Annotated in this window: 52 protein-coding genes and 2 pseudogenes (1 of these 54 only partly in view); 17 read left to right on the plus strand and 37 right to left on the minus strand. The window is 61.7% G+C overall.

Annotation, left to right across the window (positions count from 1 at the left end; genetic code table 11):
- Positions 1 to 320: 320 nt before the first annotated feature.
- Positions 321 to 530 (plus strand): annotated as a pseudogene (locus tag HMPREF2808_RS13655) (helix-turn-helix domain-containing protein); the annotation flags it as partial.
- Positions 531 to 549: 19 nt separating this feature from the next.
- Positions 550 to 1,766: pseudogene (locus HMPREF2808_RS12860) on the plus strand (IS30 family transposase).
- A gap of 108 nt (positions 1,767 to 1,874) precedes the next feature.
- On the opposite strand, the gene smc reads toward HMPREF2808_RS12860, so the two are convergent.
- From smc to HMPREF2808_RS01015, 6 genes are read right to left on the minus strand one after another with little or no spacing between them, the layout of a single operon-like run.
- Positions 1,875 to 5,378, minus strand: a complete 3,504-nt coding sequence (smc, locus tag HMPREF2808_RS00990; protein WP_070623151.1) for a chromosome segregation protein SMC — start codon at positions 5,376 to 5,378, stop codon at positions 1,875 to 1,877.
- 10 nt (positions 5,379 to 5,388) lie between these two features.
- Positions 5,389 to 5,697 carry an acylphosphatase gene (locus HMPREF2808_RS00995; RefSeq protein WP_070623154.1) on the minus strand — a complete coding sequence of 103 codons (309 nt, stop codon included), beginning with the start codon at positions 5,695 to 5,697 and terminating at the stop codon, positions 5,389 to 5,391.
- On the minus strand, positions 5,698 to 7,224 hold the full coding sequence (locus HMPREF2808_RS01000; protein WP_070623157.1) for an alanine/glycine:cation symporter family protein: 1,527 nt from the start codon (positions 7,222 to 7,224) through the stop codon (positions 5,698 to 5,700).
- Between the two features lie 49 nt (positions 7,225 to 7,273).
- A complete protein-coding gene (mutM, locus tag HMPREF2808_RS01005; RefSeq protein WP_070533235.1) occupies positions 7,274 to 8,107 on the minus strand; it encodes a bifunctional DNA-formamidopyrimidine glycosylase/DNA-(apurinic or apyrimidinic site) lyase in 834 nt (277 codons plus the stop codon).
- A gap of 14 nt (positions 8,108 to 8,121) precedes the next feature.
- A complete protein-coding gene (gene rnc, locus HMPREF2808_RS01010) occupies positions 8,122 to 8,892 on the minus strand; it encodes a ribonuclease III (protein ID WP_070519978.1) in 771 nt (256 codons plus the stop codon).
- Positions 8,889 to 9,428, minus strand: coding sequence for a YceD family protein (locus tag HMPREF2808_RS01015; protein WP_070623389.1), 540 nt, complete (start codon positions 9,426 to 9,428; stop codon positions 8,889 to 8,891). The genes rnc and HMPREF2808_RS01015 overlap by 4 nt, the downstream gene beginning before the upstream one ends.
- A gap of 133 nt (positions 9,429 to 9,561) precedes the next feature.
- Between HMPREF2808_RS01015 and HMPREF2808_RS01020 the strand changes: the two genes are divergently transcribed.
- On the plus strand, positions 9,562 to 10,200 hold the full coding sequence (locus HMPREF2808_RS01020) for a hypothetical protein (RefSeq protein ID WP_246818489.1): 639 nt from the start codon (positions 9,562 to 9,564) through the stop codon (positions 10,198 to 10,200).
- A 29-nt stretch (positions 10,201 to 10,229) separates the two neighbouring features.
- On the opposite strand, the gene HMPREF2808_RS01025 is transcribed toward HMPREF2808_RS01020, so the two are convergent.
- Positions 10,230 to 10,976, minus strand: a complete 747-nt coding sequence (locus HMPREF2808_RS01025) for a DivIVA domain-containing protein (protein WP_070519973.1) — start codon at positions 10,974 to 10,976, stop codon at positions 10,230 to 10,232.
- 115 nt (positions 10,977 to 11,091) lie between these two features.
- Entirely contained in the window at positions 11,092 to 12,438 is a 1,347-nt protein-coding gene (gdhA, locus tag HMPREF2808_RS01030; protein ID WP_070533237.1) for an NADP-specific glutamate dehydrogenase, read from the minus strand.
- Positions 12,439 to 12,610: 172 nt separating this feature from the next.
- On the opposite strand from gdhA, the gene HMPREF2808_RS01035 reads away from it, so the two are divergent.
- Complete coding sequence (locus tag HMPREF2808_RS01035) at positions 12,611 to 13,729, plus strand: glycerate kinase (protein WP_070623160.1); 1,119 nt, start codon at positions 12,611 to 12,613, stop codon at positions 13,727 to 13,729.
- A gap of 33 nt (positions 13,730 to 13,762) precedes the next feature.
- Here HMPREF2808_RS01035 and HMPREF2808_RS01040 read toward each other — a convergent pair whose 3' ends face one another.
- Positions 13,763 to 14,161, minus strand: coding sequence for a hypothetical protein (locus HMPREF2808_RS01040; RefSeq protein WP_070596871.1), 399 nt, complete (start codon positions 14,159 to 14,161; stop codon positions 13,763 to 13,765).
- Positions 14,162 to 14,197: 36 nt separating this feature from the next.
- Here HMPREF2808_RS01040 and HMPREF2808_RS01045 point away from each other — a divergent pair, with 36 nt between their 5' ends.
- Entirely contained in the window at positions 14,198 to 15,406 is a 1,209-nt protein-coding gene (locus HMPREF2808_RS01045; RefSeq protein ID WP_070623163.1) for an amidohydrolase, read from the plus strand.
- 141 nt (positions 15,407 to 15,547) lie between these two features.
- Positions 15,548 to 17,938 (plus strand): glycogen/starch/alpha-glucan phosphorylase, encoded by a 2,391-nt coding sequence (locus HMPREF2808_RS01050; RefSeq protein ID WP_070565513.1) that lies wholly within the window; start codon positions 15,548 to 15,550, stop codon positions 17,936 to 17,938.
- 159 nt (positions 17,939 to 18,097) lie between these two features.
- Here HMPREF2808_RS01050 and pyk read toward each other — a convergent pair whose 3' ends face one another.
- The 14 genes from pyk to hisD form a co-directional block, all read right to left on the minus strand.
- Positions 18,098 to 19,519, minus strand: a complete 1,422-nt coding sequence (gene pyk, locus HMPREF2808_RS01055; RefSeq protein WP_070520168.1) for a pyruvate kinase — start codon at positions 19,517 to 19,519, stop codon at positions 18,098 to 18,100.
- Positions 19,520 to 19,823: 304 nt separating this feature from the next.
- Complete coding sequence (lgt, locus tag HMPREF2808_RS01060; protein ID WP_070623166.1) at positions 19,824 to 20,729, minus strand: prolipoprotein diacylglyceryl transferase; 906 nt, start codon at positions 20,727 to 20,729, stop codon at positions 19,824 to 19,826.
- 41 nt (positions 20,730 to 20,770) lie between these two features.
- Positions 20,771 to 21,598 (minus strand): indole-3-glycerol phosphate synthase TrpC, encoded by an 828-nt coding sequence (locus HMPREF2808_RS01065; RefSeq protein WP_070519958.1) that lies wholly within the window; start codon positions 21,596 to 21,598, stop codon positions 20,771 to 20,773.
- Between the two features lie 172 nt (positions 21,599 to 21,770).
- Positions 21,771 to 22,400 (minus strand): TIGR02234 family membrane protein, encoded by a 630-nt coding sequence (locus tag HMPREF2808_RS01070; RefSeq protein ID WP_196189524.1) that lies wholly within the window; start codon positions 22,398 to 22,400, stop codon positions 21,771 to 21,773.
- Positions 22,393 to 22,737 carry a phosphoribosyl-AMP cyclohydrolase gene (gene hisI / locus HMPREF2808_RS01075; protein ID WP_227486122.1) on the minus strand — a complete coding sequence of 115 codons (345 nt, stop codon included), beginning with the start codon at positions 22,735 to 22,737 and terminating at the stop codon, positions 22,393 to 22,395. The genes HMPREF2808_RS01070 and hisI overlap by 8 nt, the downstream gene beginning before the upstream one ends.
- A gap of 53 nt (positions 22,738 to 22,790) precedes the next feature.
- Entirely contained in the window at positions 22,791 to 23,555 is a 765-nt protein-coding gene (hisF, locus tag HMPREF2808_RS01080) for an imidazole glycerol phosphate synthase subunit HisF (protein ID WP_070623171.1), read from the minus strand.
- Between the two features lie 129 nt (positions 23,556 to 23,684).
- Complete coding sequence (locus tag HMPREF2808_RS01085; protein ID WP_070533252.1) at positions 23,685 to 24,488, minus strand: inositol monophosphatase family protein; 804 nt, start codon at positions 24,486 to 24,488, stop codon at positions 23,685 to 23,687.
- 4 nt (positions 24,489 to 24,492) lie between these two features.
- Positions 24,493 to 25,275: a bifunctional 1-(5-phosphoribosyl)-5-((5-phosphoribosylamino)methylideneamino)imidazole-4-carboxamide isomerase/phosphoribosylanthranilate isomerase PriA gene (gene priA / locus HMPREF2808_RS01090; protein ID WP_070519945.1), complete on the minus strand. Its 783-nt coding sequence runs from the start codon at positions 25,273 to 25,275 to the stop codon at positions 24,493 to 24,495.
- 30 nt (positions 25,276 to 25,305) lie between these two features.
- Positions 25,306 to 25,941 carry an imidazole glycerol phosphate synthase subunit HisH gene (gene hisH / locus HMPREF2808_RS01095; protein WP_070519943.1) on the minus strand — a complete coding sequence of 212 codons (636 nt, stop codon included), beginning with the start codon at positions 25,939 to 25,941 and terminating at the stop codon, positions 25,306 to 25,308.
- Positions 25,938 to 27,158: an MFS transporter gene (locus tag HMPREF2808_RS01100; protein WP_070520166.1), complete on the minus strand. Its 1,221-nt coding sequence runs from the start codon at positions 27,156 to 27,158 to the stop codon at positions 25,938 to 25,940. The genes hisH and HMPREF2808_RS01100 overlap by 4 nt, the downstream gene beginning before the upstream one ends.
- Before the next feature lie 50 nt (positions 27,159 to 27,208).
- On the minus strand, positions 27,209 to 27,391 hold the full coding sequence (locus HMPREF2808_RS01105) for a hypothetical protein (protein WP_070519941.1): 183 nt from the start codon (positions 27,389 to 27,391) through the stop codon (positions 27,209 to 27,211).
- 6 nt (positions 27,392 to 27,397) lie between these two features.
- Positions 27,398 to 28,030 (minus strand): imidazoleglycerol-phosphate dehydratase HisB, encoded by a 633-nt coding sequence (gene hisB, locus HMPREF2808_RS01110; RefSeq protein ID WP_070519938.1) that lies wholly within the window; start codon positions 28,028 to 28,030, stop codon positions 27,398 to 27,400.
- A 56-nt stretch (positions 28,031 to 28,086) separates the two neighbouring features.
- On the minus strand, positions 28,087 to 29,190 hold the full coding sequence (locus HMPREF2808_RS01115) for a histidinol-phosphate transaminase (RefSeq protein ID WP_070562721.1): 1,104 nt from the start codon (positions 29,188 to 29,190) through the stop codon (positions 28,087 to 28,089).
- A 3-nt stretch (positions 29,191 to 29,193) separates the two neighbouring features.
- Positions 29,194 to 30,543, minus strand: coding sequence for a histidinol dehydrogenase (gene hisD, locus HMPREF2808_RS01120; RefSeq protein ID WP_070562719.1), 1,350 nt, complete (start codon positions 30,541 to 30,543; stop codon positions 29,194 to 29,196).
- 152 nt (positions 30,544 to 30,695) lie between these two features.
- On the opposite strand from hisD, the gene HMPREF2808_RS01125 reads away from it, so the two are divergent.
- On the plus strand, positions 30,696 to 31,619 hold the full coding sequence (locus HMPREF2808_RS01125) for a YbjN domain-containing protein (RefSeq protein WP_070623174.1): 924 nt from the start codon (positions 30,696 to 30,698) through the stop codon (positions 31,617 to 31,619).
- Here HMPREF2808_RS01125 and HMPREF2808_RS01130 read toward each other — a convergent pair.
- Both HMPREF2808_RS01130 and HMPREF2808_RS01135 read right to left on the minus strand, forming a co-directional pair.
- Positions 31,616 to 32,017, minus strand: a complete 402-nt coding sequence (locus HMPREF2808_RS01130; protein WP_227485693.1) for a hypothetical protein — start codon at positions 32,015 to 32,017, stop codon at positions 31,616 to 31,618. The genes HMPREF2808_RS01125 and HMPREF2808_RS01130 overlap by 4 nt on opposite strands.
- A gap of 149 nt (positions 32,018 to 32,166) precedes the next feature.
- Positions 32,167 to 32,904: a hypothetical protein gene (locus HMPREF2808_RS01135; protein WP_070623177.1), complete on the minus strand. Its 738-nt coding sequence runs from the start codon at positions 32,902 to 32,904 to the stop codon at positions 32,167 to 32,169.
- Between the two features lie 176 nt (positions 32,905 to 33,080).
- On the opposite strand from HMPREF2808_RS01135, the gene HMPREF2808_RS01140 reads away from it, so the two are divergent.
- The 5 genes from HMPREF2808_RS01140 to HMPREF2808_RS01160 all read left to right on the plus strand — a co-directional run bounded on the left by HMPREF2808_RS01140 (position 33,081) and on the right by HMPREF2808_RS01160 (position 39,166).
- Positions 33,081 to 33,671 (plus strand): TetR family transcriptional regulator, encoded by a 591-nt coding sequence (locus HMPREF2808_RS01140; RefSeq protein WP_070623179.1) that lies wholly within the window; start codon positions 33,081 to 33,083, stop codon positions 33,669 to 33,671.
- A gap of 20 nt (positions 33,672 to 33,691) precedes the next feature.
- Complete coding sequence (glgX, locus tag HMPREF2808_RS01145) at positions 33,692 to 35,887, plus strand: glycogen debranching protein GlgX (protein ID WP_070623182.1); 2,196 nt, start codon at positions 33,692 to 33,694, stop codon at positions 35,885 to 35,887.
- Between the two features lie 89 nt (positions 35,888 to 35,976).
- Positions 35,977 to 37,362 carry a 3'-5' exonuclease gene (locus HMPREF2808_RS01150; RefSeq protein ID WP_070623185.1) on the plus strand — a complete coding sequence of 462 codons (1,386 nt, stop codon included), beginning with the start codon at positions 35,977 to 35,979 and terminating at the stop codon, positions 37,360 to 37,362.
- Positions 37,363 to 37,503: 141 nt separating this feature from the next.
- Entirely contained in the window at positions 37,504 to 38,112 is a 609-nt protein-coding gene (locus HMPREF2808_RS01155) for a hypothetical protein (RefSeq protein ID WP_070533270.1), read from the plus strand.
- Positions 38,113 to 38,161: 49 nt separating this feature from the next.
- Positions 38,162 to 39,166, plus strand: coding sequence for a GTP pyrophosphokinase (locus HMPREF2808_RS01160; RefSeq protein WP_070519920.1), 1,005 nt, complete (start codon positions 38,162 to 38,164; stop codon positions 39,164 to 39,166).
- Here the strand turns inward: HMPREF2808_RS01160 and HMPREF2808_RS01165 are convergent.
- The 4 genes from HMPREF2808_RS01165 to ilvA are packed head-to-tail and all read right to left on the minus strand — an operon-like array spanning position 39,163 to position 41,748.
- A complete protein-coding gene (locus HMPREF2808_RS01165; protein ID WP_070519918.1) occupies positions 39,163 to 39,549 on the minus strand; it encodes an RNA-binding S4 domain-containing protein in 387 nt (128 codons plus the stop codon). The genes HMPREF2808_RS01160 and HMPREF2808_RS01165 overlap by 4 nt on opposite strands.
- 6 nt (positions 39,550 to 39,555) lie before the next feature.
- Entirely contained in the window at positions 39,556 to 39,792 is a 237-nt protein-coding gene (locus HMPREF2808_RS01170; RefSeq protein WP_070546804.1) for a hypothetical protein, read from the minus strand.
- Positions 39,793 to 39,826: 34 nt separating this feature from the next.
- Entirely contained in the window at positions 39,827 to 40,465 is a 639-nt protein-coding gene (locus HMPREF2808_RS01175) for a YigZ family protein (RefSeq protein WP_070596853.1), read from the minus strand.
- Positions 40,465 to 41,748, minus strand: coding sequence for a threonine ammonia-lyase IlvA (gene ilvA, locus HMPREF2808_RS01180; RefSeq protein WP_070623188.1), 1,284 nt, complete (start codon positions 41,746 to 41,748; stop codon positions 40,465 to 40,467). The genes HMPREF2808_RS01175 and ilvA overlap by 1 nt, the downstream gene beginning before the upstream one ends.
- Positions 41,749 to 41,926: 178 nt before the next feature.
- Between ilvA and HMPREF2808_RS01185 the strand changes: the two genes are divergently transcribed.
- Together HMPREF2808_RS01185 and HMPREF2808_RS01190 are read left to right on the plus strand one after the other, a co-directional pair.
- Positions 41,927 to 43,840 carry a choice-of-anchor I family protein gene (locus HMPREF2808_RS01185; protein ID WP_070565488.1) on the plus strand — a complete coding sequence of 638 codons (1,914 nt, stop codon included), beginning with the start codon at positions 41,927 to 41,929 and terminating at the stop codon, positions 43,838 to 43,840.
- A 110-nt stretch (positions 43,841 to 43,950) separates the two neighbouring features.
- Positions 43,951 to 44,577 carry a hypothetical protein gene (locus tag HMPREF2808_RS01190; protein WP_070519908.1) on the plus strand — a complete coding sequence of 209 codons (627 nt, stop codon included), beginning with the start codon at positions 43,951 to 43,953 and terminating at the stop codon, positions 44,575 to 44,577.
- A gap of 87 nt (positions 44,578 to 44,664) precedes the next feature.
- On the opposite strand, the gene HMPREF2808_RS01195 is transcribed toward HMPREF2808_RS01190, so the two are convergent.
- Both HMPREF2808_RS01195 and dnaE read right to left on the minus strand, forming a co-directional pair.
- Positions 44,665 to 45,861 (minus strand): cobalamin-independent methionine synthase II family protein, encoded by a 1,197-nt coding sequence (locus tag HMPREF2808_RS01195; protein WP_070519906.1) that lies wholly within the window; start codon positions 45,859 to 45,861, stop codon positions 44,665 to 44,667.
- Between the two features lie 112 nt (positions 45,862 to 45,973).
- Complete coding sequence (dnaE, locus tag HMPREF2808_RS01200; protein WP_070623393.1) at positions 45,974 to 49,549, minus strand: DNA polymerase III subunit alpha; 3,576 nt, start codon at positions 49,547 to 49,549, stop codon at positions 45,974 to 45,976.
- A 65-nt stretch (positions 49,550 to 49,614) separates the two neighbouring features.
- Between dnaE and rarD the strand changes: the two genes are divergently transcribed.
- Positions 49,615 to 50,520, plus strand: coding sequence for an EamA family transporter RarD (rarD, locus tag HMPREF2808_RS01205; RefSeq protein WP_070623191.1), 906 nt, complete (start codon positions 49,615 to 49,617; stop codon positions 50,518 to 50,520).
- Here rarD and HMPREF2808_RS01210 read toward each other — a convergent pair.
- The 4 genes from HMPREF2808_RS01210 to lspA are packed head-to-tail and all read right to left on the minus strand — an operon-like array spanning position 50,517 to position 52,839.
- A complete protein-coding gene (locus tag HMPREF2808_RS01210; protein ID WP_070623194.1) occupies positions 50,517 to 50,786 on the minus strand; it encodes a type II secretion system protein in 270 nt (89 codons plus the stop codon). The two genes, rarD and HMPREF2808_RS01210, sit on opposite strands and share 4 nt — an antisense overlap.
- A gap of 18 nt (positions 50,787 to 50,804) precedes the next feature.
- Positions 50,805 to 51,404 (minus strand): hypothetical protein, encoded by a 600-nt coding sequence (locus HMPREF2808_RS01215; protein ID WP_070623197.1) that lies wholly within the window; start codon positions 51,402 to 51,404, stop codon positions 50,805 to 50,807.
- Entirely contained in the window at positions 51,401 to 52,324 is a 924-nt protein-coding gene (locus tag HMPREF2808_RS01220; protein ID WP_046647986.1) for an RluA family pseudouridine synthase, read from the minus strand. The genes HMPREF2808_RS01215 and HMPREF2808_RS01220 overlap by 4 nt, the downstream gene beginning before the upstream one ends.
- Positions 52,324 to 52,839, minus strand: coding sequence for a signal peptidase II (gene lspA, locus HMPREF2808_RS01225; protein ID WP_070623200.1), 516 nt, complete (start codon positions 52,837 to 52,839; stop codon positions 52,324 to 52,326). The genes HMPREF2808_RS01220 and lspA overlap by 1 nt, the downstream gene beginning before the upstream one ends.
- A gap of 32 nt (positions 52,840 to 52,871) precedes the next feature.
- Here lspA and HMPREF2808_RS01230 point away from each other — a divergent pair, with 32 nt between their 5' ends.
- Positions 52,872 to 53,819: a DUF6263 family protein gene (locus HMPREF2808_RS01230; protein ID WP_070623203.1), complete on the plus strand. Its 948-nt coding sequence runs from the start codon at positions 52,872 to 52,874 to the stop codon at positions 53,817 to 53,819.
- 125 nt (positions 53,820 to 53,944) lie between these two features.
- Here HMPREF2808_RS01230 and HMPREF2808_RS01235 read toward each other — a convergent pair whose 3' ends face one another.
- Positions 53,945 to 54,574, minus strand: coding sequence for a WKL family lipoprotein (locus HMPREF2808_RS01235; protein WP_070519893.1), 630 nt, complete (start codon positions 54,572 to 54,574; stop codon positions 53,945 to 53,947).
- A 106-nt stretch (positions 54,575 to 54,680) separates the two neighbouring features.
- On the opposite strand from HMPREF2808_RS01235, the gene HMPREF2808_RS01240 reads away from it, so the two are divergent.
- Positions 54,681 to 55,616, plus strand: a complete 936-nt coding sequence (locus tag HMPREF2808_RS01240) for an asparaginase (RefSeq protein WP_070562682.1) — start codon at positions 54,681 to 54,683, stop codon at positions 55,614 to 55,616.
- On the opposite strand, the gene HMPREF2808_RS01245 is transcribed toward HMPREF2808_RS01240, so the two are convergent.
- Positions 55,613 to 56,592 carry the 3' portion of a DNA polymerase IV gene (locus HMPREF2808_RS01245; RefSeq protein ID WP_070563154.1) on the minus strand. It continues 493 nt past the right edge of the window, so 980 of the gene's 1,473 nt are visible here — the last part of the coding sequence; its start codon lies off the right edge, out of view — the gene reads right to left on this strand; it ends in the stop codon at positions 55,613 to 55,615. The two genes, HMPREF2808_RS01240 and HMPREF2808_RS01245, sit on opposite strands and share 4 nt — an antisense overlap.

Genomic DNA, 56,592 nt, shown 5'->3' on the forward strand with positions numbered 1-56,592 from the left:
TACTCAAACGGAACAAAACCTGGGACACTTCATCTTTGGGTCTAAAAACGCCATCTGCAATGCGTGCTGTCAAGGGGTGAATGCGCCACTTCGACCGGGAGGTAGTTGTGACGCGTTGGACTCCGAAGGATGTTAAGGATGCTGCCGTTGAGCGAGTGGCTGCAGGCGAGGCAGTTAGCCTGGTCGCGCGTGATGTCGGTGTAGGCCCCGAATCGGTTTACGGTTGGTTGAGGGGAAGAGGTGTCGAACCTCCCGGCAGGCGTGCGAGTCGTTTGCGTGATCCGTTTGTCCGTGAGGCTGTTGGGTTGGTGCGTGCAGGTATGTCGATCAATCAAGCAGCACAGACTGTTGGAATATCGACTGGCTTGCTTCACAGCAGGTTAAAGAAAGCTGGTGTAATCGAAGTGCGGCCTAGACGCGCCCACTTGTCACCTGATGAACGTGCCCAGGCCGTGGAGCGAGTGCTTGCTGGTGAGAGCTGTCAGACAGTGGCTGATGCTATCGGTGTGCATCCTTCTACCGTGTATGGGTGGATAAGGAAGCAGCGGTATGCGAAGTTACGCCGGCAGCGACACCGTCGAACGCCTGATGAGGCGGTGGTGTCTTTGCCAGATACAGGCAAGAAGCTGGGTAAAGATTCTGTTATGCCAGCACCGATGAAAACTCAAGCCGTTGATGGATTTCCTAGCGCCGCTTTAGATAAACAGGGCGTGGTAGGGCGTGGTCGCAGGCTTACTGTTGAAGACCGTGTTGCTATTGAAGCGGGATGTCGTGTCGGTGATTCGGCACGAGCCATCGCGCAGAAAATAAATAGGCACCACAGTGTCGTCGCCCGTGAAATCACCCGTAATGGTTGGAAGATCGTCGATGAGGACAGCACAGAGCAGCTGCGATATAACGCCCACAACGCTGCTGTTTCTACTGCTGGTCGGATGGTGCGGCCAAAACTACGCAAGCTCGATGAAAGCCCAACGCTTCGGGGTGTAATGGTCGATTGCCTTGCCCGCAGGTGGTCACCTGGGCGCATTAGTGCATGGCTTGAGCATGCTTTCAGCGATGATGAAAGCATGCGTATTTCCCACGAAACGATCTACAGTGCCTTATACATTCAAGGCAAAGGCAGCCTGCGAGCCGAGCTTGAAGCAGTCATGAAGACTAAAGACGTACTTATCCGCGGCGGCGCAACACGCAAGCGTCGTGCCCGAAACGCTGGCGTGTTAACCGGTCGCCCTTGGATCAAAGGTGCTGAGATCACCCACCGCAGCCCGGAAGCTGATGACAGGGCTATCCCCGGGCACTGGGAGGGCGACCTTGTTATTGGTAAAGGTGGCAAAAGCGCGCTGATTACCCTAGTAGAGCGCACCAGCCGTTACACCCTGCTTGGACACCTTCCCGATGAGCACAGTTCACACACCGTGGTCGCAACCCTGCAGGACATGGTCAAAGACCTCAACACCGAGCAGCTAAAGACCATCACATGGGACCAAGGCGCAGAAATGGCTGTCACAGCACAAGTCCAGATTAAAGACGGCTGCCAGGTGTTTTTCTGTGAACCGCACTCACCGTGGCAGAGACCAACCAACGAGAACACCAACGGCGAGATCAGGCGCAGGTTCTACAAAAAGGGCACCGACTTTGCCACCGTCACACCCGAACATGTCGCGTGGGTGCAAAATGAGCTCAACGAAACACCCCGACAAATCCTCGGCGCAACCCCACGTGAAATACTCAACGAACTATTCAAGCGTGGCGCATCCACCGCTTGATTCCGCCATGAGTAAATGGCGTTTTCAGCCGTGAAAACGCCTTATGACTGATGCCTTTTGACAGTTGCCTCCAGCATGTCGATGGAGACGCACAGACGATGCCCGCCGTTAGCGCGGAGCGTCCACTCCAAGGCGCGTGGCATCCTCGGCGGCTTGAGCCGTGCCCGGTGCCTCACCGGCGCGGGACATGCGCTGCGAAATCACGCGCGTTACGCCATCGCCGCGCATCGTCACGCCGTAAAGAACGTTGGCCACGTCCATCGTCGGTTTCTGGTGGGTAATGACGATGAGCTGAGAATCCTTACGCAGTTCCTCGAAAAGTGCAATGAGGCGGCGCAGGTTGACGTCGTCAAGCGCGGCTTCCACCTCATCCATGACGTAGAACGGTGAGGGGCGCGCGCGGAAAATCGCCACGAGCATGGCCAGTGCAGTCAGGGACTTCTCACCGCCCGAGAGCAGCGACAATCGTTTGACTTTCTTACCCGGTGGGCGGGCCTCCACCTCGATGCCGGTAGCCAGCATGTCGTCCGGCTCCGTGAGGATGAGGCGACCCTCGCCTCCTGGGAACAGCGTCTGGAAAACCTTGGGAAACTCCGCTTCCACGTCATGCCAGGCGTCCGTGAACAGCTGCAAGATTTGCGCATCCACGTCTTCGATAACGCCAGTCAGATCCTTGCGGGCCTGAATCACGTCATCTAATTGCGTGGACAGGAAGCTATAGCGCTCCTCGAGCGCCTTATACTCCTCCAAGGCCAGCGGGTTGACCTTGCCCAAGGAGTTGAGGTCCTTCTCGGCCTGCTTCAACCGCTTGGTCTCGGCGGAGCGATCGAAGTCCTCGCCCGGGGTGTAGTCCTTGAGCAAGTCCGGGATAGCAATGCCGAGTTGTTCCACGATTTTGCCCTCGGCCTCATCCACGCGCACCTGTGCCTGGCTGCGGGCAATCTCCGAGTTGTGCGCGGAATCGGTCAGGCGATCGAGCTGCTGGCGGGTAGCGGAGACCGCCTGCTTCGCCGACTGCGCACGCCCCTGCAGCACGCCGCGCTGGGTCACTAGCTCATCGCGTTTTTCAGCTGCGCGCTCGAGTGCCTGGGTAGTGCGGGCGGCGAGGTCCTGGGCATGCTTGTTGACGGCCCCCGCCAACCGCGCCTGTGCCTGCCGGCGGGCCATCGCTTGATCGTGGCGGGCCTTGGCCTGGCGCTCGTGTTGGGCTTGGCGCCGCAGGGCCTCTCCCTTGCCGGCTGCCTGGCCTACCTTTTCCTCCGCGCTGCGGGCCGCCAGTTGAGCCTCTACCTCCATGGCCTTGACCTGTTCAAGGGCGGCCGAGGCTGCATCGCGTTCCACCGAGGAAGGTTCATCCGCTTGCTCATCAGCGTCCACGCGCGACAAGCGGTCACGAGCCTCCGCGAGTTCTTCGCGCAGGCGGGCCAACTGCACCTCGATGTCCGTGGCGCGAGCGGCAGCCTTTTCGTGCTCCGCCTTGTTCGCCTCATACTGCTTGAGCAAGCGCTGGTGGTCGCGCTTCCACGCCTCAAGCTCGTGATCATGCTCGCGCAACGCGGCCTTAGCGCTCGCCGCACCTACCCGGGCATCATCGGCGGCTAGCTTCGCTCCTTCCAGCGTGCCTGATAGCTCCTCCAGCTCGTGGGTGGCGGTTTCCAGCTGTTGCTCGGCTTCTGCAATCTGGCCGCTCACCTCGACCGTGGAGACGGCACCAGTTCCGGCCTCGACCCAGCCTTCACCAACCAGCAAGCCCTCGGCGGTGACGGCCCGCAGGCGCGGATCCTCAGCAATGAGCTCGCGGGCCGCGGCATAGTCATCCACCAAAACGACGTCGGAGAGCAGCCGCGTCACCGCCGCCGATACTTCCGGGACCAAGACCATCTGGTCGAGCAACCAGCTAGCACCGGAAGGCAGGTCCGCGTCAAGGCGCCAGGCTGAACCAGTAGGTTCCGTGGAGACGTCGATCAGCGGAGTGCGGCTCGCCTCAGCGAGTTCACCCACGATGTCCATGCTCACCGCACCGGCCTGCGCCTCCGCGAAGGAGCCGAGTGCCGCCGCGACGGCCGTTTCATAACGCGTAGAGATGAACTCCGCGAGAGGTTTAAACCCCTCCCCCAGCTCGAGCGCTTCCGGAGCAGTCTGGCCCAGCGTATCGATCCGGGCTCGCAGGCTGTACACGGTACGCTCGCGCTCCCGCTGGGCATCGCGCAGCTGCTCCAAGCGTTTATCGGCCGCGGCGGACTCGCTGGCCGCGCGTACGTGCGCTTCTTCCAGCGGCTCACGCTCGGCAGCCAGGTGCTCTAGTTTGTCCGCTACCTCATCGGCCTCCACCTGCGCTCCCCTGGTGCGCGCCTTCGTGTTCGCCAGGGTTTCTTCCTGGCGCGCCAACTCGGATTCCGCGGAGCTTACCTGGCCCGCCAGGTTTTCCTCGGCCGCGATGAGGCGGACCACGCCTTCGCGACGATCCGCAATGGCGCGCAGCTGCGCCATATGTTCCTTGTCCGCGGCCTCGAAGGCTTCCCGGCGCTCAGCCACTTCCTCCCGGATCGATTCCAAGCGCTCCGCTGCTTCTTCGGCCGCGGCCAGCAGCTCGTCGTGCTCCTCGTCGGCACGCCGGGCGCGCGCCTCCAGCTCCTCCGGATCCTGGCCGGCATAGGCCACCTGGGATCCGACGTTGCTGGCGCGCTCGGCCGCAATACGCTGCGTGGCAGAGATGCGTTCGCTCAGCGTCGATAGCTCGAACCACAACTTCTGCGCGGCCTCCGCGCGCGGCGTGACATCCCCCAACTCGGCCTCTACCTCGAGCTGAATTTCCGTGGCCTCTTCCAGCTGCGCCGTGACTTCCTCGACCTGCTCGGCGAGCACCACAGCGCGTTTCTCGGCATCCTCGAACGTGGCACGCAACCTGACCACACGGTCACCGGCGAGGCGCAGGCGAGCATCGCGCAAATCCGCTTGCACAGTGGCTGCGCGTTGGGCGGCCTCCGCCTGGCGGGCCAGCGGCTTGAGCTGTTTTCCCAGCTCATCGGTCAGGTCTTGCAGGCGGTCCAGGTTGGCCTGCATGCCCGTGAGCTTGCGCTGCGCCTTTTCCTTGCGGCGGCGGTGCTTGAGCACGCCCGCAGCTTCCTCAATATAAGCGCGACGATCTTCTGGTCGGGACTCCAGGATCTCCGCCAGTTTTCCTTGGCCCACGATGATGTGCATCTCGCGGCCAATGCCGGAATCCGACAGCAGCTCTTGGATATCCATGAGGCGGGCCTTTGACCCATTGATCTCATACTCGCTCGCGCCATCCCGGTACATGCGGCGGGTGACGGAGACCTCCGAGTACTCGATGGGCAATGCGCCATCGGAGTTATCGATGGTCAGTGTGACCTCAGCGCGGCCAAGGGCCTTGCGCTCACCGGCGCCGGCAAAGATGACGTCCTGCATCTTGCCGCCGCGCAGCGTCTTGGCGCTGCCTTCACCCATGACCCACGCCAGTGCGTCGACGACGTTAGATTTACCCGAGCCATTCGGGCCCACCACGGCACAGATACCGGGCTCGAATTTCAGGTTCGTCGCGGACGCAAAAGACTTGAATCCCTTGAGCGTGAGCGATTTGAGGTGCATTCGACTTAGTTTAGCGCTCGATAAAGCCCGACTCACCGCGCGGTGCGGCCCACTGCTCCACCACGGCGTTCACAACGCCCGGGCGGCGCGTGGTTGATGGTTCTTCGCGCAGCAAGGACAGCAGCTTCTCGCAGTCAGCTCGCGGGCCTTCAGCAACCACCTGGACGCGTCCGTCCTGAAGGTTCGTCGCGTGCCCAGCCAGCCCTAGTTCGAGGGCCCGGGAACGCGTCCACCAGCGAAAGCCCACGCCTTGGACGTGGCCAAGTACGAAAGCTGTGAGGCGTTCATGTCCCGCAGAGGCTGCTGCTGTGCCTGCCATCTAGTACTCCCTCAAGTTTGTGCGGTCGCTCAAGTCGAATTCGTGATCGAGACGGCGGCGGTCCTCCGCGCTGCGGCGCGTCACAGGATCGGTACCATCCCAGCACTCGACGTTCTGCAGTTCCGGCAGCATATCACGGTGGAAGACGGGATCCAGGCCCTTGCGGCGCTGCTCGTTGTAGTTCTTCAGCAGCTTGATGGCCACGCCGCACAGCGGCACGATGGCGCACACGTTGAGCAACACCATGATGGCGGCACCCGTATCCGCCAGGTCGAACACGGTGCCCAGCGGGGCCACCGCACCGTAGAAGACGAAAGCCAACACGATGAGGCGGAAGGTCCACAGCACCCACTTCTTCCCGGAGAGGTACTCCACGTTGGACTCGGCAAGGTAGTAGTTACCCAGAATCGAGGAGAATGCCAAGAAGAACAGGATGAACGTGACGAAGTGGATACCCCACTCGCCGACCACATTGGACAGCGCGTTCTGGGTGAGGGTCACGCCCTCAATCGCGTCGGAGCCAAAGGTCTCGAACTCGGTGCCCAGCAGAATGATGAAGGCGGTAATCGTACACACCACCAGGGTGTCGAAGTACACGCCGAGGGTCTGCACAAGGCCCTGCTTCACAGGGTGGGAGACCGTCGCCGTTGCTGCCGCGTTCGGCGCCGAGCCTTCGCCGGCCTCGTTGGAGAACAGGCCGCGCTGGATGCCCTTCAGCATGGCCATGCCCAGTGTCGCGCCAGCAGCCTCACGGAAGCCGAAGGCAGAGCCGACGATGGAGACAAACATGTCCGGCACCTTGTCAAAGTTAAGGACCACCACGATGAAGCCCATGATGAGGTAGGCACCGGCCATAAACGGCACGATGAACTGAGTCATCGAGGCGATGCGCTGAACACCACCGATAATGATGAGGCCAGCTACGGCAACGACGGCAATACCCACGCCCGCCTTGAAGGCACCGGAATCCTGTCCGAAGGAGGCCGCCAAGGAATCAGAGATAGCGTTGGTCTGGAAAGCGTTGTAGAACCAACCAAAAGTAATGGCGATGGCGACGGAGAAAATGGTTGCCAAGGGCTTCCAGCCCAGACCGCGGGACATGTAGTAGGCCGGGCCGCCGCGGTAGGTATCCCCCTCGCGGACCTTCCACAACTGGGCCAGCGTGGACTCCACGAACGCAGTTGCGCCACCCAGGATGGCGATGAGCCACATCCAGAACACAGCGCCGGGCCCGCCCACAGAAATTGCTACGGCCACACCCGCGACGTTGCCGGTGCCCACACGCGACGCCGCCGAGATGGTGAACGCCTTGAAGGCAGAAATACCGCCGTAATCGGCGTCCTCATCGACGCCGACCCCCTTGGGCTTTTCGACGACCGCTTTGAACATATCCGGCACCATGCGGACCTGCACCAAAGCGGTGCGGATACCGAAGTAAAGGCCAGCAGCGATAAGCAGCCATGGCAGGACATAGGACCACAGGCTGTCGTTAATGACACCGATCACGGTGCTGAAGATTTCTTGCATACGTTACACACTAGTGACAACCCCCGCCATCGGCCTAGTTGGAGCCTAACTACTTCCCCACCCCACGGCGCTGACAGGACGGGCAATAGTGGGTACCGCGCCCGCCCAACACGGTTTTCACGATGTCCTCGCCGCAGCGATCACAGGGCTGCCCGCCACGCCCATAGGCATGCAAGGAACGGTCAAAATACCCGGATTCGCCGTTGACGTTGACGTACAGCGCGTCAAAGCTGGTCCCGCCAACCTCAAGGGCGGAGCGCATAACGTCGGTGGCCGCGGAAATCACCGCGACGGCATCGCGCTGCCGCAGGGCGCTGGCCTTCTTCAACGGAGAAATCTGAGCCGCCCACAGCGCCTCATCCGCATAGATATTGCCCACTCCGCTGAGCACAGTTTGATCCAGCAGGGCAACTTTCACCGCCGTACGTTTTGCGCGCAGGCGCCTCCCCGCCGCGGTGAGGTCAAAGTCTGCTTCGAGGGGATCGGGCGCGATATGCGCCATGGTGAGCCACGGGCCGAGATGCCAATAGCCAAAAGTGCGCTGGTCGACGAAGCTGATGCGGGTGGCGTCGTCAAGCACGGCGGCGATGCGCACGTGGGGTGAATCCACCTCACCGATCCGCACCTGCCCCGACATTCCGAGGTGGATAAAGAGCACATCGCGGGCAGGATCAGTGCGGTCCTCATCGGCAAACTCCAGCCACATGAACTTGCCGCGGCGCGCCACCGCGGCGATCCTCCTGCCCACGAGCAGCGCGGACAGCGGTGCCTCCTGCTTGCGATTGGCGCGCGGGTGAAGGACATCGACCGCCGCGAAGGATCGCCCCACGACGTAGGGCTCGAGCCCGCGGCGGACGGACTCAACTTCAGGCAGCTCTGGCATCGAGTCCTCGTGGGTTAGTTCTCTTTGCCGGCGGTGCCCTGCACCAGCAACGGGGTCTCACGCAGCGCCTGGCAGGCTTCTTCCGCCGCCTGCTGCTCCGCAAGCTTCTTGTTGTGTCCCGTTCCCCTACCCACGGTCAAACCGGCCACCGTGGCAACGGCATTAAAGGTCTGATCGTGCTCGGGGCCGGTCGAGGTGGCCGAATACACGGGCATCGCTGCCTTCAGCTCGGCGCACAGCTCCTGCAAGGTCGTCTTCCAGTCCATGTGGCGGCCGGATACCACGGCGTTCTCAACCTTGGCGGCAAACAGCCGCAGCACCACCCCGCGGGCGACTTCGAAACCATGCTGGCGGTAGATGGCCCCCAAGATGGCCTCGGTGGTATCGGCCAAGATGGAGTCCTTGTCACGGCCGCCGGTAGATTGTTCACCCTTGCCCAACAGGACGTGTTGGCCCACCCCGATTTCACGGGCTACGTCAGACAAGCCGTAGCGCGAAACAATGGAAGCGCGCATCTTCGAGATGTCCGATTCGGGGCGCGATGGGAACTTTTCGTAGAGCTTGGCCGCGATGGACAAGCCCAAGACCGCGTCCCCGAGGAACTCCAGACGCTCATTGTTGGGCAGGTGACCGTTCTCGTTGGCAAAGGAACGGTGCGTCAGCGCCAAACACAGCAGCTCATCGTTGAGTTCCACGCCGAGTGCCTTGAGCAGCGGACCGTGGTCTACCTCCGCGAATGCTACGGCAAGTGCCTGCTCGCCGGTGAGTTTCTTCTTCTTGCTCATAGGAATTTCTCCAACCCAGACCACCGCGGATCGACGCGCTCTTCTTCCCCGGAGACCCCCGTGGTCACGCCTTCGGGAACATCTACTTCACAGCCATCCTCACACGTCGGCGCGAAAGGAAGCACCAAACCTGCCTCATCGATCACGGTCTGCAGGAGGTCAAGGACACCGTCCTCAATCTCGGGGATCTCATCGCCGGAACCGCGATCCTCTTCCTCTGTTTCATCTCCGCTGATGAAGGACTCATCCGCGGAGAAAACCTGGGATACGTGGAGATCTAGTGCTGGATGTAGCTCAGCTAAGCAGCGTGCGCATTCGCCGCTGAGGGTGCCGGTGATATCAGCGTCCACCAACACGCCGGAGCCCAACGGCGTCAAGGTGGCGTCCGCCTTAACCTCAGCACCTTCCGGGATGCCGATCATTTCCACGCCGATGCGCTCGGGGGCGGGTCCGGTTTGCACGCGGTGCTCAGGCAGCGCTTCAGCTCCTTGGCTGCGGAGCAATTCCGTCACGTCGAACTTCAATGGTGATTTCATAACGCCCACCAGCTTACCCTGTGCTGACCCACGCGCCCTAGACTGGCAAGGGCCTGAATGTTGGGTCATAGCCGCTTAAGCGCTTGCCCACAAGGCTCGATTCTTTCGCCTGTGGCTTTTAGCCTAAAACTCCATGAGCTACACCGCGACCGACACGGCGTCTCTGGGCGCCACGGCACGTGAACTCGCGCTCAGCTTTCCCTTGCAGTGCCTTGTCCCCGCCGTGGTCCTGACCGTCGTAGGAGTGACCTGCCGCCACCTCATCACGCGAGTCCGCCCCAGCATTTTCGGCGATGCCGGCCTCTCCCTGCACCGCGCGGCCCTCGCCAGCGCCCTTGCGGGATTGGCCGTGGGCGCGGTGTCCTTTCTTCCCCTGCATTTTGGGCCTATCGTCATACTCTCATCGGCGCTGTTCTCGCTGTGTGCCGCGCTCATCGCGTGGAGCGCGCGCGAGTCCTTTTCTGCCGCCGGCATGGGGATTGGTGTGATGATGCTGACCGTCGGTGCGGTCGATGTGGTGCTGTTGCTTGTCGACGCCGCCTGGGGCCCCATCCCCGAGCCTCACACCACGGGCACGGACTTCGGCATTATGTGGGTGCTTTATGCACTGTCGGGCCTCGTCGCCGCGGGATTGGCCGCAGCCTTAAGCACCATGCCGGCCAAGGAAGCCGCCCGGATTCGCCGCGCGGAACAGGCGCGCGCTGCGGCGCAGGACTCTACCTCGCTTCACTCGACCTCGCTTCGGCTACGCCGAAGCGTCACCACTAGGTAGTTGCCCGCACCTTAATTCAACAATTCGGCTTAGTAATCACGGGGCGCACGCGGCGCACGGCGCACAGGCTCCCGGGTCTCGCGCACAGCGCTTCGTCCCTCACCATGTGATTCACCGCGGGAACGCACGCCGGCGCCCCGCCGCAGCGCGGAGCGATCGTTGTTGACGGTACGCAAGAGATCGGACAAGGTGGTCTCGAACTCCCCGAGCTTGGCGTCAACGAATTCATCGCACTCGGTGCGCAGGCGGTTGGACTCAGAGTGCGCGGTCTCCACAATGCGGTGCGCCTCATCGTCGGCGCGGCGCACAACCTCGGATTCAGAGACCAAACGGTCCTGCTCGGCTTGGCCTGCTGCGACGGCGCGCTGGTACTCCTCATCCGCCTGGGCGCGGGTGCGCTCGGCGTCGGAGCGTGCGTTCTCTACGAGGTTGGTGGCCTCATCTTCCGCCTGGGCTACCAAGGTGGTGGCGCGGTGTTGAGCGTCGGCAAGCATGGCGTCTGAGTCCTCACGCGCACGGGCAACGGTGTCATCGGCCTCGGCGGTGGCCTCAGAAATAATCTGCTCCGCGCGCTCCTCAGCACCCTGGAGGATCTCGTCCTGCTTGTCTAGGACGTCCTGGGCGTCATCCATTTCAACGGGGAGGGCGTTGCGAAGATCGTCGAGAAGCGCCAGCATTTCGTGGCGCGGAACCATGCAGTTGGAGGTCATGGGAACGGCATAGGCCTGTTCCAGATTGCGAACAAGTTCATCGAGGGACTCAAATACGCGGTACATGGCACCAGCCTATCCAAGCGCACGCACACTGCGACGTATCCCACGCGGGAAGAAATGGCGAAAACCTCCCCGGCAAGCGAGGAGGTTAAGCACGGATACAGAGATAAGGAAACGGCTAGATTACGCCTTGGGCCAGCATGGCGTCGGCCACCTTCTTGAAGCCGGCAATGTTGGCGCCCGCCACGTAGTCACCTTCCAGGCCGTATTCCTTGGAGGTCTTGTCGATGTTGCGGAAGATATTGGACATGATCTCATGCAGGCGCTGGTCGGTGTACTCGAAGGACCAGGAGTCGCGGGATGCGTTCTGCTGCATCTCCAGCGCGGAGGTTGCCACACCGCCCGCATTCGCGGCCTTGCCCGGCGCGAAGGCGATTCCGCTCTCCCCGAAGTAGTGCGCGGCTTCCGGGGTACACGGCATGTTTGCACCCTCAGCAACGTAGCGGATGTGGTTCTTTACCAGGAGCTTGGCGTCATCGCCGTCGAGCTCGTTTTGGGTCGCACACGGCAGGGCAACGTCGGCGCTGACCTCCCATACGTTGCCGCCCTCGTGGTACTCCACGCCCGCGCCAGCCTCGCCGGCGTAGGTAGAGATGCGCTCGCGGCGTACTTCCTTGATGTCTTTGAGCAGCTCCAAGTCCACGCCGTTCGGCGTCGTGATGTAGCCGGAGGAATCGGACATCGCCACGACGGTTCCGCCGAGCTGCTGAACCTTCTCGGCGGCGTAGATAGCAACGTTGCCGGAGCCGGAAACAATGACTTTGGCGCCGTCGAAGGACTCGCCGTGGGTCTTCATCATCTCCGAGGTCAGATACACCAGGCCGTAACCGGTGGCCTCAGTGCGCACGAGGGAGCCACCCCAGGTCAGCCCCTTGCCCGTGAGGACCCCGGACTCGTGCTTGTTTTCTAAGCGGCGGTACTGGCCAAACAGGAATCCGATTTCGCGGCCGCCCACGCCGATATCGCCGGCCGGCACATCGCGGTACTCACCGATGTGGTTGTGCAGCTCCGTCATGAAGGACTGGCAAAAGCGCATGACCTCGGCTTCGGACTTGCCCTTCGGGTCGAAGTCAGAACCGCCTTTGCCGCCGCCGATGGGAAGGCCGGTCAGCGAGTTCTTAAAAATCTGCTCGAAGCCAAGGAACTTGATGATGCCCAGGTTCACGCTCGGGTGGAAGCGCAGGCCGCCCTTGTACGGGCCGAGGGCCGAGTTGAATTGCACGCGGAAGCCGCGGTTGACCTGAATCTGGCCGTTGTCATCCACCCACGGGACACGGAAGATGAGCTGGCGCTCGGGTTCGCACAGCCGCTCGACCAAGCCATAATCAGCGTAGTGAGGGTCCTTGTTGAGGACGATCTTGAGGGAATCCAGGACCTCAGCGAGCGCCTGGTGGAATTCCGGTTCACCAGCATTGCGCTTGAGAAGCTTGCTGTAATAGTCGGAGATTTGCTGGTCGATGGACATGGCAATCCTTTCATTCGGCACCGTGTTTAGCTGCTGGTGCGTCCTCCGTTGAACAACCGCTAGTTTTCTATCAATCGACCTAAATTGCAAGACGAGCGTACGGGGAAATTTATTAAAGGCAGGTCAGAGGGCGAAAATTTTTTCCCGTTTCCGCTTCCATATACTCATGTGCATGCGCATACTTGTTGCCCCCGACTCTTTTAAAGGCACCGCCACTGCCGCCGAAGCCGCTGCCGCCATTGCTTTGGGCGCGCGCCGCGCCCTCGGCTCCTCCCCGCACGCCGCTACGGCACAGGTAACCACTCTCCCTATGGCCGATGGTGGCGAGGGCACCGCGGAGGTACTCGCCAGCGCTGCCGTTCACCGCGACGGTACGGCGGGCCAGACCATTACGCTGCCCACCACCGATGCCATCGGGCGCCTCACCGAGGCCAGCTACCAGCTCGTGGGTGACACGGCCTTCATCGACGTCGCGGCGGCCACCGGCCTGCCCGCTGTCTCCGACGCTCTCGATCCGCTCCACGCGGATTCCTATGGCACGGGAGTGCTGCTTGCCGACGCCGAATCGCGCGGCGCCAAGCACATCGTCTTGGGACTTGGCGGCAGCGCCAGCATCGACGGCGGGCTCGGCATCCTCGCCGCGCTCGGCGCCGCCGCCCACGATTCCCGCGGCTACGCCCTGCCCAAAGGCGGCGCCCCGCTGGTCAACCTCGATCACATCGACACCGCACAGCTCAACATGAAGGCGGCGATGATGGACTACACCTTGGTTACGGACACCCGCGCCGTGCCCATCCAGGCCGCGACGATGTACGGCCCTCAAAAGGGCGCCGAGGGCGAACAGGTGGCACTGCTCGCCGGCGCGATGCTGAAGCTATGCGAGGTTACGGATACCGACCCGCAAGCGGAGTTCTTGGGTGCCGCCGGCGGCATCCCCATCGCCTTAAACTGGCTCTCACGCACACTGTGGGACACGGCGGAGCACTGCCGCATCGTTCCCGGCGGGCGCTATGTGGCCGAGGCACTCGACCTGCCCGCGCGCATCGCCGAGGCCGATCTCGTCCTCACCGGCGAGGGGCGTTTCGACGATCAATCGCTCACCGGAAAAGTCGTGGGCACGCTGGCGGAGATGACCGGGCCGCCGACGCTGGGCATCATCGCTGGCTCCGCTACGGCACCGGCGCCGCAAGGCGCGCTCCTAGAGGAGCTCGACGGGGATGAACGCGGGGACGTCGCCCAGCGCTTGAGCTCCGCAGCCGAACGCCTCGTCCACAGCTTTCTACAGAGCTAGCTCTCTGCAAGGGGCTAAAGCTTCTCTGCAGGACTAAGGGGTTACCTGCACCGCCCACGGGAAGATGGCCGGGCGCTCGTGGGCGAGCTCATCCTCCAGCAGTACGTGATCCTTCGGCAAGACCGAATGCGGAGTTAACAGGCGCGCGAGGACCATGGTCAGCTGGTTAACGGACCCCTTCACGCCATCGACGTCGATGGCGTAGCGGTAAACATTTGCGTCTTCGAGGTCACGTTCTTCATGCTCCTCCCGGTAGGTTTGGCGCAGCTGCTCTTCCAGCCCCTCCGGGAGTGCGGGCTCGTGCACGCGAGTAACCTCAGCAGAGGCCAGCGAGTTATTGTCCACCAGCTTGTGGGTGGCAGTACTAAAGATTTCGGCCACACGCTCGGCTTGGGCATCCGGCACCAGAACATCAAAGTGAATCAATGGCATGTAGGTAACCCTACCCAAACTTGGAGGACAGTAACTATGGCAGATCCCACACTTTCCCGTCTGACCGAGCTCTTAGTGGACGATTCCGTCGATCTCAGCTGGCAACGGGCCTTCTACGAGGATCTGCATGCCCACCCTGAGCTTTCCCATGAAGAGGAACGCACCGCCGGGCGGATTCTGGAACAACTAGAAAACTACGATTGTGAACTCGTCACCGGCATCGGCGGACACGGTATCGTCGCTATCTTCCGCAATGGGGATGGCCCCACCGCGCTGATGCGGGCCGATTTCGATGCCCTCCCTGTAGCCGAGGAAACCGGCGTACCCTTCGCCTCGACCAACGGCGCGATGCATGCCTGCGGGCACGATGTGCACGCCACCGCGTTGCTCGGCGCGTGCGCGATTCTCGACGCCCACCGCAACGCCTGGCGCGGCACCTTCCTAGCACTGTTCCAGCCCGCCGAAGAATCGTCCATGGGTGCCAAATACATGATCGCCGACGGGCTCACCGAGCGCGTTCCCGCACCGGATGTGTGCTTCGGCCAGCACGTCATGCCGGGCCCCGCTGGGCAAATCCAATCCACCGCCGGCCCCATCCTGGCCGGCTGCGACTCCCTTCGCATTCGCATCACGGGGCGCTCGGCGCACGCCTCCATGCCGCACGAGGCCATCGACCCCTCCTATGTGGCCGCCATGGTGGTCACGCGTCTGCAGGCCATCGTCGGCCGCGAAGTTCCTCCCCATGACTTCTTCGTCATCTCGGTGGGCGAGCTACATTCGGGTGATAAGAACAACATCATTCCAGGCGGCGCCGAGCTAGTGCTCAACACGCGTTATTACAAACCGGAATTGGCCGAGCGCGTCTACGCCTCCCTCGAGCGCATGGTGCGCGCCGAATGCGAGGCGTCCGGGTGCCCGGCAGCACCGACCTTCGAATACTTCGCTCACGGCGAGGTCACCGATAACGACGCTGCCACCCACCAGGCTGTTCGCGCCGCCTTCGACGAGGTCTTCGGCAAGCTCTCCGTCACCGCCGCGCCCTCCACCGTCTCCGAGGACTTTTGCTATCTCCCGCAGGCCTGGGGCGTGCCTTATTACTTCTGGTTCATCGGCTCCACACCGGAAAACCTCCTCGACAACCCGCCCGTTAACCACCAGGCCACCTTCCTACCGGACTATGAGCCCACGATGCGCTCGGCCACTCGCGCTGGGGCCGCCGCCGTTCTGTCTTTCCTTGGACGCTAAGCCTCTGTGCCCAACGCCACTCGGCATCACGGTCTGCGTAAAACGTTGGTCAGTGTCCTGGTCTGCAGGTGCATACAGAACTGGTTAAGCTTGGGAGTTGGTATTTTTCCGCATTTATATGCCTCAAGTGAAGGGATTCTCATGAGCCAACCCCAGCACTCCGATTTCCAATCCGCAGTTCCTGGACACGTTCGCGCCGCAGCCGGCGTCTCCCCCTCTCGTGCGACCGACCGCAAGTTTTGGTCCGGTCTGTCCTCCTCGGTGATGGAGCAGATTGCAGACAATTGGGAGGCCACCCGCAGCGCCTACGCCGCCACTCGTCAGCAGCACTACTTCTCCGCTGAGTTCCTGCAGGGTCGTGCCCTGCTCAACAACCTCACCAACGTCGGTCTCGTCGATGAGGCCCGCGCCGCTACTAAGGCTGCGGGCCACGAGCTGGCTGATGTCCTCGAAGCCGAGCACGATGCCGCACTCGGCAACGGCGGCTTGGGCCGCCTCGCCGCCTGCTTCCTCGACTCCGCCGTCACCCAGGACTACCCGGTGACCGGCTATGGCCTCTTGTACCGTTACGGCTTGTTCCGCCAGTCCTTCGACAACGGTTTCCAGCGCGAGGAGCCGGATGCATGGATGGAAAACGGCTACGACTTCATCATTCGCCGCGCTTCCGAGCAGCGCCTAGTCCACTTCGACGACATGGACGTGCGCGCCATCCCCTATGACATGCCGATCACCGGTTATGGCACCGATAACGTGGGCACCCTGCGCCTGTGGAAGTCCGAACCCATCGATGAATTCGATTACGATGCTTTCAACTCGCAGCGCTTCACCGAGGCCATCGTCGAGCGCGAGCGTGTCATGGATATCTGCCGCGTGCTCTACCCCAACGACACCACCTACGAGGGCAAGGTCCTACGCGTCCGTCAGCAGTACTTCTTCGTCTCGGCCTCGCTGCAGCAGATGATCGATAACTACATCGAGCACCACGGCGAGGACCTCACCGGCTTCGCTGAGTACAACTGCATCCAGCTCAATGACACCCACCCGGTGCTGGCCATCCCGGAATTGCTCCGCCTGCTTCTCGACGAACACGGGATGGGCTGGGATGACGCATGGAAGGTCGTCACCGAAACCTTCGCCTACACCAACCACACTGTGCTGGCTGAGGCCCTAGAGAGCTGGGAAGTGTCCATTTTCCAGAAGCTGTTCTGGCGCATCTGGGAACTGGTGGAAGAGATCGACCGCCGCTTCCGCGAGGACATGGCCCAACGCGGCTTGGATCAGGGCCGCATCGACTACATGGCCCCGGTATCCGACGGCCACGTGCACATGGCGTGGATCGCCTGCTATGCCGCGTACTCCATCAACGGCGTCGCCGCCCTGCACACCGAAATCATCAAGGCTGACACGCTCTCCGAGTGGCACGAGCTGTGGCCGGAGAAGTTCAACAACAAGACCAACGGTGTGACCCCGCGTCGCTGGCTGCGCATGTGCAACCCGCGCCTGTCCGACCTGCTCACAGAACAAGCTGGCTCCGATGCCTGGGTCACCGATCTGACCGAGCTGGCGAAGCTGGCTCCTTTGGCAGAGGATGAGAAGGTACTGCGCCAACTCATCAATATCAAGCGCGCCAACAAGCAGGATTTCGCCGCCTGGATTGACGCGCACCAGGGCGCAACCGTGGACCCGGATTCCATCTTCGACGTCCAGATTAAGCGCCTGCACGAGTACAAGCGCCAGCTGATGAACGCACTCTACATCCTGGACCTGTACTTCCGCATCAAGGTCGACGGCGAGACCGTCCCGAAGCGCACCTTCATCTTCGGCGCGAAGGCCGCCCCGGGCTATGTCCGCGCCAAGGCCATCATCAAGCTCATCAACGCCATCGGTGACGTGGTCAACAACGACCCAGCCACCAAGGACGTGCTCAACGTGGTCTTCGTTGAGAACTACAACGTCTCCCCCGCCGAGCACATCATCCCGGCCGCTGACGTCTCCGAGCAGATTTCCGTCGCTGGCAAGGAAGCCTCCGGTACCTCCAACATGAAGTTCATGATGAACGGTGCCCTGACCTTGGGCACCATGGACGGCGCCAACGTGGAGATCGTCGAGGCAGTGGGCGAAGAAAACGCCTACATCTTCGGTGCCCGCAACGAGGAGATCCCGCAGCTGCGCGCCGAGTACAACCCGGGTGAGCTCTACAACACGGTTCCGGGCTTGGCACGCGTCCTCGACGCCTTCACCGATGGCACGCTGGGCTCTGAAAATGCGGGCATGTTTGGGGATCTTCGCTCCTCGTTACTCGATGGATTTGGCGAGCACGCCCAGGACACCTACTACGTTCTTGGGGACTTTGCCGACTACCGCGAGACCCGCGACCGCATGGCAGCCGACTATGACGCTGATGAGCTGGCATGGGCCAAGAAGGCATGGCTTAATATCTGCTACTCCGGCCGCTTCTCCTCCGACCGCACAATCGCCGACTACGCCAACGAGGTGTGGAAGCTGGCCCCGACTCCCATCGCCAACGTCTAGGTAGACGGGGTTAATAGGCGCGCTAGTGCCTATTAACCCTTAGATGGGTAGTCCTTCAAGGCTCCTTCAAGGCAAAAGCGCCGCCCCACTCAATTACCCCCTTCCGCCATTGCGGGAAAGAGGCCGAGTGAGGCGGCGTTGCCTTACTGCGCGAGAGCCCTACTTATCGCGCAGCGTCTGACCCAGCTCGTGGACCTGAATCATGTTGGTGTTACCGGAGATTCCAGGAGGCGTACCGGCGATGACGACGATCATGTCGCCTTCCTTGTACTTATCCATCCCCAGCAGCGCCTCATCGATGGCTTCCATCATGTTATCGGTGGACTCCACCGATTCACTCAGGAAGGTCTCGGCGCCCCAGGTCAAAGCCAACTGCGAGCGCACGGCCGGGTGCGGGGTAAAGGCAAGCAGCGGCAGCGGCGAGTGCAAACGAGCCACGCGCTTTGCGGTATCACCGGAGGTGGTGAACGCCACGATTGCCTTCGCGTTAAGGCGCTCAGCGATATCGCGTGCGGAGTAGGACACGACACCGCGCTTGGTGCGCGGAACGTGCGTCAGCGGAGGAACGCGGCCACCCTGCTCGGCATTCGCGACGATCTTGGACATGGTGCGCACGACATTCTGTGGGTCGATGCCCACGGACGTCTCGCCGGAGAGCATGACTGCATCGGCGCCGTCGAGCACTGCGTTGGCAACGTCGGACGCCTCCGCGCGGGTCGGCCGCAGATTGGAAATCATGGAATCGAGCATCTGTGTTGCCACGATTACCGGCTTGGCGTTCTCACGCGCAATCTGGATGGCGCGCTTCTGGAACAGCGGAACCTGCTCCAGCGGCACCTCGACGCCGAGGTCACCGCGGGCAATCATGATGGCATCGAATGCCAGCACGATGGACTCGAGGGCATCGACAGCTTCCGGCTTCTCCAGCTTGGCGATGACCGGAACGCGGCGGCCTTCCTCATCCATAATCTCGTGGACCTTGTCCACGTCGGCCGGGGAACGCACGAAGGACAGAGCAATCAGGTCGACACCAAGCTTCAAGGCGAAGCGGAGATCTGCGATGTCCTTTTCCGACAGGGCCGGGACGGAAATGTCCATGCCCGGCAGGGACACGCCCTTGTTGTTCGAGACCGGACCGCCTTCGGTGACCTCACAGACGACGTCGTTGCCATCGACTTCCTTGCACACGACGGCGACCTTGCCATCGTCGATAAGCAGGCGGTCACCCGGCTTCGCGTCCTTCGCCAGGTTCTTGTATGTGGTGGACACGCGGTCGTGCGTGCCTTCCACGTCCTCAACAGTGATGCGGACGATCTCGCCGTCCTTCCACATCTCTTCACCGTTGATGAAGCGACCCAGACGGATCTTCGGACCCTGCAAGTCCGCCAACACACCGACGGCGTGGCCGGTCTCATCGGTGGCCTCGCGGACCCAGCGATAGTTCGCTTCATGATCCGCGTGCTCGCCGTGAGACATGTTCAGACGCGCCACGTCCATGCCCGCTTCAACGAGGCCAAGGATTCCTTCCTTGCTTGCTACCGCGGGACCCAACGTACAAACGATTTTGGTTCTTCTATCCAACATGGAATGCCTTACTCACATCGGGAGCTTCTAACGGTTCCCAAACTACCCCGGTTTACTGGTCTCGGCCACTACGAAAGACGCTCATAGCGCGTTTTCAAGCCTCGTCCCGAGTGCTCTCCAGGGCTGAGCAAAGCCCCAAATATTCGGCAACAAACGGGAATAACCGGGCACATCTGGGCATTTCGTACTCATCATTCGGAACCTCAGGCTTCCGAATAAGAGCTCAAAAACACCGTGTGTGATCCCGGCTACTTTTTCTGTTTTCAGCGCCTAAAACAGGCAGACGCTACGAAAGCTGTACCTAATTAAAGCCTGCGGAGCCACCATTCTTCTCAACTTCCGCGGAACGAGCGGGATCCACTTCCTCCGGTGACTCCTGCCCACGTGGCAACCGGAAGTACACAATGAGCGCAACAACGAAGCAGACCACCGAAACGATGACGTTGACGCGCAACCCGAAGATGTGTGTGGCCTCATCAGCGCGCATGTTTTCTACAACGAAGCGCCCCGCCGTGTATCCGGCAACGTACAGCGCGAACACACGCCCATGGCCGAGTTTGAACGCCTTGTGCGCCCACAGCAGGAACACACACACCGCCACATTCCACAGCAGTTCATAGAGGAAGGTCGGATGCACTGAGGTCACTACTTCCCCGGTCGAGCGTCCGCTGATTGGTGCGTACGCGCCGCTGTCATTTACTCGGTAGTAGATGTCCAAGGCCCACGGAACCGTGGTTTCACGGCCGTAGAGCTCCTGATTGAACCAATTACCCAAGCGCCCGATAGCTTGGGCCAAGACAAGTCCGGGCGCGACGGCGTCCGCAAATGGCCCCAATGGGATGCCTTTAACCTTGAACATGATCCACACCGCTATTGTGCCTAGCGCCACTGCGCCCCAAATGCCGAGGCCGCCGTTGGTAATCTTCAGCGCATCAACTGGATTGCACGTGGAACAGAAGTACTTTTCGTTATCCGTAATCACGTGGTAGAGGCGCCCACCAATAATTCCGGCCGGTATCACCACCAAGGCCGCATCCCACACCACATCCGGGTTTCCACCGCGGGCGGTATAGCGGCGCAGCGTCATCCACATCGCGACGAGGATGCCGACGATGATGCACATGGCATAAGCGCGAATTGGGACCGGACCTAGATGCCACACGCCTTGCGGCGGAGAGGGAATGTTGGCGAGATTGTAAATTTGCACGGGAAACAGTGTGCCTGAAAATAACGCCCACTACAACGCGTCTAGGTCCTGCGCGAAGGGCACGCCGGATGCTGGCCGGTAGCCACCAAAGAACGCGCCAAGGCCATGGGGTCTTGGGCAGCCATGATGGACTCACCGACCAAGATGGCATCAGCGCCCTGAGAAGCATAAGACAACACGTTTCGCGGGCTATTGACCCCACCCACCGCGATGCGCGTCATGCTCTCAGGAAGACCCGGCGAAATAGTAGAAAAGGCCTCCCGATTAATAGCATCGGAGGCCAAAGACCACGCGTTGATCGCCACGACAGTTCCCCCTGCCTTAATGACGCGATCCACCTCAGCGCACGTACGAACTTCCAGGATGGCGGTCATGCCGAGAGATTCCACGCGGTCTAGGAGAGACTCGAGGCGAGCCTGGTCGAGCAGCTCCACTTGCAGGGGAATCGCATCCGCCCCATAGCACCGCGCCTCATGGATCTGATAGGGGTCGACGATGGTGTCGCGGCATAGCATCGGTATGTCAACGGCGGACCGGGCCGCCCGCATGTCTTCGAGGGAACCGTGGAAGCGGCGGCGATCCGTTTGACACGCCATCACATGCACTCCGGCTTCCTCCAGGCTATGCGCCAACGCTGCCACGGACTGCGGGCTCTCCAAATGCGCAATTTCACCGCCATAAGGTACGGCGCGCTTTATTTCGGTAATGATAGAGCATCCCGGACGCAGCAAAGCCTGTGCAGCATCGCGCGGGGCATCCATGTCTCGGGAACGCGCCTTTACTTCCTTGAAGGGAACGCGGGCCTCCCGCGCGGCGACATCAGCTAGTACGCCGGCCACGAGGTGATCGACGGCAATCGGGGTAGGCATGGAGCACCTCCCTTCCCCGAAGGAAACTCAATGAAAGAAACAGGATGGAGTTCGAGATCACACTTAGGCTAGCGCGCTCTTACCTCCAACCAGAAATCCGGGGTCCCCTTCTATCAGCGCAACACCCCGTGGTGGAGATGAGACGAGCCGGTGGCTCGTGCCGCCGCCTCCCCTAGGTGGTGCGAGGATCTGTGGGGTCGATATCGGCGTCCAAAGCGTCCCACATCACGCGGCCAGAATCCTGGGAGGTTTCTAGATCTTCCTGCAGGCGCTCCTGCCGTACAGCTGGTGTCTCATATTTGGCGGAGCGGGGCTTATCGCCTCCCGGATTGCTGGCCACCATGACCGCACCAAAGAGCGCGAGTGCAGCGCCGACGAGGGCGAGGACAGGGCCGGCAGTCGAGGCATCCGCGGAGAGCACCGTGGCCCAGTCAGAAATGGTCGTGGACTCCACGGAGGTATCATTCGTGCCTCCCTGCAGCAGTTCCTCGGCGCGCTCCGCCTCCGGGCCGGCGGTCAGCAACGCAACAGGCCGCCATCCCGCAGCCGCCGCGGCAAGTGCTGTGAGGCCAGATACGATTCGGCGGCCGGTGCGCCGTAGCGCGAAGGCCGCAACACTGCCAGCGAGGACCACAACGCTCAACGCGATGAGCTCGAGGGACCACAAGGAACCCGATAGCTCCGCAACGCTGGAGCCGGCCTTATCATCCTCAACCGCAGCCTTTACCCACGTCATGCGGGAAGACAGCCACAATAGGATGGCACCGACAAACATCAACAAGGGCCCAATGCGCTTAGCCATCATTCTCCTCCCCTATGAGATCACGTGCATCGAAACAGGTCCGGTCACCGGTATGGCATGCCCCGCCGCGCTGACGAACGGTGAGCAGGATGGTGTCACCATCGCAATCCAAGCGCGCGCCGACCACTTCTTGGGTGTTGCCGGATGTTAGGCCTTTGATCCAATACTCGCGGCGGGAACGTGAATAGTAGGTTCCGCGGCGCGTCGCCAACGTGTAGGCCAAGGCATGGTCATCCATCCACGCCAACATGAGCACCTCACCGCGCTCCGACTGCACAATGGCTGGAACAAGCCCCGCCTCGTTGCGCTTAAGTTGCTGAGCAATTTCATCACTCAGCTCATAAGCCCCGACAGCCGTTGGGTCGGTGGTGGGGTTGTCACTGTTCCTCGTCACTGTCGCACCTCCTTGCCTGCCGCGGCTAGCGCCTGCTTGACCTCAGAGATCTCTACTTCTCCGAAGTGGAAAATGCTGGCGGCCAGCACCGCATCTGCCCCAGCGTCGACAGCCGGTGGGAAGTGCTCGGCCTTTCCCGCACCGCCGGAGGCGATGATCGGAACGGAAACTTTCTCGCGCACTGCCTCGATCAATTCGATATCGAAGCCCGCCTTGGTTCCGTCGCCGTCCATGGAGTTCAGCAAGATTTCGCCGACGCCCAAGTCCTCACCGCGCTTGGCCCATTCCACGGCATCGAGACCCGCAGAACGCGTTCCGCCATGCGTGGTGACCTCGAATCCGCTGGGGAAATCTGCAGCACGGCGCGCATCCACCGACAACACAATGCACTGCGAGCCAAACACATCCGCGAGCTCGCGCAGCAGCTCCGGGCGCGCGATGGCAGAGGAGTTGACGGAGACCTTATCGGCGCCGGCGCGCAGCAGTTCGCGGACGTCGTCGACAGACCGCACTCCACCGCCAACGGTCAGCGGGATAAAGACCTGATCGGCTGTGCGGCGTACGACGTCAAGCATGGTACCGCGGCCGTCCTTCGACGCTGACACATCGAGAAAAGTCAGCTCATCAGCACCCACGCGGTCGTAATGGGCGGCCAACTCGACTGGGTCGCCGGCATCACGCAGGTTTTCAAAGTTAATGCCTTTGACCACGCGGCCATTATCAACGTCAAGGCACGGGATCACTCGCACGGCAAGAGCCATGGTGACAATCCTCCTAAAGCTCAAAGCGAAATGAAAGGCAGCTCGAATCGAACTGCCGATTGATGAAATTCAAGTCCGGTATGCGGCGCTAGCGACGAGCGCTAGCGTCCTAGGCAAGCCAAGCGCCTATCAACGGCTTCCGCGGGGGTTTCGGGCGATGGCATCCAAGATCGTGGCATGCACCTGCGGGGTACCGCCCACGAATCCCTGTGAATGCGCGGTCCACTCGTTGCCTTCTGGATCACTCACGCGGCCACCGGCAGCCTTGATCATGAGAGCACCCGCCGCGTTATCCCACGGGTGCGGCGAGAAATTCACCGCGCCGTCAAACACGCCTTGAGCCACAAATGCATTATCCAGACCCACGGACCCGGTCATGCGGGGACGCAGCCCGGTCTCCCGGAGATCATTGAACAGGCCCGTCGGCAGGTGCGAGGAGCAGCCCACGTGGCCACGAGCCTCGTCGAATCCCTGGGCTTCTTCGCCACCACCGAAACCAGTGGAGGGGCCGCCGCTGGTTCGCAGCTGCATGCCCTGCGCCGCAACGACGCGGCGGTGTAGCAGAGGGAAATCCGCTACTGCAACAACCGGCTTTGCTTCGTGGATAAGCGTGACAAGAATGCCGCAGCATGGATTCCCGGCTGAGTAGTTCGCGGTTCCATCCACGGGATCCACAACCCACACCGTTTCTTCAAGGCTGCCGCCTGATTCTTCACCGAGTACCGGGATACCGGTGAGCTGGTTCAGCGTCAGTCGCAGCTGCTGTTCAATCAGCAAATCCACCTCGGTGGCAAAGTCCCCTTCGCCCTTGAAACGCGCGGGCGCTGCACCGAGGCCCCGGCGGAAGAGATCATCAACCTGGTCCACCGCTGCTTCTGCAAAGGCCACGAGTTCGCGCGGATCCGACGCGGAGGTTCCTGACATCGGGGCCATTGGCCTACCTCTCCTCGATCGGGTCAATGTATTCTTCACCCGGCAACGGCGTAACTTCCGCAACCGCCGCGAGCGCCTCCTCCAGTGTGAAGCGCTCCTCATAGAGAGCCTTGCCGATGATGGCGGAATCAATTCCCTCATTTTCGTAGAGGGCCAATTCACGCAGATCATCAAGGGTGGAAATCCCACCGGAGGCTGTTACCTTTGCCTCCGTGGCGGCCGCAACCTCACGCAGCAGTTCGATGTTGGGGCCTTGCAGCGTCCCGTCCTTGGACACGTCCGTCACCACGAAGCGAGTGCAACCAGCGGCGTCAAGGCGCTCGAGCACCTCCCAGAGGTCGCCACCATCGGAAACCCAGCCGTTACCGCGCGTGCGCCACTCGCCGTCCACCATCCGGACTGCGAGATCGACCGCGATGCGGTCACCATGCTCTGCCAAGACCTTGGCAATCCATTCGGGGTTCTCCAAAGCCGCGGTACCAATATTGACGCGGCGGGCTCCGGTGGCGAGTGCACGGGCCAAGGAGTCATCATCCCGGATACCTCCGGTCAGCTCCACGTTAAGGTCCACGCTCGTGGTGATCTCAGCGAGCAGCTCGTGGTTGGAGCCGCGGCCAAAGGCTGCGTCCAGATCTACTGCGTGCAGCCACTGCGCGCCTTGGGCCTGCCACTTAAGGGCGGCCTCACGCGGCGAGCCATAGGGCTTTTCAGTTCCGGCCTCTCCCTGATCAAGGCGAACCGCCTGACCGTCGACGACATCAACCGCGGGCAACAGTGTAAAGCTCATGGTGGGTAGTCTACCTTTCGAGTGGGCTCTTTAAAGCGTTCCAATCCAGTTCTTTAGCAGCTGCGAGCCGACGTCACCCGACTTCTCCGGATGAAATTGCGTGGCCCATAGCGCACCGTTTTCTACCGCGGCGACAAAACGGTCACCGCCATATTCGGACCACGCCACCTTCGGCGGCTCAGTGATTTCAGTCTCGAGCTCCCAGCTCCGCGCGGCATAGGAGTGCACGAAGTAGAAGCGATCCTGCGCGCTCACGCCATGGAACATAAGGCTATCGTCGGGAAGCTCAACGGTGTTCCAGCCCATGTGGGGCAGAACCGGCGACTGCAAGCGGGTCACCTCCCCCGGCCACTCACCACAGCCTTCCGTATAAACGCCGTGTTCTGTACCGGACTCAAAGAGAATCTGCATTCCTACGCAGATACCGAGAACTGGGCGGCCGCCAGCTAAGCGTTGACCAATGATCCGAGGCCCCTGGGCTGCGCGCAGGCCTTCCATGCAGGCAGCGAAGGCGCCTACGCCGGGCACCAACAGGCCATCGGCTTCCACCGCTAGCTTCGGGTCTGCGGTCACCGTCACGGTGGCACCGACCCGCTCAAGTGCGCGCAAAGCCGAGCGGAGGTTGCCGGCACCATAATCAAGGACAACTACGTCGTGTGAGCTCATCGTGGCTCCTTTCCGGGCCTCCTCGGCCTTCTAATCCTGCGCAAGCGCGTTTGGATGTCATTAAGTTCGCTCACGCGAGTCTTACCCAAAGCTAGGTCAGCAGCCGTCATGAGCAAGCCCACTGCAATGATGGCGGCACCTGCGGCAAAAGCGCCTTTGTATCCTGACATCGCCACGACGGCGCCAAGGACCGTCGAACCAAGGCCAGTACCACCGTCGTAGAAGATGTTCCACACCGCAGAACCCTCGGAGAGCCGCTCGCGTGGGAGGCGGTCAAACATCGACAGCAGCGCCTCGTTTTGAACGATGCCGAAGCCGGCACCGTAGATGACCGTACCGAACACGAGCAGCCATACCGACCACTCTTGCCACAGCACGGCGGCGATGAGTCCCACACCCACGACCGAGGAAGCCTGGGCCGGAATCATGAGTGTGCCGGGCTTGCCCACCCGGTCCGCCACGACACCGGCGACGTAGCGCGCAATCATGCCCGCGCCACCAATCACGGACAGCATGAAGCCGCCCAAAACCGCGCCGCGTTCAGGATCCAATTCGCGCACGGCCGGCGAAATGAAATTCGAGGCCACGCCGTAGCTCACGGAGAAGCTCATCAACGCCAGTGCCGGCACGAGCACAAGCTTCCACATTGGGGCACGCGGAGTGGTATCCGATGGGTCCGGCATTCCCACCGGGGCAGCCTTGATCTGCGGTACGAGGATGCAGGTGAAGAAACCCAGAAGGCCGAGGCCGGCGGCCAAGAGGTACACCACGTTATAGTTGTACGCTGCGGCGACGGCAAGGCCGACGGGCAGGAAGGCCATCTGTGCCGCGCCGATAAAAAGGCCGAAGATTCCAGTGGCCTTGCCCAACAAGCGCCGCGGCGTGATTTCCGCGATGAGCGCGTTTTCTGACACCGTCAGGGCACCAAAGCCAATACCGCGCAGTGCGGAAAAGCCTAGGGCGATTGGGGCGGCGTCGCCCAGCATGTGGCCCAACGCCGGCACGCCCAAGAGCAGCGCCGACGCCGCCATGATCGGCCGGTAGCCAAAGATGCGCAGCAGCATCGGAGTCGCCATTTGGGTAAGCACGGTGGCCAGCATGAACACGCCGGTTGTGGCGCCAGCCAGCGTGGCCGATCCGCCGGAATCCAACACAGCCAACGGCACCACGGGTAGCAAGACTGACCACGCGCCGAAGGCGGAAACCACCGCGATCATGGTTTCCTTGAAGCCGGCAACCTTCCACACACTCTGAGGGGCGTTATCTGTCACTTTGCCGCCAATCCTGCCGAAAAGATGTCGAGGAACCAGACCAACGCGGCGGCCACGGCGACCGCCGCGAGCGCGCCCGCGACCACAGTCAGCAATACTGAACCGTTCTGATACGCCGCCCACGCGCCGCCGACGAGCAGACCGGCGACGAGAAAGAGAATGAGAACCATGACATTCATAGCGTCTTAGAGTGCTCCCTTCGTCGAAGGAACTCCGGTTACTCGCGGATCCCGCTCGGTTGCCTGGCGCAGGGCGCGGGCCACTGCCTTGTACTCGGCTTCCGTGATGTGGTGCGGATCGCGCCCATAGCGCACGTTGACGTGCAGAGTCGTCGCCGAGTGTGTGGCAAAGGTTTCGAAGAAGTGCCGGTTGATCACCGTGGCGTAGTGCCCGCCGATAACCTGCCACTCCAAGTTCTCCGGCTCGCCATTCATGACAAAGTAGGGCCGCCCAGAAATGTCAACGACGGCCTCCACCAGCGTTTCATCCATGGGCAGAAGCTGGGAGCCGAAACGGCGGATGCCGGACTTATCCCCCAGTGCTTCGAGGAAAGCGCGGCCTAGCACAATCGCGGTGTCCTCCACTGTGTGGTGGGCATCGATATCGATATCACCCTCGGCATGGACCTTAAGGTCGAAGGAGCCGTGGGTACACACAGCGTTGAGCATGTGGTCAAAGAACGGCAGCCCCGTTGAAATATCCGCCTGGCCGGTGCCATCGAGGTTGATTTCGACGGAGATCTTTGTCTCCCCAGTCACGCGCTCTGCGCGGCCAATGCGGTCGCCTAAGTCGTGGCGTGTAGCTTCACCAGCGCTCATTGTCCCACGCTCCTTCTTTTCATCATGAGCCTTTGTCTGGGCTCAAGTTTCAGTTCTCAGTTAGTCATCTCTACTGTATCTGCCAAGTCCGCCGCGGCCGAAAGGAAGGCGTCATTCTCTTCGGGCAGCCCAATCGTGGCGCGCAGGAGACCCGGTACGCCGTTGTCTCGGATCAGCACATCGCGGTCGAGGAATCCCTGCCACACCGCGTGTTGATCGGCAAAACGTCCGAAGGAGACGAAGTTGGATTCGCTCGGCACAACGTAATAGCCAAGTTCCTGGAGCCGTGCGACAACCCGATCCCGCTCCGCCGAAAGCTTCGCCACGGTACCCAAGGTCTCCTCCTTGTGAGCAAGAGCCACTGTGGCCGCGATCTGGGATAGCACGGAGAGGTGGTACGGCAAGCGGACGAGCATCACGGCTTCCACGAAAGCGGGATCCGCCACGAAGTAGCCCAAGCGCCCGCCGGCGAAATCGAAGGCCTTGGACATCGTGCGCGAGACCACGAGCTTGGTCGGGTACTTCGCCAGCAGTGTTGTAGCTGAGGGCGAGGGCGAGAATTCCATGTAGGCCTCGTCCACGATGACGATGCCCGGCGCGGCCTGCGCGATCTTCTCCACCAGTTCGATCGGGGTGACATCACCGGTGGGGTTGTTCGGGGTGGTGATGAAGACGACGTCGGGGCTGTGCTTGGCGACGGCCCCCAAAGCCGCCTCCTCATCGATGCGGAAGTCCTCATCGCGCGGGCAGGAAATGAATTCGGTCTGTGTACCTGCGCACAGGATCGGATGCATGGAGTAGCTCGGCGTAAATCCCAGCGCGCTGCGGCCCGGCCCACCGAAGGCCTGCAGCAGCTGCTGGAGCACCTCGTTGGAACCGTTGGCTGCCCACACGTTCTCCACGCCCACGGTGACACCGGTCTGCTCGCTGATGTATTCCGCCAGCGCCGTGCGCAGCTCGACGGCATCGCGCTCCGGGTAGCGGTTGAGTTGGCGTGCGTGCTTCTCGACGGCCTCCACCATGTCCTTCACCAGCGCCTCCGACGGCGGATAAGGATTCTCGTTGGTATTGAGTTGGTTGGTTACCGTCAGCTGCGGGGCGCCATAGGCGCTGGAACCACGCAATTCTTCACGAAGGGGAAGATCCTTCAGCTCAGCCATGGTTTAAGCTTCTCCTTTCTGGGCATCTGTGTCTTCGGCGAATCGTGCGGCGATTGCTTCGCCGTGGGCGGGCAGCGCCTCCGCTGTGGCGAAGGCGATAACGTTCTCTGCTACCTCGCCGAGTGCCGCGCGGTCATACTCGATGAGGTTTACTGGGCGAAGGAAGGTGTGCGTCGACAAGCCGGCGCTAAACCGCGCGGTTCCAGAGGTTGGCAAAACGTGGTTGGAACCCGCGGTGTAATCACCAAGAGGTACGGGCGAATAGTCGCCAACGAAGATGGCACCGGCGTGGCGAATGCGCTCCGCAACTGCCCGGGCGTTCTTCGTGTGAACCTCCAAGTGCTCGGCGGCATAGGCATCCGCGACGGCGATTCCCGCCTCAAGGTCCTCAACCACGACAATGCCCGACTGCTCACCGCGCAGCGCCTCGGCGGCGCGTTCGGCATTGGCGGTGGCGGTATAACGCTGCGCTACCTCCGCGTTCACGGCGGCGGCAAACTCCTCTGAATCAGTAATGAGCACGGAAGCAGCCATGGGATCATGCTCTGCCTGGGAGATGAGGTCATAGGCCACGTAGACGGGGTTGGCGCTATCGTCTGCCAAAATGGCGATCTCCGTGGGCCCGGCCTCCGCATCAATGCCCACCACGCCCTGCACTGCCCGTTTAGCGGCGGCAACAAAAACGTTGCCTGGGCCGGTAATGATATCGACAGGCTCCAGTGCTTCCTCACCGGTAACCGGTTCATCATCGCCATAGGCCAACAGCGCAATGGCTTGCCCGCCGCCTACTGCCCACACCTCGTCCACGCCGAGCATGTGGCACGTGGCCAGCACCGTCGGGTGCGGCAGTCCGCCAAACTCCTTTTGTGGCGGGGAGGCCACGACCATCGCCTCAGCGCCCGCTTCCTGGGCGGGGACGGCGTTCATAATGACGGAAGATGGATACACCGCCTTGCCGCCCGGGACGTACAGCCCCACCCGCTCGATGGGGTGAAAGACCTCGGTGACCGTTGCCCCCGGTGCCAGGGTGGTCGTGTGCGAATCCGGCCTCTGGTCAGCGTGGACAGCACGCACGCGTGCGATGGATTCCTCGATGGCTGCCCGCACTTTCGGGTCCAGCTCTTCGGCTGCTTTCTTTAGCTCCTCCTGAGGCACTCGCACCGCGGCCGGGCGTATACCGTCAAATTTTTCGCCGAAGTCGAGGGCGGCCGCCGCTCCGCCGTCACGGACCTTCTCCACCATGGGGATAACAGTGCCCATCACCGAGGACACGTCCGTGCCGCCTCGCGGCAATACTCGGCGCAAACGGGAGGTAGTAAGTGCCTCTCCACGCAGGTCGATGGTTCGTAGCATGCTGGGACCTCTTTTTATAATATGCAGTGGTTTCTATACCTTCCCATTACTATACCCGGACCGAAAAGCCAGCGAACCGGCAGGTGCGGGTTATAGAATGTGCCACTAGTAACACATTCCGGCATCCCGAATCGGTAGAGGGAGGTGGCGAAATGAGCAACGGCGCCGACGGCCTGGACCGCCAGTCCCCGTCAGACCTGCTCGCCCGCGTCGAACGCCTCACGCGCCGGGAAAACCTTGACTGCATACGGGTAACCGCACACGAACTCCTCTTCCCGCACTCGCCGCTCGGGGAAACCCGCGCTTTCATGGACACTGAGGGCGAGCCGATCCTACGCTTCTACACCACCCACCATGGCATTCTTGGTTTCGGCGATATCCCCAGTCTCAGCGAGTTCGTCAACGACTGGAACCACGACTGCCTCTCGCCGCACCTCGTGCTCAACTATTCCTCCCCTACCGAAGTCGAAGTGTGGGGCCACTCCTTCCTCGTGGTGCACCAGAAACCCACGACAGCCCAACTCTCCGCTTCGGTAGTGCCAGCGCTCCACAACGCCGCGGCCTGCCTCGAAGAACTGGCTAAACATTTCCCCGTTCTCACGCTTCCCCGCCCGGCAGTCCCGGAAGAACAGACAGAACTCGACGGCCCCGTCGCCAGCGTAGATACGGCCCGCCTCGAAGCCCTCTTACCCGCCCTGGGAATTTCGCGCTTCCAATCAGATGGCGATGAAGCAGTTTATGCCTGGATCAATGACGTCCTCTTTGCCTTCGCCATTGACTCCGGCCCGAGCCTCATCATCAAAGGCCATTGGGACCCGAACCTACAGGGCAGCGAGTTCTCCAAGATCTTCCTCATTTGCAATGATTGGAACCGGAACAATCACTCGGCCTCGGCCTTCTGCCACTCCAACGTTGACGGGCTGCAGGTGCGCATTGATTACGCGGTCATGACGGGCGCTGGGCTTTCCGACGCCCAACTGATAACCGCCCTCGGCCGCGGCATCAAGCACGTCCTCCACGGCATCGATGACATTTCACGCGATGCCGTGGGCTCCTCCCCCGTCGCGTGGCCCTAGCGCACGTCGACCGCTGCCTCATTTTCTTCCGTTTCACTTTCGAGCGCCACGCTGGGCGGCTCAAAGAACAGCGCGGACCAGTAGACAAACATGGCCATAAATGGTCCCACAAGCCACGCGATGCCGGGCGAAAACTTCGGCACGAACTCCACGAATTCCCCGGGGTTCTCCGGAACATCAGTGGCCGTCGCCCCACCGAAGACATAGAAGGACGCCGCACCGGCCAAAGCCGCCAGCGCCACCCACAGCAGCACACCGACGCCACGGTAGCGCTCTCCCCAACGGTGGGCGATTGCTCCCAAGGCCATACCGAGGACTCCGGTGATCAGCACGAAGGTGATATAAGAATCGAATTGCACGTCGGCAACGTTACGCAGGACATAGCCGCCATCCTCCATGCGATGGCCCTCCAGAGTAGGCCGCCACAGCCCCCAGACAGCGCCAACAGCGGAGAAACCAAGGAGCGCTAACGCGAGCAACCCCGCGCCGAATCCAATGGCGCGGGGTATATGAAAGCTAGGTGCACGCAGTGCAGGCACGATAATCTCTAGCCGCAGAAGGTCCAGTTACCGTTCTCGCGCTTGAAGCGCATGGTGGAGCTATCCATGCCCTGGCTGGTGTTGACGTTCACGGTCGCGGAGGCGTCATCGCCGTTAACCACGACATCGTTGATGGACTCAACGCCGGTCTTGGACCAGTCGAAGCCCTCCATCTGGGAGGTGTCCTGGCCAGCTGCGGCCATCATGTCCTTGAGCTGGTTCATCGGCACATCCGGGACCTGGTTGTAGTCCACCTGGTCGAGGCCGGAGTTCGGATCATTACGCACGGCCGCGCAGGTGTGCTCCGGAAGGTACTTCACAAAGGAGCGCATGGTCTGCTGCTCATACATGCCACGTACCAGGGTGTTGATACCGTCGATATCCTCCTGGCTTGCGGCCTCGCCCTGAACCGGTTCAACCTTTGGCATGTTCTGGAACGGGTCAGCACCCTCTTCGAAGGGGTTGGCTACAGCCTGGTCGCCGCCCCCAGGGTTCTCTCCCTCCGGCTTCGGAGCAGCGCTCTCGCCGTCCTTATTCTCTTCCCCCTCCTTCTTATCCTCAGAAGTCTTCTCTTCCGTCTTCTTCTCAGACGTCTTTTCCTTGGACTTCGTCGTCGTGGTGGTCTTTGCCGCAGAGGAAGCGGTGTCGCCTGCGTTCTCGTCATCGGAACCACAAGCAGCCAAGGAAAGCGGTGCAACGAGTGCAACAGCGATGAGGGACTTCTTGGCAGGTGTCAAAAAGGACAAGGGATAACTCCTCAAATTAAATAGAGAGCGATAGGTAAATCCACGCTAGGCGTGGTGGTTGCTCTTGGGCGTCTCCGACAACCCTAACAAGGGCTGTTTGAAGAAATCATATTTTACACCTTGAAGCTTCCTGTGAGCCCCACTAGGGGTTTCTTGCGCCGCGTAGAGTTGGTCGTGTGCATCTATCTCGCGACGCTATCGTTTCCACCGCCCTCGAACTCTTGACCCGCTACGGGCTTGCCGACGTCACCATGCGCCGCGTCGCCACCAACCTCGACGTGGCTCCCGGCGCCTTGTACTGGCATGTAGCTAACAAGCAATCGCTCATCGCCGCCATGACCGCTGAGATCCTCTCCCCCGTCGCGGGTGAAACCACGGCGGAGTTGGTCAGCTCGCTACACCGGGAGCTGCGCCGCTGGCGCGATGGCGCCGAGGTAGCCATTGCTGGCGCCGCTTTCCCAGAGTCTTCAGTCAGCGCTGACTTAGAAGAGCTATTCACTACGGCACTGCAGAAAGAAGCCCCCGATGCATCGAAGGAAGATAGTGCCGTCGCCGCCCGCACGCTGATCCACTACACACTGGGCGCTACTTTCATGGAGCAATCCCGCGAGCAGCTCAGTGGGGCGTCGTCCAGCGAGGCGTCGCCAAGCACGGTCTTTCCCTCTCCAAGTATCTCAAGCACCGCGCCCGTGGACGCCACCTCTGTGCGCGCCGCGGAACTCATGGTTGCCGGTTTAAAGTTACTGCGAACCGATCGCTGCGAATAGAATTGACTAAGCTGAGCCTCATGACTGAGACCCGTGCTGATCTAACGCCATCTCGCCAGGTGTGGCCTGGTTCCCCCTCCCCGCTCGGCTCCACCTTCGATGGAGCCGGAACTAATTTTGCTATCTTTTCCGAAATCGCGGAAAAGGTTGAGCTCTGCCTCATCGACCACGATGGCAGCGAAGAGCGCATTGAGTTGACTGAAGTCACCGCCCATGTCTGGCACGCCTACCTCCCCAACGTCAGCCCCGGACAGCGCTACGGTTACCGCATCCACGGCCCTTATGAACCGGAGCACGGCCTGCGCTGCGATCCCTCGAAGCTACTTGTCGATCCTTATGCCCGCGCCTTCGACGGTGATTTTGACGGCGATGCCTCGCTGTACTCCTACGATATCTTCGCTGAAGAGCCTGGCACCGGGCGCAACGAAGATGATTCCTTGGGCCACACGATGCTGTCGGTGGTCATCAACCCCTTCTTCGAGTGGCACGGCGACAACCGGCCGCATACCCCGGATAACGAAACCATCATCTACGAAGCCCACGTCAAGGGCATGACGATGACGCACCCGGATGTGCCAGAGGAGCTGCGCGGCACCTACGCCGGCATGGCGCACCCAGCGATCATCAACTACTTCAAGGACTTGGGTGTGACGGCCGTCGAGCTGCTGCCGGTCCACCAGTTCCTCCAGGATGACCGTCTGCGCCAGCTGGACCTGCGCAACTACTGGGGTTATAACACTTTCGGTTTCTTCGCGCCGCATGCGGACTACGCCTACGCCAAGAAGCCAGGCGAGGCAGTGGCTGAGTTCAAGGCTATGGTTCGCGCTTACCACGAGGCAGGGATTGAGATCATCCTCGATGTCGTCTACAACCACACCGCCGAAGGCAACCACATGGGGCCAACCATTGCCTTCCGCGGTATTGATAACCATGCCTACTACCGCTTGGTCGATGACAATCCCGAGCACTACATGGACTACACCGGCACCGGTAACTCCCTCAATGTCCGCCACCCGCACTCCCTCCAGCTGATTATGGATTCGCTGCGTTATTGGGTGACGGAGATGCGCGTGGATGGCTTCCGTTTCGATCTCGCGTCTACTCTGGCGCGCGAGCTGGATGACGTCGACAAGCTCGCCACCTTCTTCGATCTGGTGCAGCAGGACCCGGTGGTCTCCAAGGTCAAGCTCATCGCCGAGCCCTGGGACGTGGGCCATAACGGCTACCAGGTTGGTAACTTCCCGCCCATTTGGAGCGAATGGAACGGTAAGTACCGCGATACCGTCCGTGATTTCTGGCGCGGGGAACCGTCGAAGATGGGTGAGTTTGCCTCACGCTTGACCGGCTCTTCCGACTTGTATGCCAACAACGGCCGCCGCCCCACCGCATCCATTAACTTCATCACCGCTCACGACGGCTTCACGCTGCGTGATTTGGTGTCCTACAACGAAAAGCACAATGCGGACAACGGGGAGGACAACCGCGACGGTGAATCCCACAACCGCTCGTGGAACCACGGCGTGGAGGGCCCGACTGACGACGAAGAAATTAAGAAGCTTCGCCGCCGCCAGGTCCGCAACTTCCTCACTACCCTTCTGCTCTCCCAGGGCACCCCGATGCTGTGTCACGGCGATGAACTAGGCCGCACCCAGGGCGGCAACAACAACGTGTACTGCCAGGACAACGAGATTTCCTGGATCGATTGGTCGATGTTGGAGCAGGAAAAGAACATCGCCATGCACGGTTTTACTAAGCGCCTGATTAACATCCGCAAGAACCACCCGGTGTTCCGTCGCCAGCGTTTCTTGGCCGGTGGCCCCTTTGGTTCTGAGGTGAAAGACCGCGATATTGCATGGCTCGTGCCCTCCGGCAAGCTGATGACTCCGGAGGACTGGGATTTTGAATTCGGCAAGGCCCTCATGGTCTACCTCAATGGCAACGCCATCACGGAAACGACGGCCCGCGGCGAACGCATCACGGATGATTCCTTCATCATGATTTTCAACGCCCACCACGAGGACATTGAGTTCACCCTGCCGAAGAAGGACTTGGGCGCTAGCTGGCGGCTCATCGTCGATACTTCTGATTCCGGCGGATACCCGGACGAGGAAAAGCTGATCTCTGCCGAAGGAACCATCATGGTGCAGCCGCGCTCCACGCTGATTTTGCGCCAGACCGAGCCCCCAGTCTTCGACGACAACGACGAACCTGCATAATCGGTTGCTTCGGCAAGAAGCAGCTGAAGCTTTGGCTGCTTCTTCACCGCTTGCTCTCCACCACCAACACCATGCTTTGAAAGGAATCCGTGTCCTACACTGCCCACGGTGCCGTCATTGATGTCACCGCCGAAGCCATTGTTTTCCGCCGCTCTTTGCTTGCTTCTTCCCTCGGCGCACCAGCCCACGAGAGTCTCTCCCTCGCTGGAGCCACGGGCGTGGAATGCACGGAGCCGACGGCAACTGGTTTTGGTCAAGTCATCGTTCACGGCACCAGTGGTTCCGGAGATGGTGCTGGTGACACGGTCATCCGTTTTGCACCCGGCCAGGACGCCACGGCTTTCGCGCAGGCGGTGGAGGCTGCCTTGCGCGGCGAAGCACCGGCCGCCAGCACTCGTGTTCAGGGATTGAACTTCACCGCCGTCGATGTGGAAACGGCCAATGACAACTGGGGTTCGGTGTGCCAGATCGGCGCGGTCCGCTTCCGCGATGGCGAAGAGACCGAGTCCCGTACGTGGTTGTGCACTCCCCCGCCGGGCCTAGAGCACTTCGACGACGTCAACATCAGTATCCACGGCATCACGCCAGATGACGTCGCAGATGCTTCGCCCTTTGCGGATGCTGCTGCCGAGCTCTTCGACTTCCTCGGCTCTGACACGATGGTGGCCCACAACGCACAGTTCGATTCCACGGCCTTGCGCAGCGGCCTTAAGAAATCTGCGGCGCCAGTTCCGGAGATTCGCTTGGCGTGCTCGCTGGCCCTGGCTCGCGATGCCTCCCGCGCCGGCGTCATCGACGTGGCCAACCATAAGCTTCCGACCGTCGCCTCCTGTATCGGGGCCGAGGACTTCCACCACCACGAAGCCACAGCGGATGCCCGGGCAGCCGGCGAAATTGTTAGCGCCCTGGCTCAGCGCTTTGGTCACTCTGGTTCCATCGAGGACTTGTTCACCATCCGTGACTTTGCCCTGGGCACCTTGAGCGAGGAGTCCGTCATCCCAGTTCTGCGCGCTAACACTGCTCCGCTGTCTGCAGCGGACTTAGGCGCAGGCACGGATTTCCGCGACAAGACGCGCATGGCCGGAACGACCTCGGGTGCGAAAAAGAAGAGCTCCGGGTCCGCACAGCGCCGCGGGCCGGCCCCATGGCAGTCCGTATCCACGCCAGACACCATCCCGGATCCGAACCCCGACGCCGATCCAGAAGGCGCATTGTTTGGCCAGAATGTCACCCTCACTGGTGACTTCGAACCTTTTGATAAAGGTCTGTTGTGGTCCAAGATTGCTGAGCGCGGTGGAAAGGTGGGCAAGAACGTCACGAAGAAGACCACCATCCTCGTCGTAGGCCAGTGGGCCACCAAGACATCGAAGGAAAAGCGCGCCGAAGAGCTACAAGGCAAGGGCCAGGATATTGAGATCTGGCAGACAGACAAGCTCCTCGAGGAGCTTCAACTCGATGAAGCACCTCCGTTTTAACCCGCGATTGGCCTCAAGGCATCCGCGATAAGCCCCAATACAAAGGAATTCTCCTCTTCGCTGGGAACCGGTGGGCGTGGAGCGCAGTCCAATAAGCATAAGGAATCTGCACCTGCCCAACCGTTACGGAGATAAATCCTTATGACCATCGCGCTATCCACTTCCCTCCACGTCGATCGCCTTCTCCCCTCGCTCTGCCCGAGCGAAGAGCTGACCGGAAATAAGCTGTGTGATGATGGTTTTGGGGACTCACCTGCTAGCCTCCAGCTATCGCGCACGCTATCGATGTCCATAGTGCGCGGCACGGGTACGGAGGCCAAGCGTGTGAGCCAGCGCGCTCTGGATGATATGGGCTTGACCGTACGCCAGGCATGGGATTCCGCAGCGCTGAATCTGCAGCGGCGAGCGTTGACGGAGCAGGGACTGCGGTTCTTCACCCGCCCTGCCGAGCTGGGCTTCATGGGGGCCGAGGCAGGCCTCGAGGTGCGTGCTCATCGCTGCACGATATCGTCCTGGTTGGCCCATCCGCAGGCTTTCGTTATCCTAGACAATCATCTTCAGAGGCTCAGCCAGGCTCGAAGCATCACGTACCTCGTGCCTGATGCGCACACTCTTTATGCGTTGTTCAACGTATGCCCGCATCGCGCCACGGAGTTAGCGTGGCGCGCTGCTGAATTGCGTCCGCGCCATCGAGCCCCGCTCAGCATGCAACCGCTAGTATTAGCTAACGGCTTCCCGTTGGAGGTGTAGACACACCCCCGCACTTTTCCGCCGTGGCCGAAAGGAGTCACGTTTCACGATGGCTGAATCATCCATGTCCCGCTTGAGCAACCAGTATCATTCCTGGGTGCACGCGCATCCCACTGCGGCGCAGGACTTCCGCGATGCCATCGAGGACTTGCTTAACGACGCCGGAATTATCTTCGACCGCGTAGCTACCCGCGTCAAGCTTTGGCCGTCCCTGAAGGCCAAAGCAAAGAAGCGTCGCAGCAACGGCGAGCTCATGTACCCCACTCCGTGGGAGGATATCCACGATGTCTTGGGCGTGCGGATTACCGTCTTCCACTCCACGGTTATTCCGGAGGCCCTCGAAGTTCTGGGAGAAACCTTCACCGTGCTTCGCTCGGTGGACAAGGCAGCAGAAACGCGGATTTCCGGCGGCTTTGGCTATGGTTCACACCACCTAGTGCTCAAGGTTTCTGAAGATAGTGCCGCTGCCCTTGAGGAACTTGAAGCCTATGTTGGCTGGACCTTTGAGATTCAAATCCGCACTGTGCTGCAGCACGCCTGGGCGGAATTTGAGCACGATATCCGGTACAAGCAGGGACCAAACCCGCCTTCCCCACAGGTGGATCGCCTCTTCACGCTCGCTGCGGGCCTCATTGAGTTGGCGGACCAGCAGTTCGATGAGATTGCCGCACTCAAAGCCCCCAGCTCCGAGGCGGACGATGACGTGGAAATCACGGCAGAGACCCTCCCCGGCGTCCTCGCCATCATTCTGGGTAACCGCTTTCCGCGTTCACGCTCGGAGCACTACCGCTTCCTAGCGGAGCTTTTAGAAAACAACGGCATCAATCGTCTAAGCCAGCTCAAGCAGCTCCTCGATGAAGACGCTATCGCCCACGTGCACGACGCCATGCGCTACCGCTTCCGCCCGGGCCAGGTCAGGCTTATCGACGATTTGCTGCTCAACAAGTTCGGCGCCCAGCACATCGAGGCCACCGCCCAAGCCGGTGACCGCAAGGACCGCAAGCGTCGCCTGAACGCGCGCCTGAAGGCCTTAAAAAACTTCCGGAATAATTAGCGGAATCCGCCGCGGAACTTGTCCATCTGCCGGCGCTCTTTCTTCGTGGGGCGGCCGGCACCGCGCGGGCGAACCGGAACCGAGGGCAAAAACTCCTTCGGCGGTGGCGGCGGTGCGTGGTCGATGTAGCAGGTCCGCGCGATGGGAGCGCCCACGCGCTTGGACACGGTGGCGAGCACCTCGAGATCATGTTCGTGGTGGTTGCGCCACACGCGCACGCGGTCGCCGGGGACAACCTGCTGTGCGGGCTTGGTGGCGTTGCCGTTGAGCTTGACGTGCCCGGCGCGCACCGCTGTGGCAGCTTCTGACCGAGTCTTGAACATGCGCACGGACCAGACCCAGGCGTCAATGCGGACGGGCCGCCCGTCGGGCTGATTCACCATAGACGCTTATAGGTTGTGGTTTTCGTTGACGATCTTCTGGATCTTTACCCAGTTGTAGGCGCCGCCGACCACGGCGACGATGAGGCCAATCGCCATACAGGTCCAGAAACCGGTAAGCGCCCAGCCTAAGAGCACACCGCCAGCGACGCCGCCCACGACACAGATAGCGCCGTTGCGTGCGTGGGTGCGTACGGCTTGTTTGCGTTGCTCAATGGGATTGTTGGGGCGTCGCTGCATAGTCATGGGGCTTATTTTACATGGCCAGAAGCCCGCCACCTTAAAGCTCCACCCAGGCTGTTCCGGCTTCCTTCGGCTCTACCCCACCCTGAGTCAGTGCCGCGAGCGTTGCAGCGAGTTTCTCCTCACCGCCGGGCTCAACGGACACGGTGAAAGTCACTGCCTGGCCATAAGCGGTATCCACCATGTCGACGCCGCGGTTGCGCAGCTCCGCTTCCAGCCGGCCGGCCTCCGCGTGGGAAACCTCGACAGTATAGAGCTCGCGCAAGGCGCGCGTGACATGCTCAACCTGCTCCATCGTCTCGCTCACGGCGCCGCCATAAGCGTGAACGAGCCCGCCCGCGCCCAGCTTGATGCCGCCGAAGTAGCGCACGACCACCGCACAAATATCAAGCAGCCCCGAGCCTTTCAAAACATCAAGCATCGGTTTACCGGCGGTGCCGGAAGGCTCGCCATCATCGGAGGAGCGCTCCACCGGATTCGAGCCATCGACGTGATAGATATACGCCGAGCAGTGGTGGCGGGCGTCGGGAAAGCGGTCGCGGGCGGCGTCGATAAGCGCGCGTGCTTCCGCCTCATTCGTGGCGCGGCCGATGAGGGTGATAAACCGCGAGCGTTTGATCTCAATCTCGTGCTCGACGACGTCTCCTGCGACCGGGCGCTGATAGCTCTCCAGCATTATGCGACGAGGAAATCGTACTCAGGGGTGCCCGGCTGAAGCTGCTGGCAATTCAGCTTCGACTTCTCCATGCGCTCCAGCAGGCCATCGATGCCCGCTGCGCTGCCCAGTTCGATGCCTACCAGTGCCGCGCCGGTCTCGCGGTTATTGCGCTTGAGGTATTCAAACAAGGTGATGTCATCCTCCGGGCCGAGAACATCCTGCAGGAAGTGGCGCAACTGGCCTGGCTCCTGCGGGAAGTTCACCAAGAAGTAGTGCTTGAGGCCGCGGTGTACTAGGGAGCGCTCCATGATTTCGGCGTAGCGCAGCACGTCATTGTTGCCGCCGGAAATAACGCAGACCACCGTCGAACCCGGCTGCAGGTTCAGCGTGCACAGGCCGGTCACGCTCAGCGCGCCGGCGGGCTCGGCGATGATGCCTTCGTTCTGGTACAGGGCCAACTGCTCAGTGCACACAGCACCTTCGGAGACGACATCCCAGTGCAAGCGGCCTTGATTGGCCTCCAAAACCTTGAAGGGCAGCTCACCGATGCGCTTGACTGCAGCCCCATCGACGAAAGGATCCACGGTGTCGAGCGTTACCGGCTCGCCGGCAGCGAATGCAGCGCTGAGCGACGCCGCCCCGGCCGGCTCAATGCCAACCACCGCGGTGCGCGGGGCCATGTCAGCGAGGTAGGAGGTGATGCCGGAGATCAGGCCGCCGCCGCCCACGGGGACAACCACGGTGTCGAGGGATTTACCGATGGACGACAGCTGGGACACGATTTCCGCGGCGACGGTTCCCTGGCCGGTAACGGTATCGCGTGCGTCGAAAGGCTCAATAAAGAAGGCACCGCGTTCCGCAGCATCCGCGTGCGCGGCGGCTGCCGCTTCATCGAAGTTGGCGCCGGTGACCACGAGTTCCACGACGTCACCGCCATGGACCAGGATGCGGTCGCGCTTTTGCTTCGGGGTCGGCTCCGGCACGAAGATCTTGCCGTGGATCCCCATGGTGCGGCAGGCATAAGCCACTCCTTGGGCGTGATTGCCGGCAGAGGCAGTAACAATCCCCTGCTTCCGCTGTTCTTCGCTTAAGTTCGACATGCCGTACAGAGCGCCGCGAATCTTGTAGGAGCGCACGTCCTGCAGATCTTCGCGCTTTAAGTACACCTCATAGCCGGTTTCTTGGGACAGGCGCGGGCAATACTGCAGCGGAGTCGGGGCAATCTCCGAGCTAATTCGCGATTGTGCCAGTTGGATATCAGAGGCGTGGATTGGCTCGAAGTCTTGCGGGGTGCTTGTCATGGTGGCTCATTTTAGCGCCCCAGCTCTCTCGCGTCGCACATTACCTAGCATTCGACCGATTCACCCAACGTTTACCTAGATATCGATTGTTTGCAACGCTGCGTTCCCCAAAAGCACCATGGGCGCAACGTACGGTGGTTCGGAAACTTTTTCGTTCCGCTTCAAGGAGTCTTTCTCAATGTCTCGCTCTTTCTCCCGCCGCACTCTCGCGGTGTGTGCTGCGACCGCGACTAGCCTTAGCCTGACCGTTCCGGCATCCTCGGCCGCGATTGTGGACAACGTCATCGAGCATTCCGCCGCTGACGCCAACCTCAAGGTGACCCCGATCGGCACCTATGAATCCGGCGTGTACGCAGAGTCAGCCGCGGAAATCGTGGCCTTCCACCCAGCCTCCAAGCGCATCCTTACGGTTAACGCGCACGCGGGCCAGATCGACGTCCTCGACGCCGCTGACCCAGCCAAGCCCACCTTGATCGGCTCCATTTCTGCCGGTGAAGGCAAAGAGATCAACTCCGTAGCCGTGCGCCCTGATGGCCTGGCTGTGGCCGCCGTCCAGCAGGCGGACAAGACCGAGAACGGCGAGGCGCTCTTCTTCAACGCTGCGGCCGAGGACCTGGCCGCCGCCGAGCTGGGGCGCGTGGCGGTGGGGGCTTTGCCGGATAACGTCCACCTCACCGCGGACGGAAGCTACGCTCTCGTGGCCAACGAGGGCGAGCCGTCGAACGAGCTCAACGCCGAGGGCACCGATTACGTCGCCGACCCAGAAGGTTCCGTCTCCGTTATCAAGCTGCCGGCGGGAGTTGCGGCGCCGGCTCAGGCGGATGCCCGCATCGCTGATTTCACGGCTTTCGACGGCAAGCCACTGCCTGAGGGGGTGCGCGTCTTTGGTCCCTCCGGGCACGAGGCGAAGCCCTCCATTGACTTCGAACCGGAGTACATCTCCTCCCAGGCGGGCAAGGCATACGTGACACTGCAGGAGGCCAATGCCATTGGGGTCATCGATATTGAATCCGCCACCGTGGAGAAGATCCTGCCGGCTCACATTGCGGATCACTCGCAGGTGCCGCTCGACTCCTCCAACAAGGATGATTCGGCTGAGCTGCGCACCATCCCGGTCAAGGGGCTGTCCATGCCGGATTCCATCGGCGCTTTCACCGCCGGTGGCCAGACCTACTTTGCTACCGCGAACGAAGGCGATGCCCGCGAGTGGGGTGTCAAGGAAAAGGACGGTGGTTCCGGCGTCTACACCGATGAAGTCGAGCTCAAGGACCTCATCGAGGACGGCAAGGTGTGCGAGGGCGCGCTGGGCGACGTCTCTGCGGAAGACCTCGCCGATAAGAAACAGGCCGGCAACCTGAAGCTGAGTACTGCTTCCGGCTGGAATGAAGAGAAGGGCTGCTTCGATGAACTCTATGCCTACGGCTCCCGGTCTTTTAGCATCTACGATGCCAACGGCACGGTCGTCTTCGACTCCGGTAGCGATTTTGAAAAGATCACCGCTGAGCTGAATGAACCGGGTGTGTTCCACCACAACGCCGATAACGAAGCGGCCGAGTTTGATGACCGCTCTGACAACAAGGGCCCTGAACCGGAGGCCCTGACAATCGGCAAGGTTGGGGATCGCACCTATGCTTTCGTTGGCGCCGAGCGCGTCGGCGGCGTTTTCGTCTATGACGTCACTGACCCGGCCAATGCCTCCTTCGTCACCTATGTCAACAATCGCGACTTCTCCACCGATGAGTTCGCCGCTGCCGGTGACTTGGGCCCGGAGGGCTTCACTTTCGTCGACAAGGCCAACTCCCCCAACGGCGAGCACCTGCTCATCGTGGGCAACGAAGTCTCCGGAACCACCACCATCTACTCCGTTGAAGATGTGCTCGACGACGAAGACGCTGCCGACAACAAGGACGACGAGGGCAAGAATAACCACAGCTCCCACTCATCCACCGCGGGCATCATCGCCGGTTCTGTCATCGGAGTCATCGCCGCGGTGGCTGCCGCGGTAGGCCTGCTGAACACTCCGGGTATCCGCGAAACCGTCCTCAGCCTTGCACCGGCGCCGCTGCGTGAGCAGCTGGAGAAGTTCCTGTAATCCCTACTTTTCCTCGGGGCGGGCTGCTACATTGAAGTGGGCTTAGGACAAGCTAGCCCCCTTTTTTCTCACACCCCCTTCGCACCTTCTTTCAAGGAGAATTCCTGATTATGCGCCTTTCCACCTCCCTTATCGCAGTGTGCGCGACGACGATGGCCCTGGTCACTCCGTTGGCCACAGCCGCAGAATCTGCTGAGAGCAGCCAGTCCTCCGCTTCCTCCCAGAGCCAAAGCTCTAGTGGCGGAAGCTCTCAGGGCCCCAACGGTGGAAGCTCGATGAACGTCGGTCACATCGACACCTCCGATCTCTCCAAGGAATGTGCGGACGCTGTGCACAAGGCGCGTGAGGAGCACGAAAAGGCGGTTGCCGATGGCACCGCGGGTTCTTCCTTCATGGGGCCGCAGGAGCTGGGGCTCGGCATCCTTAACGGTTATGGTTCCTCTGGCATGCCAGCAGAGCCAGACTGCGTCCAAGCGGAAAAGGACGCCGAGTTGGAGAAGGAATGGGACGAGATGCCCGAATGGGTACAGTCCGCCCGCCCCAATGACACAGCCGAAGAGGTCTTTGCGTGGGTCGGCGGCATTATCGCTCTGGTCGCCGTCGCTATTAATGCGCTGACCGTGGTCGCACAATTCGACCCATCCGTTCTCGATGGTCTGCGCGCCTTCCTGAAGAGCCAGGGCTTCCACTGGGATAACTCCCAGAAGAAGGAAGGCGAGAAAGCGGCTGCGAAGTAACCGCCTCCCCACCAAAAATTAAACGCGCGAACCGAGCAGGTTCGCGCGTTTATTTAGTTTGCTCACTGGTTCATGGCCGCTCGCTGATTAGAACAGCTCCTCGGTGGCAATCTGCGCACCCTCCACGAGGGACTCCAGCTTGGCCCACGCGATCTGGTGGTGCAGACGGCCGCCGAGACCACAGTCCGTCGATGCGATCACGTTTTCTGGGCCGACCAGTTCAGCGAACTGGATGATGCGGTCTGCTACCAAGCGTGGGTGCTCCACAGCATTGGTGGAGTGAGAAACCACACCCGGGTAAATGACGGTGCCCTCCGGCAACTTGTGGTCCTTCCACACGCGCCACTCGTGGGCGTGACGCGGCGAGGCACCCTCGAAGGAGAATCCGCCGACCTTGGCCTGCAGGATCTCCTCAATGATGTCCTCGAACGGAATATCCGTCACGTGCGGGCCATGCCAGGAACCCCAGCAGATGTGCAGACGAGTCTGCTCACGCGGGATGTCCTTGATGGACTCGTTGAGGATCTCAATGCGCTCGCGTAGGAAGGCCTGGAAGTCCGCGACCGTCGGCTCCGGGACCACGGAGTCCCAGGCTTCAGCCAGGTCCGGGGCGTCGAACTGCACGGTCAAGCCAGCATCCGTGATGGCCTTGTACTCCACCTTGAGCGCTTCACCGCAGGCACGCACGAGATCGGTCTCATCCTCGTAGTACTTGTTAGGCAAGCGCGCCGCAGCACCCGGGGACAGGGCGGCGACGAAACCTTCGGTGCCCTCTGGCAGGGCGTCGGCAAGCAGCTTCACGTCTGCCTCGACTTGTTCCTGGCCAATGTAGGTAACCGGGCCGGTGAACTCCGGGTTGGCCACCTTCTTGCGGCCGGTAAAGATTCCCGAATCCGGGTCGTTGTAGGCCTCGGCGAAAAGGGCGCGGTCGCGGCGATCCTTCATCGACGAAAGGCGAATCTTGCCCGGCTCGGAACGAATCTTGTCACCGATTTCCCAGCGGTCCTTGTCCGTCATGGTCAGACCACCCAGGCGGGTAAAGGAGTAGTTCCACCACGCGCCGTAGTCCACGGCGCCGGAGGTGATGTGGCCGTATTCGCCCTCGTTAATGATGTCGATGCCGAGATCGACTTGGCGCTTAACGACGTCTGCGACCGAGCGTTCCAGAATCTCGTGGAACTTCTCATCGGAGATGGTGCCTGCGGAGCGCTCGAGGTTAGCTTCCAGCAGCTCCTTCGTGCGCGGCAGCGAGCCAACGTGGGTGGTGCGGATCTTATTGACCATGAGGAAACGGTCTCCCTTTCAACTAGACTGTGCTGTCTAGCGTAACCCACGGGCGAGGCGCAGCCCGCTTCATTCTGTACTTTTATTCAGCACCCGAACGAAGCATGCTGTCTCAGCCCAGGATGCCGGCGCCCATCGTCGCCTTGAGATCACCCATGAGGTTGCTGGAGCGCTCCACACGCAAATGCTCACCAAGGACCATCATGGTGGACTCTTCGCCGTCGACAAGCGTGAGGTACACATCCGACTCGCCCTTGTTGTTGACCAGGACCTGCTTGAGGCGCGCAATGTTGTCCATCGTGCACTGATCCGTGCGCATGGTCAGGCGCAGCGGCAGGCCGGCACCGTTGCCGGGACCAAGATCGGGGATGCGGATATCGGAGCAGAACAGGGACATGCGCTCATCGCGGATCTTCACCTGCACCTTGGCCAGGATGATGTTATCTTCCGCGATCTGCGCGGCCACCAACGAATACACCTGGTTAAACACGAGGATGTCTACCTGTGCACCGTTGTGGTCCTCCATGCTGACGATGGCCCAGGGCGAGCCATCACGCTTGGAAAAGCGCCTGTCAACGCCCGAGATAATGCCGCCAATCACCAGCTCTTGGCCATTGCCCACCTCACCGTTGAGGATCTTCGTAATCGGGGTATCGGTCTGCGCGTTGAGGGCTTCTTCGAATCCGTCGAGCGGGTGGCCGGAGACATACAGGCCCAGCATTTCCCTCTCCAGGGCCAGCTCGTGCTTGCGGTCCCAGTTCTCGTCCGGAATATCGATGGCGAAGGCGGAGACGGACTCGCCTTGCCCTTCCTCCCCGCCAAAGCCGGCGAAGAGATCGAATTGGCCCTTGTCGGCCGCCTTCTTCGTCGTCTGCACCGAATCCACGGCATCTTCGTGGATGAGCATGAGTCCCTTGCGCGGATGCCCCAAAGAATCGAAGGCACCGGCCTTGATGAGGGATTCGGTGACGCGCTTCGAACAGGCCGCCAGCTCGATTTTGTCCAGGTAGTCGGAGAAGGACGTATAGGCGCCTTTCTCCCGCCTAGTCTTCACGATGGAATCCACCACATCCCCACCAACGTTGCGGATAGCGCCCATGCCGAAGCGGATATCATCGCCCACGGCCTGGAAAGTCTCCACCGATTCATTGACATCCGGGGAGAGCACGCGGATGCCCAGGTGGCGGCAGTCGGCCAGGTAGATGGCGGACTTATCCTTTTTGTCACCCACCGAGGTCAACAGCGCAGCCATGTACTCCGGCGCATAGTAGGCCTTGAGATAGGCCGTCCAGAAGGACACCAAGCCGTAGCCTGCGGCGTGGGACTTGTTAAACGCGTAGGAGGCGAAGGGCTCGATGGTGCCCCACAGAGCGTCCATCGCTTCCTTGGAGTAGCCGTTGTCCTTCATGCCGCCCCAGAACTTGTCGTACTGTTGCGCCAAGACTTCGGGCTTCTTCTTACCCATGGCCTTACGGAAGCCGTCTGCCTCGCCGGCGGTGTAGTTTGCCACCTTCTGCGAGATACGCATGATCTGCTCCTGGTACACGATGAGACCGTACGTCTCATCGAGGATTTCCTTGAGCGGCTCCTCCAGCTCGGGGTGGATCGGAGTGATTTCCTTGCGCCCATTCTTGCGGTCCGCGTAATCCCAGTGCGCGTTCACGCCCATCGGGCCCGGGCGGTAGAGCGCCAGCGAGGCCACGATGTCCTTAAAACCAGTCGGTTTCATGCGCTTGAGCAGCTCCTGCATGCCGCCCGAGTCCAGCTGGAACACGCCCAGGGTATCGCCGCGCGAGAGCAGGTCATAGACCTTCGAGGCTTTCGGGTCGTCGGCGTGAAGGTCTTCGAGGTGGACTTCCTCGCCACGGTTTTTCTTGATGTTCTCCAGGCAGTCACCAATCACGGTGAGGTTGCGCAGGCCCAGGAAGTCCATCTTCAGCAGCCCGATGGCCTCGCAGGCCGGGTAGTCCCAGCCGGTGATGTAGGCGCCGTCGGCTGGGCGCTTCCACATCGGAATGTGGTCCATGAGGCGCACCGAAGCCATAATCACGGCACACGCATGCACGCCGGCTTGGCGGACCACGCCCTCAAGACCACGGGCGGTCTCGTAGATCTTCTTGACGTCCGGGTCGGTCTCAATCATCTGCCGGACCTCGGCCGCCTCCGAATAGCGCTCGTGCTCTGGGTCCATGATGCCGGCGAGCGGGATGTCCTTGGCCATGATGGCCGGTGGCAGAGCGCCGTTAATGCGGTCGGCCATCTGGAAGCCGGGCTGGCCAAAGTGGACCTTCGCGGAGTCCTTAATAGCCTGCTTCGTCTTCACGGTGCCGAAGGTGATCACCTGCGCCACCTTGTCCTCGCCCCACCTCTCGGCGGCGTAGGTAATCATCTCGCCGCGGCGGCGATCATCGAAGTCGATATCGATATCCGGCGCGGAGGGGCGCTCCGGGTTCAGGAATCGCTCGAAGAGGAGATCGTGCTCGATCGGGTCAATATTGGTAATCGTCAGCGCGTAGGCCACGAGCGCACCGGCCGCCGAACCACGGCCCGGACCAACGCGAATGCCGATGGACCGCGCGTGCTTAATAAGCTCGGCCACGATAAGGAAGTAGGACGGGTAGCCCTTCATATCGATGACGCTGATCTCGTACTCAGCACGGTCGATGTACTCCTGCGGCACATCCCCACCGGGGAAGCGATCCTTCAGTCCCTCCATTACCTCATGGGTCAGCCAGGAGGTTGGGGTGTGGCCTTCGGGGACGTCGGCAATCGGCATGCGGTCGTGGGTATGTTCCTCCCAGATCTTGCCGTAGTCTTGCACGCGCTCCGCAATCCACAGAGTGTTATCGCAGGCTTCCGGGACCATATGGTCCCACAGCTCACGCATCTGGGCGGCAGATTTGATGTAGTAGCCGGTGCCGTCGAACTTGAAGCGGTCCGGATCCATGAAGGTCTTGCCGGTTTGCACACAGAGCATCGCCTCGTGCGCGGGGGCTTGGGTTTCCAGCACGTAGTGGCAGTCATTGGTCACCAGCGGCGGCAGGTCCAGCTTGCGGCCGATCTCCAACAGGCCATCGCGCGTGCGCTTCTCGATGTCCAGCCCATGGTCCATGAGCTCCAGGAAGAAGTTGTCCTTACCATAGATGTCCTGCCACATGGCGGCTGCTTCCAGCGCTTCGTTGAACTGGCCCAGGCGCAGGCGGGTCTGCACGTCACCGGAAGGGCACCCGGTGGTCGCGATGATGCCTTCAGCATGCTCGGCAATCAGCTCCGCGTCCATGCGCGGCCACTTGCCCAACTGCCCCTCGTAGGAAGCCAAGGAGGAAAGCTTGAACAGGTTGCGCAGGCCGGTTTCATTCTCCGCCAACATGGTCTGGTGCAGATAGGCACCGGAAGCGGACACGTCATCGCGCTTCTGGTCCGGAGTTCCCCACAGCACGCGCTTCTTGTTGAAGCGCGATTCCGGTGCCAAATAAGCCTCGATGCCAATGATGGGTTTCACGCCAGCGCTGGTCATCCTTTGGTAGAAGGCATTGGAGCCATACATGTTGCCATGGTCTGTCATACCGACGGCAGGCATACCTTGGCGAACCACCTCATCCGCCAACATATCCACCTTTGCCATGCCATCCAGCATGGAGAATTCGGTGTGGTTGTGAAGGTGAACGAAGGAGGAGTTTTTGGCCATGCGGCTCATCTTAGCGGGGACGTCAAACTTCGCCCGTAGGTCCTCGCTGAGGTACATTTTCTTAAATGTTCTACACCATTGCTGCCTATCTCATGTGGGGCTTCTTCCCAGCGTTCTTCCCGCTGCTGCGCCCCGCCAGCCCGTTTGAGATTTTGGCCCACCGCATCGTGTGGACCGCCGTTCTCGTCACCGCAGTGTTGCTGGTGACAGGTGGCTGGCGCGAGCTGAAAGCGTTCAGCCTGCGCACTTGGGGGTGGATGTTCGCCTGTGGCGTGGCCATCACCATCAACTGGGGCACCTATGTCATCGCCATCAACAGCGATCACGTGGCCGATGCCGCACTGGGCTATTTCATCAACCCTCTTGTCTCCGTGGCCCTCGGCATTATTTTCCTCAAGGAGAAGCTGACGAAGGCGCAGGTGGCGTCGGTCAGCATCGCCTTCATCGCCGTGTTGTGGCTAACCTTCATGACCGGTCAGGCCCCCTACTACTCACTGGCCCTAGCCTTCAGCTTCGGTATCTACGGCCTGCTTAAAAAGCGCATCACGGTCTCCTCCATGGGGTCGGTGGCCGCGGAAACAATTGTCATGCTCCCCTTCGCACTCATCTACCTGGGCTACCTCCAAGCACAGGGCGAATCCACCTTCACTACCGAAGGCCCCGGGCACATCGCGCTGCTGATTACCTCCGGCCTCGTCACCGCCCTACCGCTGCTGTGTTTCGCGCAGGGTGCTAAGCACCTGCGCCTGTCTACCCTCGGCATGCTGCAGTACATGACCCCCATCATGCAGATGCTGTGGGCACTGTTCGTGACCCAGGAGCACATGTCCACCGAACGCTGGATTGGCTTTGCCATCATCTGGGTTGCGGTGATCATCTACCTTGCAGACTTGGTGCGCATGGGCCGCGCTTCTCGACGCCGCGCCCGCCTCCACCCCGCCGGCGAGTCACGCGCCACCGCAGAGGGCTAGCGGCGCTTCAGCTCCTCGCGCGCCTGCTTAGCCTGGGCGCGCCGGGCGGATTCCTCGCGTGCGTTGAGCGCCCACCGCGGCATGAGGACGGCCATGGCGATGCAGTAGATGGCCACCACGATGAGAATGCCGAGGGCGAGCTTGTCCGCACCCCAGATCCCTTGCACGATGGCAGCCCCGGAGGCGATGAAAGCGCCCGCCCACATCAAGAGGTAGGCAAAGCGGTAGTTCGGCGGCCACGTAGAGGTGTTCGGAAACAAGCGCATGTCTTCTCCTTGACTGTTTCAGCGGTTCTCATTCTGTCCGACGTTAGCGGGCGGGCGCACGCCGAAGGATCCCCAGGCGGCATCGTCGGGGGCAACCTCGACCGTCTCGACCCGCGGGTCGGCGGCGAGGGCACGCAGTTGGGTGCCCGCAGAATAGACCACCACCGCATCAACGTGCGTGGGGACTTCCTCGCCCATACCATTGGCTTGCGCAGCCACGCGGGCGAACACCGCCTCGATGACGTCGGCGCGCTCGGCTCCTGAGACGGGTTCGGGAACAGCGATAGGAGCGGCCAGCCCAATCACGATGGCATCCATCCGCTGGATTGGTTGCAGAGCCTCAGAGACGTCGTGCGGACTCAGCGGCTTAGTAAAACCCACCAGCGCATAGGCTGGCTTATCCGCCTGCGCTAGCGAGGCCTCCGCGCGCTCGCGGTACTCGGAGGCAGTCTCGGTTCCATCCGGGCCCAGCTGATCTCCCTGCAACGCCGAGCGAGGCTGCGTGCCAAGCAGACCAAAAAGGACAATCACCACCAGCGCCAGCACGGCCAGCAGCACCAGTGCCGCGGCACGGCGGCGCCGATAGATGCGCTGGCGCGTGCTCCGCTGCGGGCTCATCCGCGCAATACCTCCACGGCGTGCTTGAGATCGTCCGGGTAGGGTGCGGTGCATTCGAACCACTTGCCGGTGCCCGGGTGGGTAAAACCGAGCTCGACCGCGTGCAACCACTGGCGGTTAAGCCCCACGCGCTTCGCCAGGTTCGGATCACAGCCATACATCGGGTCGCCCACGCAGGGATGCCCGGTGGCAGACATGTGCACGCGGATCTGGTGGGTGCGGCCGGTCTCCAGGTGGACTTCGAGGAGGCTGGCCTCGCGGAAGGCCTCGAGCAGCGTGTAGTGCGTCACCGCCGGCTTGCCGTCATCAATGACCCCAAACTTCCAGCCCGCGGAAGGATGACGCCCGATAGGCGCATCAATGGTGCCGACGATGGGATCGGGCAGGCCCTGGACCACAGCGTGATAGGTCTTTTTCACGGTGCGCTCGCGGAAGGCGTTCTTGAGCTGCGAGTAGGCCCGCTCACTAGCGGCGACCACCATGACGCCTGAGGTTCCCACGTCGAGGCGGTGGACGATGCCCTTGCGTTCGGTAGGGCCAGCGTCGGCAAGCGCATAGCCCGCCGCCCGCAGCCCGCCGATGACGGTGGGCCCATCCCAGCCCAAAGTCGGGTGGGCGGCCACGCCCACGGGCTTGAACACGCAGATGACATCCTCGTCCGCGTAGAGGACATCCATGCCCTCCACCAGCTCTTCCTTAGGAATGAGCGGCTCCTCGGGCGCTGGCATCATGACGTCGATCCAGCCACCGGCGCTTAAGCGCTCGGACTTGCCCACGGCCGCACCGTCGATTTCCACATCACCCGCCGTGCACAGCTGGGCCACGCGGGCGCGGGAAATGCCCAGGAGCTTGGCCAAGGCGGCATCCACACGCATGCCATCGAGCCCTTCGGGCACCGGCAACCTACGGCTTTCGCGCATTACTCTCCCCCCGTTTCCTTTTCTTCAGCTTTCTCGTGCATCTCCGCCCAAAGCATCGCAATGATGAATACCACGACGCCACAGGTAATGGCCGCATCCGCGATATTGAAAACAGCGAAGCTGCCCACGGAGATGTAATCCACCACGTGGCCGAACCAAAACCCTGGCTCGCGCACGAGGCGGTCGATGAGGTTGCCCAGAGCACCGCCGGCGATCATCGCCAGCCCGATGGCCTGCCACTTGTCATGAATGCGCGGGGCGGCGATTGCTACACCAACAACGAAGGCGAGTTGGATAGTGGTAAACAGCCACGTCGAGCCTTCCCCTCCCATGGAGAAGGCGGCGCCGGGGTTAAAGAGAAGGTAGAAGCGGAACCAGTCACCGATTACCGGTAGGGCTTCGCCTTCCGTGAGGATGGACAGCATCAGTGCCTTCACGGCTTGGTCGACGGCGGCCACACCGAGCACCACCGCAACCATCACTCCGATATAACTCCTTGCTTTCACCCGTTCCATTCTAAACAGGCTCATCCGGTAATTTGGAATGCGTGTTTCGTGTGAGAGCTCTAGCAGTCCTGTCCGCCACCGTCTTGGGAGTCAGCGGCGCGCTCGCCGGCTGTTCCTATTCCCAGCCGGCCAAGCCAGTCGAGGAGCCAGTGGGCTTAGCCCTCGATGCCCCACGCGTCACCCTCCTAGAACCCGGTGACGACGCAAGCCGCGTTGTGGCTTATAAGGATCTCGATGCTACTCAGGAGCTGACCTATGAGGTCGCCACGGGTTTTGACCAGCAATTGCGCAAGGACGGCAGCTCGGCTCCTGCACCAGCGTCCAAGGACAAGGTCACCCTTCCGCTACAGGCCTCGGTGGAGGCTGCCACCGAGAATGTTGAGGGCCAGTTGCCGGCCAGCCGCAACGCCTTCGTTACCGTGGGCAAGCCTGAGGCTGACGGCGCGGACGTCTCCTCCGCCGAGGGCTTCCAATTTGGGTGGCGCGGCACGGATAGCGGGCAAATGAACTCGCTGCGCCTTGCCGCCCCGCAGGCCGCAACCGACGAGGCCCGCAGCACTGTGGAGCACGCCATCACCAGCCTGACCTCGCTGCCCATCGTCTTCCCGGATGAGGAAATTGGCTCCGGCGCTCAGTGGGTCGTGGAATCGCGCGTTACCGGCGAGTCCACGCTGCTGCAAACCACGACCTATACCTTGGACAAGCTCGACGGGGATATCGCCACGCTCAACGTCGAGGTTGAGCAGCGGCCGTCCCTGGGCGCGCTCTCCTTCGACGGCGCTGACGCCCCCGAGGAGCTGCGGGGCAAAGAGCTCAAGGTCATGGACACCACGTCGACGTCGAAGGGCACGGTCACCGTTGATCTGACCAAACCACTTCCCACAGCCGGCGATGTCTCCGTGACTACTGCCATTTCTTATGGTGCGGACAGCTCCGATCTTCGCGTGGTGCAAACCAGCGCCACCGATATGACGTTCACCACCGACTAGTCCGCTGCGCGCCGCGCCTGCCCCGCATCAGGCAACCGCGCGCCGACCTTCGGACAGCGCAGCGCCCGCCACCCACCGGCTCTCAATCCAGTGTGGTGGCGGGCGGTGAAGCTTGAATCCCAGTCTTACTGAGCCGGGGCGTCGGCTGGGGCCTCAGCGCCTTCTGCCGGGGCGTCGGCAGGAGCTTCGGCGCCTTCAGCGGGGGCGTCGGCAGGCGCCTCTGCGCCTTCCGGTACGGAATCAGCACACATCTCCGGCACCTCTTCCGGCGGGACGATGTTGGTGACCAGGACACAGGCCCACGTCTTGGACAGCTTCCACGTGCCGCCCTCGTTGATGAACTCCACCTGGTCAGCGGTCTGCTGCTGGCCGTCCGGGGTATTGATGTGGACGGTGGCCAGCGCGGAATCCGGCACGAGGCCCGGAATGACCGGGGCAACAACCTCGAAGGTGGCACCGGACTCGGCCTGAGACTGCGACATGACGTCGAAAAGCTCCGGCGCTGTCTCACTGCCCTGGACCAGCTGGACCTTCTCTTCCTGCGGAAGGTTCGGGTCGGCGGCCTTGGTCAGGATCTCATTGAGCTGCTCCACGGTAGGCATCTCGGTGGAGGCCACCTGTGATGCGGAGGTTTCGCCCGAAGGCTTAGCGGCGGTGCTGTTCTCGGTGTCTGCATCCTCGGAAGACGAGCAGGCAGCCAGGGCAGTCGCGGCGCCCAGGGCCACAACGGCGGCGCTCAGCTTGAAGGATTTCACAAATACTCCTCACGTAGGGGATCGTGGTTTATCCCTTTTACTTTAGCGTCCACGACCGCCGCCCTGGGGTTCCCGCGCAGGTGCGTGCCTGTAGTAGCCTGCTGTCATGACTTTCGCCCTCATCGCCACCGGTGGCACCATCGCCTGCACGACGGTCCGTGACGGATCCCTGGTCCCCACCGTCAGTGGGCAACAGCTAGCCCAATTCCTCGACGCTGAAGTCGGAACACACGACATTGAGGTGGTGGAATTCCGCGCGCTGGATTCCAGCTCGATTACTTTGGCAGACCTCGATGAGCTACTGTTGTGTGCGCGCCAGCACCTTGCGCGCCCAGAGATTGATGGCGTCCTCATCACGCACGGCACCGATTCCATGGAGGAAACCGCGCTGGCGTTATCCCTCTTCGACCTCGGTGAGGGGCCCATCGTGCTCACTGGCGCGCAGCGCGCCTTCGACCACCCGGCTGGTGATGGCCCGCGCAACCTGCGCGATTCCTATGAGCTCCTGTGTTCCGGAAAGGCCGGCGTGTGGGTGCAATTCGGCGGCAAGACCATTCCCGGACGCGGCGCGCGCAAGTGGCATACTTCGCAGCTCAACGGCTTTGAGGAGCTACCGGTGGGTGACTCCGCTCTGGCGCCGTTGCCGCTCTCCCCCATGGCGCAACACCCCGTTGAGATCATCGCCGCCTACCCGGGTGCCGGCGCCGCGCTTGTCGACGCCTCCCTCAACCACACCCATGGCCTCGTCATCGAAGCCATGGGCTCGGGGAACATGGGTGAAGAGATGGGAGCTGGGGTTGCCCGCGCGCTGCAAGCGGGCGTGCCCGTGGTGATTAGCACCCGCACGCCCTACGGAGCTACCAAGCTGGCCTATGGCGGCGCAGGTGGCGGTGCCACCTTGGGCGAGATGGGTGCGGTAGCCTCCGGTGGATTCCGAGCCGGCCAAGCCCGCATTATGCTCGCCGCGGCACTCGCTACCGACACACCGGTGGCAGAGATGTTTAGCACTGCCCCCTCCGCCACTGCTTATACCGCGGGCTAGCTATCCTCGCGTGGCGGTTCCTCCCCAGCGGTGTCAGTCACAGGATCATCGGCCTCGGTGGCGTCGCCTGGCAGCGCCCCCTCCCACGCCAGTGAGTCCAATGGATCGGCCGGGTGGAGATCTTCATCCTCAGCCGCAAAAGAGCGCACAAACCCCGGGCCCGTAGCGCGAGTTTCAAAGCGCACGCTGACCACCCCATGGCCGGCGCCTTGAATCCAGCCGTGTCCAAACTCGGGGTGGTGGACGTCCTGCGTAGCGTGCCAGCGGCGCATCGAATCCGATCCCGCTTCTCCCAGCGTTTCCGACTCTGCTCTGGGCTCCGTCTCCGTTTCCGGCGCGCCGGGCAGGTGGTCGCTGACGCCAGTCTCGTAATCCGTATCCGGAGCTGGACGCACGACCTCGCGGTCGAGCTCAGGAAATAGCACGTCTTGGCGGGCCTCCTCCAAACCCGAGTAGCTCACCCCGACCAGCCTGATGGGCCCGAGCTCCTCCGGGTAGCGCGCCAAGCTCAAGGCCTTAGCCTCGAGGACCTTCAGGTCATCCGTGGCATAGGGCAGCGTGGCCGAGCGGGATTCGATGTGGAAATCCGCCATCCGCAACTTCACCGTCACCGTGCGCGCGCCGCGGCCGTCCTTGAGCAGGCGGGAATGCGCGCCCTGCGCCGCGCGGATTAGTGCCGCATCCACCTCCGCCGCCGTGCGCAGGTCCGTGGGGTAGGTGAACTCGGTGGAGATTTGTTTAGCAATCGCGCGCGGGGCGACCGGACGCTCATCAATCCCTTGGGCGAGCTTCCACAGCTGCACGCCCACCACGTTGCCCAGTGAGATCTCGACTTCCTTGCGGCTCATCGCCGCCAGCTGTCCGATAGTCTCCACGCCAATGGCTGCGAGCTTCTGCTGGGTGACTGGGCCCGCTCCCCAGAGCTTGCCCACCGGCAGCGGGTGGATGAGCTCATCGAAGCGCTCCTGGGGCACGA

The organism is Corynebacterium sp. HMSC078A10 (genome assembly GCF_001811565.1).
Lineage (GTDB): Bacteria > Actinomycetota > Actinomycetes > Mycobacteriales > Mycobacteriaceae > Corynebacterium > Corynebacterium hesseae.

Excerpts from the sequence above, each read along its gene's own strand:
- HMPREF2808_RS01155 (WP_070533270.1), top strand. The coding sequence starts at position 37,504 with ATGACCATCGCGCTATCCACTTCCCTCCACGTCGATCGCCTTCTCCCC.
- smc (WP_070623151.1), bottom strand. The coding sequence starts at position 5,378 with ATGCACCTCAAATCGCTCACGCTCAAGGGATTCAAGTCTTTTGCGTCC.
- rnc (WP_070519978.1), bottom strand. The coding sequence starts at position 8,892 with ATGAGCAAGAAGAAGAAACTCACCGGCGAGCAGGCACTTGCCGTAGCA.
- HMPREF2808_RS01035 (WP_070623160.1), top strand. The coding sequence starts at position 12,611 with ATGCGCATACTTGTTGCCCCCGACTCTTTTAAAGGCACCGCCACTGCC.
- ilvA (WP_070623188.1), bottom strand. The coding sequence starts at position 41,748 with ATGACAAGCACCCCGCAAGACTTCGAGCCAATCCACGCCTCTGATATC.
- HMPREF2808_RS00995 (WP_070623154.1), bottom strand. The coding sequence starts at position 5,697 with ATGGCAGGCACAGCAGCAGCCTCTGCGGGACATGAACGCCTCACAGCT.
- hisD (WP_070562719.1), bottom strand. The coding sequence starts at position 30,543 with ATGCTACGAACCATCGACCTGCGTGGAGAGGCACTTACTACCTCCCGT.
- HMPREF2808_RS01040 (WP_070596871.1), bottom strand. The coding sequence starts at position 14,161 with ATGCCATTGATTCACTTTGATGTTCTGGTGCCGGATGCCCAAGCCGAG.
- HMPREF2808_RS01100 (WP_070520166.1), bottom strand. The coding sequence starts at position 27,158 with ATGATCGCGGTGGTTTCCGCCTTCGGCGCGTGGTCAGTCTTGCTACCC.
- HMPREF2808_RS01025 (WP_070519973.1), bottom strand. The coding sequence starts at position 10,976 with ATGTACCGCGTATTTGAGTCCCTCGATGAACTTGTTCGCAATCTGGAA.
- HMPREF2808_RS01170 (WP_070546804.1), bottom strand. The coding sequence starts at position 39,792 with ATGACTATGCAGCGACGCCCCAACAATCCCATTGAGCAACGCAAACAA.
- HMPREF2808_RS01000 (WP_070623157.1), bottom strand. The coding sequence starts at position 7,224 with ATGCAAGAAATCTTCAGCACCGTGATCGGTGTCATTAACGACAGCCTG.
- HMPREF2808_RS01125 (WP_070623174.1), top strand. The coding sequence starts at position 30,696 with ATGAGCAACGGCGCCGACGGCCTGGACCGCCAGTCCCCGTCAGACCTG.
- glgX (WP_070623182.1), top strand. The coding sequence starts at position 33,692 with ATGACTGAGACCCGTGCTGATCTAACGCCATCTCGCCAGGTGTGGCCT.
- priA (WP_070519945.1), bottom strand. The coding sequence starts at position 25,275 with ATGAGCTTTACACTGTTGCCCGCGGTTGATGTCGTCGACGGTCAGGCG.
- mutM (WP_070533235.1), bottom strand. The coding sequence starts at position 8,107 with ATGCCAGAGCTGCCTGAAGTTGAGTCCGTCCGCCGCGGGCTCGAGCCC.
- hisF (WP_070623171.1), bottom strand. The coding sequence starts at position 23,555 with ATGGCTCTTGCCGTGCGAGTGATCCCGTGCCTTGACGTTGATAATGGC.
- HMPREF2808_RS01240 (WP_070562682.1), top strand. The coding sequence starts at position 54,681 with ATGACTTTCGCCCTCATCGCCACCGGTGGCACCATCGCCTGCACGACG.
- HMPREF2808_RS01165 (WP_070519918.1), bottom strand. The coding sequence starts at position 39,549 with ATGGTGAATCAGCCCGACGGGCGGCCCGTCCGCATTGACGCCTGGGTC.
- HMPREF2808_RS01215 (WP_070623197.1), bottom strand. The coding sequence starts at position 51,404 with ATGAGCCCGCAGCGGAGCACGCGCCAGCGCATCTATCGGCGCCGCCGT.
- HMPREF2808_RS01210 (WP_070623194.1), bottom strand. The coding sequence starts at position 50,786 with ATGCGCTTGTTTCCGAACACCTCTACGTGGCCGCCGAACTACCGCTTT.
- dnaE (WP_070623393.1), bottom strand. The coding sequence starts at position 49,549 with ATGGCCAAAAACTCCTCCTTCGTTCACCTTCACAACCACACCGAATTC.
- hisH (WP_070519943.1), bottom strand. The coding sequence starts at position 25,941 with ATGAGCTCACACGACGTAGTTGTCCTTGATTATGGTGCCGGCAACCTC.
- HMPREF2808_RS01105 (WP_070519941.1), bottom strand. The coding sequence starts at position 27,391 with ATGAATGTCATGGTTCTCATTCTCTTTCTCGTCGCCGGTCTGCTCGTC.
- HMPREF2808_RS01220 (WP_046647986.1), bottom strand. The coding sequence starts at position 52,324 with ATGCGCGAAAGCCGTAGGTTGCCGGTGCCCGAAGGGCTCGATGGCATG.
- HMPREF2808_RS01045 (WP_070623163.1), top strand. The coding sequence starts at position 14,198 with ATGGCAGATCCCACACTTTCCCGTCTGACCGAGCTCTTAGTGGACGAT.
- HMPREF2808_RS01070 (WP_196189524.1), bottom strand. The coding sequence starts at position 22,400 with ATGGCTAAGCGCATTGGGCCCTTGTTGATGTTTGTCGGTGCCATCCTA.
- HMPREF2808_RS01020 (WP_246818489.1), top strand. The coding sequence starts at position 9,562 with ATGAGCTACACCGCGACCGACACGGCGTCTCTGGGCGCCACGGCACGT.
- lspA (WP_070623200.1), bottom strand. The coding sequence starts at position 52,839 with ATGGAACGGGTGAAAGCAAGGAGTTATATCGGAGTGATGGTTGCGGTG.
- HMPREF2808_RS01185 (WP_070565488.1), top strand. The coding sequence starts at position 41,927 with ATGTCTCGCTCTTTCTCCCGCCGCACTCTCGCGGTGTGTGCTGCGACC.
- HMPREF2808_RS01085 (WP_070533252.1), bottom strand. The coding sequence starts at position 24,488 with ATGGCCCCGATGTCAGGAACCTCCGCGTCGGATCCGCGCGAACTCGTG.
- HMPREF2808_RS01015 (WP_070623389.1), bottom strand. The coding sequence starts at position 9,428 with ATGAAATCACCATTGAAGTTCGACGTGACGGAATTGCTCCGCAGCCAA.
- HMPREF2808_RS01195 (WP_070519906.1), bottom strand. The coding sequence starts at position 45,861 with ATGGTCAATAAGATCCGCACCACCCACGTTGGCTCGCTGCCGCGCACG.
- rarD (WP_070623191.1), top strand. The coding sequence starts at position 49,615 with ATGTTCTACACCATTGCTGCCTATCTCATGTGGGGCTTCTTCCCAGCG.
- HMPREF2808_RS01190 (WP_070519908.1), top strand. The coding sequence starts at position 43,951 with ATGCGCCTTTCCACCTCCCTTATCGCAGTGTGCGCGACGACGATGGCC.
- hisB (WP_070519938.1), bottom strand. The coding sequence starts at position 28,030 with ATGAGCGCTGGTGAAGCTACACGCCACGACTTAGGCGACCGCATTGGC.
- HMPREF2808_RS01115 (WP_070562721.1), bottom strand. The coding sequence starts at position 29,190 with ATGGCTGAGCTGAAGGATCTTCCCCTTCGTGAAGAATTGCGTGGTTCC.
- HMPREF2808_RS01175 (WP_070596853.1), bottom strand. The coding sequence starts at position 40,465 with ATGCTGGAGAGCTATCAGCGCCCGGTCGCAGGAGACGTCGTCGAGCAC.
- gdhA (WP_070533237.1), bottom strand. The coding sequence starts at position 12,438 with ATGTCCATCGACCAGCAAATCTCCGACTATTACAGCAAGCTTCTCAAG.
- HMPREF2808_RS01065 (WP_070519958.1), bottom strand. The coding sequence starts at position 21,598 with ATGCCTACCCCGATTGCCGTCGATCACCTCGTGGCCGGCGTACTAGCT.
- HMPREF2808_RS01050 (WP_070565513.1), top strand. The coding sequence starts at position 15,548 with ATGAGCCAACCCCAGCACTCCGATTTCCAATCCGCAGTTCCTGGACAC.
- HMPREF2808_RS01160 (WP_070519920.1), top strand. The coding sequence starts at position 38,162 with ATGGCTGAATCATCCATGTCCCGCTTGAGCAACCAGTATCATTCCTGG.
- HMPREF2808_RS01130 (WP_227485693.1), bottom strand. The coding sequence starts at position 32,017 with ATGGAGGATGGCGGCTATGTCCTGCGTAACGTTGCCGACGTGCAATTC.